Genomic DNA, 56261 nt, shown 5'->3' with positions numbered 1-56261 from the left:
CAGTGGCGCGCCGATTACGAGCCGTGGGTGCAGATGCTCGCGGGCATGTATCGCGGGCCGGGCAAGGATATCGTCGCGTGGAATTCGGCGCTGCTCTACGACATGATTTATACGCAGCCGGTGGTCTATGAGTTCGAGCAGCTGAGAACGCCCACCTTGCTGATGATCGGCGACAAGGACACTACCGCGATCGGCAAGGATTTCGCGCCGCCGGAAATTCGTCCGATGCTCGGGCGGTATCCCGATCTCGCGAAACTGGCGAAGGAGCGCATCGAGGGTGCGAAGCTCGTCGAATTTCCGGAGCTCGGGCATGCGCCGCAGATGCAGGATCCGCAGGCGTTTCATAAGGCGCTGTTGGAGGGGATGGCGGGGGCGCCGAAGAACCGCTGAGGGTTCTAATGGCTTTTGTTCCGCGATGGGGCCTGTGTGTCGGTCGCCGTAGGCGGAGCCGGATGCACTGCTGCCGGTTTTGCGACTCCGCTTAGGTTTGGAAAAGCGCTTGCAAGAGAACGAGAGAATGAGAGTGTGATAAGTGCCGTTTAGTAACGCCCTCGATGGTGGTCAGAGTACTCACCTCGGGTCGATTTTGATGTTGACCCATACAAAGTAAGAACCGATGCCGGTTTAAGGGCATCGGTTCTTACTTCAGCGCTGATGAGGTCATCAGCGAAGCGAGGATTATGGTGTCTGGCGTTTAGCGATGACCGCCGCCGCCGCCGCCGGCACCACCGCCGCCGCCACCACCACCACCGTGTCCGCCGCCACCGCCGTGGCCTCCGCCACCACCACCGTGGCCGCCTCCACCGCCGTGACCTCCACCACTGCCACTACCGCCGGCACCAGCGCCGCCGCCGTGGCCGCCCGCGCCACCGCCGCCATTCCCGCCACCACCGTGGCCGCCCGCGCCACCGCTGCCGCTACCCGCACCGCCACCACCAGCGCCACCAGCTCCGCCACCGGCCCCGCCACCGGCCCCGCCAGCGCCACCGCCGCCGTTTCCGCCACCACCGTGGCCGCCCGCGCCACCGCTGCCGCCACCCGCGCCGCCACCACCAGCGCCACCAGTTCCGCCGGCGCCACCGCCGCTATTCCCGCCACCGCCGTGGCCGCCAGCACTACCGCCACCAGCCCCACCCGCGCCACCACCGCCATTTCCGCCACCACCGTGGCCGCCAGCGCCGCCGCTGCCGCCGGATGCACCGCCACTGCCACCGTGACCGGCGCCCGAGCCATGGCCACTGCCTCCAGTGCCACTGCCACCTTGGCCACCGCCATCGCCGCCGTTTCCGTGACCACCGCCGTGACCACCGTCGCCATGGCCATCGCCGCCGTGGCCGATGCCGCCGTGACCGCCGTCGCCGTGACCGCCGTCGCCGTGACCATCGCCGCCGTGGCCGATGCCGCCGTGACCATCGCCGTGGCCATGCCCATGCCCATGACCATCGCCGTGGCCATGCCCATGTCCATGTCCATGTCCGTGTCCATGGCCGCTCGAATTTCCGCCTGAGTCTCCCGCGCCGGAATCGCCACCCGTGCTTCCGCCGCCGGTACTTCCACCCCCAGTACTTCCACCACCCGTGCTACCACTCCCTGTACTACCGCCGTCACCACCACTCGAACCCGAGCCGTTGTTCCCGCCCGATGCGTGTCCGCCGTTGCCCGACGTTCCAGCGCCTGCCGTCGAGCCCGCTCCCGTCCCGGCGGAACCCTGGCCCGACGCATTGCCGGCGGAGGAGCCCGATCCGGTCGATCCACCCAGTCCGGTTGCCCCCACGCCGCCACGTCCACCGACCAGCAAGATCTCGCTCGACGACTGCGGAGAAATCACTGGCTCCGTGCCCGTCGTCGCGCTCATTTGCGTGTCGGCTGCCGCAAGCGTCATGACGACGTTCTGGCTAGCCGGCACGCACCCTTCGGATGCCGAGCCCGCGCAAGGCCCCGACGTCTGCGCCGACGCAAAGCCCGACGCCGCCGCGGCGATTACCAGCACGCTGAGCCGTATCGCAGTATTGAGTTTATGTTTGTTAGTCATACGAAATACCTTCCTTTTAGTCGTCTGCGCCACGCATCCCCCGGAATAAACAGATGCGATGGCGGCAAGAATGACAGGCTGGACGTTGCGTTCTGTGCGGGACTTAACTAGAAGCGGAGCGCGTCCGTTCAAGCTCGTGCGCGAGCGCGCAGAAAACGTTTGCGCAGGCGGAAAAGGACAGGGACGGGATGGACTGCGGGAGATTCGCCGGCCGGCGTCGCCGACGATGCGGACAACGACGCAACCGCGCAATGACGCGCCAGGTCATTCAGCGCGTCAGGCGTCCGTCGAAGTTAGTTTTGGAAAGATTTGTAGCTGAATCGTAGGCTAATTGAAGGCTTTGCGTTTGGTCAAACGCGCTGTGTGCCCTGCGCCGCAGATCGATGCGCGTCAGCGCGCCTCGGACCCACACGCCGCGCGCTCGATCTTCGGCACCTGAACCGCGAGCGTGACGCCGCGCGCCGCCATGAAGAGGGTGAGCGCGAGCCACAGCCCATGATTGCCGAGCGATCCGGCCAGCGCCCACGCGGCCAGGAGAAACACCGCGAGCGACACGGCCATCGCCTTCATGAGCTCATGCGTGCGCGTCGCGCCGATGAACACGCCGTCGAGCTGAAAGCCCGCGACGGAGGCGAGCGGCAACACGGCCGCCCACGGCAGATAGCGCACCGCGGCCGCATGCACGACGGCCTGATCCGTCAGCTTGCCGATGATCCATTCGCCGCCCAGCCAATAAACGATCGAGAAGCCGAGCGCGCCGATCACCGACCAGAACATCGTGACCTTCACGGCGGAGCGGAACGCGTGCCGGTCGCGCGCGCCGGCAGCCGCGCCGACCAGCGCTTCGGCGGCGTGCGCGAAGCCGTCGAGCCCGAAGGCCATGAAGGTCTGGAAGTTGAGCAGAAGGGCGTTGGCGGCGAGGATGGCATCGCCGGATCGCGCGCCGAGATGCGCGAACCAGCCGAACGAACCGAGCAGGCATATCGTGCGGATGAAGATGTCGCGATTGATCGCGACGAGCCGCCGGAGCGCGTGCGCATCGAGCAGCGATGGCCATGCGAGCGGCGCGAGCCCACGCGGACGCAGATGCCAGAGAATCGCGAGACCGAACGCGAAGCCGCACACATCGGCGAATGCGGTCGCCGCGCCGATCCCCGCGATGCCCCAGCCGAAGCGATACACGAACAGCAGCACCGCGACGACGTTCACCAGATTGATGAAAACCTGCGTGACGAGCGCGAGCCGCACGCGCTGGCAGCCGAGCAGATAACCGAGCACGACATAGTTGCCGAGCGCGAACGGCGCGGCCCAGATCCGCGCGTGGCAATACGCGCTCGCGGTGTCGTGCACGGCGGCGCTGCCGCCGAGCGCAAGCAACCCATAGCGGATGATCGGCACTTGCAGCGCCAGCACCAGCGCGCCGATCGCGACCGCGAGCAGCAGCGCGCGCAGCACGCTCGCGCGCAGCCCGTGATCGTCGCGGGCGCCGAAGGCCTGCGCGACGAGTCCCGTCGTCCCCATGCGCAGAAAGCCGAAGCCCCAGAACACGAAGCTGAAGACGAGGCCGCCGAGCGCGACGCCGCCGAGATATTGCGGCCCGTCGAGATGACCGGCGACGGCCGTGTCGACTGCGCCGAGGATCGGCTGCGTGAGATTGGCGAGGACGATCGGGAAGGCGAGCGTCAGCACGCGCCGGTGCCAGTGCACGGGCACGGCGGCGGCGTCGTGTTCTTGTGGGTCAGTCAAGTCGGCGTCCGTTCAGGCGGCGGATCGAAAGGCGTCATTGTCCGGACGCGGCGAGGGCGGCGCAACTTCGAGCGAACGTCGATAATGCGCGACATGAAAACTTTCGCGCTCTATGTCGTCACGGCGCTCGCCGAGATCGCCGGCTGCTACTTTCCCTATCGGTGGCTCCGGATGGACGGCTCGCCGTGGCTCGTCGTGCCCGGCGCGCTGTCGCTCGCGCTGTTCGCCTGGCTGCTCACGCTGCACGACACGGCGGCCGGGCGCATCTATGCCGCGTACGGCGGCGTGTATATCGGCGTGGCGATCGCGTGGCTGTGGGCCGTCGATCGCGTCCGGCCGACGGCGTGGGATCTCGCGGGCGCGGCGATCGCGCTGGTCGGCATGGGCGTGATCGCGTTTCAGCCGCGCGTCTGAGCGCGTTCTTCGCTCTCCGCCCAGCGCTCAGGCTTCGAGCGCGAGCAGCGCGAAGGTAGCGAGCCAGTGCTCGCCCATGTAGTCGCCCGCGACGTGCGCGATGCCCGACGCCAGATGTTCGTGCGCCGCGGCGTCGAGCATCGCGATGCGCGCATCGCCCGGCGGCAGCGCCCGCGCGATCGTGCGCTGGCACCACGCACGGCTCAGATTCAGGCCGTCGAGGTGCGCGAGCTTGCCGTCGCTGCGATCGGTGACGGTGGCCGGCGTGAAGAGCGTCGCCGGTTCGCGCGCCGCGATGCGCGGCAGGAACCGGTCGAACCATCCGACGAAGCGCCCGTCCGGCAGCGCGTAGCGCATCAACACCGCTTCCATCAGCGAGGGCGACAGGAATTCGTCGCCCGCCGGCTCCCACGCCTGACAAGCTTCGTCCTTTTCGAACCAGCGCAGCGCGGTTTGCGTCAGCAGGCGCTCGAAATCGGCGTTCGTTGCCACGCGCGCGTAGCCGAGCGCGAGCGTCAGCGCGAACGCCATGTTGAAGTGCGTGCCCACGCGCAGCGGATATGTCGATTTCGGCAGGAATTCCTCGAAGCGCGCGACGAAGGCGTCGGCGAGCGGCTGGAGCGTGCGGGCCCAGCGCGCGCCGTCGTCGGATTTCATCGAACGCAACTGGCCCGCGAGCGCGAGCAGCCACGCCCAGCCGTATGGACGCTCGAAGCCGCGTGCGGCCGGGCGCGCCAGATACGCGAGTTCGGCGGCCACGTTCGCCTCGGTGAAATGCGCGTCGATGACCGCGTGGATACGCGGCGCCTCCGGCAGATCAGGAAAGCGGTCGATGAGCCGCGCGATCAGCCAGTAGCCATGCACGCAGGAATGCCAGTCGAAGCTGCCGTAGAAAATCGGATGCAGCGCGCGCGGGCTCTCTACATCGGCCTCGCTCGCCATGACGTGATCGAGCTTGTTCGGATACTCGCGCGTCAGGTGGCCGAGCGCGACTTGCGCGAACTTCGACGCGAGCGTGAGCTCGAGCGTGATCGGTTGATTCAGGTTCATGCGCGCCTCGTCGATGCAGATGGTGATCCCGAGACTTTATCGATAAATAATCGAGAAAATCTTTTATCAGGGTAATCACCTAATGCTGTCGGCGAGGTGCGACAAAATGCGCGCTTGCCTCAAACCGTCGTATAAACTTGCGCGCGAACGCCGCCAAGAGCGACCGCGCCGGAGCCACGAGCCCCGGGAACGCCATCCAGCCAGTGACCAAAGAGCACAGATACAACATGACCGACCTTCCCGCTTATACCGCAGAGGACACCCGGCGCCGCATTTTCGCGATTGTCGGCGCCTCGTCGGGCAACCTCGTCGAGTGGTTCGACTTCTATATTTACTCGTTCCTCGCGCTGTACTTCTCGGCGGCGTTTTTCCCGGGCGGCAATCCGACCGTTCAGCTCCTGAACACGGCGGGCGTGTTCGCGGCGGGCTTCCTGATGCGCCCGATCGGCGGCTGGCTGTTCGGCCGCATCGCCGACAAGCACGGCCGCCGCAACGCGATGATGATCTCCGTGCTGATGATGTGCGGCGGCTCGCTTGTCATCACCTTCCTGCCGACCTACGCGAGCATCGGTGCGTGGGCGCCGTTCCTGCTGCTGATCGCGCGCCTGTTCCAGGGCTTGTCGGTGGGCGGCGAATACGGCACCAGCGCGACCTATATGAGTGAAGTGGCGTTGCGCGGCCGGCGCGGCTTCTTCGCGTCGTTCCAGTACGTGACGCTGATCGGCGGCCAGCTCGCCGCGCTCCTCGTGCTCGTCGTCCTGCAACTGTTCCTGTCGACGGAAGAGTTGAAGGCCTGGGGCTGGCGCGTGCCGTTCTTCATCGGCGCGTGCGCGGCGCTGATCTCGCTGTACCTGCGCCGCTCGCTCGACGAAACCTCGACCGCCGCGACGCGCGATCGCAAGGAAGCGGGCACGCTCGCCGGCCTGATGCAGCACAAGGGCGCGTTCATGACCGTGGTCGGCTTCACGGCCGGCGGCTCGCTGATCTTCTACACGTTCACGACCTACATGCAGAAGTACCTGGTCAACACGGCCGGCATGCACGCGAAGACGGCCAGCAACGTGATGACGGCGGCGCTCTTCGTCTATATGCTGCTGCAACCGGTGTTCGGCGCGCTGTCGGACCGCATCGGCCGCCGCAAGTCGATGCTGTGGTTCGGCGGCCTCGCCACCCTCTGCACCGTGCCGCTGCTGCACGCGCTCTCCGGCGTGACGAGCCCGGTCATGGCCTTCGTGCTGGTCGTCGCGGCGCTGGCGATCGTGAGCTTCTACACGTCGATCAGCGGTCTCATCAAGGCGGAGATGTTTCCGCCGGAAGTGCGCGCGCTGGGCGTCGGCCTGTCGTACGCGGTCGCCAACGCGGTGTTCGGCGGCTCGGCGGAATACGTCGCGCTGTGGCTCAAGTCGGTGGGCAACGAATCGGCGTTCTTCTGGTACGTCACCGTGATGTGCGCGATTTCGCTGATCGTCTCGTGGCGCATGCTCGACCCGAGCAAGGAAGGCTATCTGCGCAACGAGCCGTAAGCTCGCGTGGTGCGGGCAGGCCGGCGCGGACCCTGTTGTCCGCCTGGCTTGCCGATGAAGGTACTATGGTGTTTGATGCGATATGTAGGCGATGCACCGGCTACGGTGCACGTCGGTAATCGGGAACCGGATGAAGCATGCGCGCCCCGCCGCGCGCAGAGCCGATGCGCATCTCAAGCGCGCATCGGTTTGCCTGGAGCCTGTTCATGGAAGATTTCGACGAAACGCTGTTCGTTGTCTGGCGCGCCAACCTGAACGTTCTGGTAGGTTCGCCGGGAGGCGCCGGACGCCTCGCGCGCATGATGAACTTCTCGCCGTCGTTCATGAAGCTCATCGTCGCCGGACAGCGTGACTTCAATGAGGAATTCATCCGCGGCATCGAGCTCGTGACGGGCCTGCCGCCGCACTGGATGGACGACCGCCGCACCGCGGCCGATATTCCGCCCGAGGCGCAACGAGCGCTCGACGAGGAAACCCCGCTGGCCGTGTTTCGCGGCACGGCCCACCCGGCGCCGAAGCGCTCGGTGCTGCGCGGCCCGGAGCCGCTGCTCTCGCAGACCGAGGCGACGCGCCGCGTGGCCGACCTCGCACAGCAGCAAGCCGAGGTCAACCGCCGCGACCTGCTGTTCCGCAAGAACCGGGAATTGCTGTCGCAGGACTTGCGTCGCCTGGAACGGCAGCTCACGCTCCTGCAGGTCGACGGCATGCAGCCGAAAGTCGACGAACTGATCGCCGCGGACCGCATGAGCGAGGCGGCGAAGGCCGATCTCACCGGCCGTCTGGAGCAGATCGACAAGCACGTAAAGCTGTTACATCAGCATGTCGAGAAGCTCGTCGCGCTGCTGTCGAGCCCCGACGAGCCCGACACGATCGATTAATTGATTTTCCGGGGCGCGCTTATTTTTTCTTGCCGTCTTCGGGCGTTTCCGGTTCGGGATGCACAGCGATCGGATCGCTTGCCGGAAAGGTTTCTTCCAGCGCTTCGTCGAGCAAATCCTCTTTGTCCGGCTGTGTCTGCTGCTGCTTCGGACGTTCGTCCCGGCTGGCCTTCGACATGATGGTGCGCTCCAGTTCGGCTTGGTGAACGATTCAATATAGCAGCCTCGCAGACCGGCCGCAGTCACCTCTCACGGCGGTAATCCGCGGGGCGCACGCCCGTCCACTTTCTGAAGGCGCGCCGGAATGCGCTCGGTTCGGCGAAGCCGAGCGCATCGGCGATTTGCGGAATCGTTTCGCGCGTATGCGCCAGCCGCGCGATGGCCAGATCGCGCCGCAGCGCGTCCTTGATCGCCTGATAGGTCAGCCCTTCCTGCTTGAGACGCCGCCTGAGCGTCGCCTCCGCCATGTTGAGCGCGGCCGCGATGCTTTCGGCCTCGGGCCAGTCGGTAGGCGCCGTCTGCCTGAGCCGCGTCTTCACGCGCGCGGCGAGTGAATCCGGATTGCGGTATTTGACGATGAAATTCGCCGGCGCGTCGCGCAGGAAGCGCTTGAGCGTCGCGGGCGTCTGCACGACCGGAAGCGTGGCGCACTCGGCCGACAATTCGACGAACGAGCGCGGCGCGTCGAAGCGCAGCTCGTCGCAGAACATCAGCCGATATTCGTCGCTGGCGGCGGGCTCGGCGCAGCGCAGATGCGCGGCCAGCACCGGAATGCGCCGGCCGAGCAGCCAGCACAAGAGCCCGTAGACGAGGATGAAGCCGGTGGCATACGCGAACATGGTTTTCGGCGCGCCCTGATCGTTCAGCCAGATGCGCATGCGTTTCTCGTCGATATCGGGCTCGAAGACGAGTTCGTCGAGCACGAGCCGCAGGAAACTCGCAATGCGCGCGAGCGCCTGCTCGCCATCGCGCGACGAAAGCGCCGCGTGGCACAGCAGCACGAAGCTGCCGCGCCGCATCGGGTGCGCGTCCTGGCCGAAGAATTCGTCGTCGAGCGCGTCGGCGGCGGCGTTCCACAGGCGGCCGTATTGCACCGGCGAGACTCGCGCACGAGGTGATTCGAGCGTCGCCGGCGCGATCCCCGCGGCCTCCAGCAGAATCTCGCGCGAAACCCCGCGCGCCTCGGCGCACCGCAAGGCCTCTTCGACGAGACTGACCGAAATCGAGTCGCGCTCGATCTTCTTTTTGGGACTTGGGGTTGTCACTAGGTGGCCAAAGCGCTCGGTTAGCGTGATCGTTTTGGGCATCGGCCAGGCGCCGGCGATTGCCTAGACTCGTGCTCTGATGGCCCAGCCGTCTGGCTGACGGCAGCCAGAAAGTTTAGCCGATCGACGCCGCACGCCGCGCCGCACAAGCTCAACCACCGAAACCGAAACATGATCGACCCATTTCTCACCGAAGAGCAGCGCATGATCCGCGACGCGGCGCGCCAGTTCGCCACCGAAGTCCTCGCGCCGGACGCCGGCCAGTGGGACCGCGAAGGCGCGATCCCCGACGCCGTCGTCAGCCAACTGGGCGAACTCGGTCTGCTCGGCATGGTCGTGCCAGCCGAACTCGGCGGGACTTACAGCGACTACATCGCCTATGCGCTCGCGATGGAAGAGATCGCCGCCGGCTGCGCCTCCTGCGCGACGCTGATGAGCGTGCACAACTCCGTCGGCTGCGGCCCGATCCTCGCCTACGGCACCGATGCGCAGAAGGCCGAATGGCTGCCGAAGCTCGCGAGCGGCGAGATCATCGGCGCCTTCTGCCTGACCGAGCCGCAAGCGGGTTCGGAAGCGAACAATCTGCGCGTGCGCGCGGTCGAGAAAGACGGCAATTGGGTCATCTCCGGCAGCAAGCAGTTCGTGACCAATGGTCGCCGCGCGGGCGTGGCGATCGTGTTCGCCGTGACCGACCCGGAGCAGGGCAAGCGCGGCATCTCGGCCTTCATCGTGCCGACCAACACCCCCGGCTTCAACGTCGGCGCGCCGGAGCACAAGCTCGGCATCCGCGCGTCGGACACATGCCCGATCACCTTCGACGATTGCGCGATTCCCGCCGCCAATCTGCTCGGCCAGCGCGGCGAGGGCCTGAAGATCGCGTTGTCGAATCTGGAGGGCGGCCGAATCGGCATTGCAGCGCAGGCGCTCGGCATCGCGCGCGCGGCCTTCGATGCGGCGCGCGCCTACGCCAGGGAGCGCGTGCAGTTCGGCAAGCCGATTCATGAGCATCAGTCGGTGGCGAACATGCTCGCCGACATGCAGACGCAGATCAACGCCTCGCGCCTATTGATCCACCATGCGGCGCGCATGCGCACGGAAGGCGTGCCGTGTCTGTCCGAGGCGTCGCAGGCGAAGCTGTTCGCGTCGGAAATGGCCGAGCGCGTGTGCTCCGACGCCATCCAGATTCACGGCGGTTACGGCTATTTGCAGGACTATCCGGTGGAGCGGCATTATCGCGACGCGCGCATCACGCAGATCTACGAAGGCACGAGCGAAGTGCAGCGGATGGTGATCGCGCGCAACGTTTAAAAGAAAAAAGCTACAGGAGACGCAATGAACGAAGCCAGAGCCTTCATCGAAGCACGAGACTTTCTGTTTGCGCATCGCACGGACTACGACACTGCGTATCGCGAGTTCAAATGGCCGTCGCTCGACCGCTTCAACTGGGCGCTCGATTACTTCGATCCGATGGCGCGCGGCAACGACGCGCCCGCGCTGCATATCGTGAACGAAGGCGGTGACGAGACGCGCCTTTCGTTCGCGCAGATGAGCGAGCGTTCCGCGCGCGTCGCGAATCATTTGCGCGCGCTGAACGTGAAGCGCGGCGAGCGCATCCTGCTGATGCTGCCGAACCGCGTCGAGCTGTGGGAAACCATGCTCGCCGCGATGAAGCTCGGCGCGATCGTGCTGCCCGCGACCACGCAGCTCGCGAATGCCGACCTGCGCGACCGCATCGCGCTCGGACACGTGCAGCACGTGATCGTCGATGCGGCCGAGACGCACAAGTTCGACGGCATCGAGGTGCCGGGACTGCGCATCGCGGCGGGCGGCGCGCCGGAAGGCTGGCTTGCATTCGATGCGGCGTACAACGCATCGCCTGAATTTGCAAAGGATGCCGAAACGAATGCCGGTGATCCTTATCTGTTGTATTTCACCTCGGGCACGACCTCGAAGCCGAAGCTCGTCGCGCATACGCATCAGAGCTATCCGGTCGGCCATCTTTCGACGATGTACTGGATCGGCCTGCAACCCGGCGACGTGCACTGGAACATCAGCTCGCCCGGCTGGGCGAAGCATGCGTGGAGCTGCTTCTTCGCGCCGTGGAATGCGCAGGCGTGCGTGTTCATTTACAACTTCTCGCGCTTCGACGCGGCCCGCGCGCTCGACGTGCTCGTGAAGCACGAAGTCACGACGCTGTGCGCACCGCCGACCGTGTGGCGCATGCTCGTGCAGGAGCCGCTCGCTTCTTACGCGGTGAAGCTGCGCGAGATCGTCGGCGCGGGTGAGCCGCTGAATCCGGAGATCATCGAGCGCGTGCAGCATGCGTGGGGCTTGCCGATCCGCGATGGCTACGGCCAGACCGAAACCACCGCGCAGATCGCCAACACGCCGGGCCAGCGCGTCGTGCCGGGCTCGATGGGGCGTCCGCTGCCGGGTTATCGCGTGGCGCTGCTCGACCCGGACGGCAATCCGGCCGAGGAAGGCGAAGTCGCGCTCGCGCTCGATCCGCCGCCGCTCGGCCTGATGACCGGTTACGCTGACAACCCCAAAGCCACCGAAAACGCGATGCGCGGCGGCTTCTATCGCACCTCCGACGTCGCGGCGCGCGGCGCGGACGGCTATTTCGTCTACGTCGGACGCGCGGACGACGTGTTCAAGTCGTCGGATTACCGGCTGAGTCCGTTCGAGCTGGAGAGCGTGCTGATCGAACACGAGGCGATCGCGGAAGCGGCCGTCGTGCCGAGTCCCGATCCGCTGCGGCTTTCCGTGCCAAAGGCCTTCGTCACGCTGCGTCATGGCTACACGCTCGGACCGGAGCTCGCGAAGAGCGTGTTCGCGTTCTCGCGCGAGCGGCTCGCGCCGTACAAGCGCATCCGGCGGCTGGAATTCGCCGAACTGCCAAAGACGATCTCCGGCAAGATTCGCCGGGTGGATCTGCGCCGGCAGGAAGCGGCCCGCGTGCAGGACGGCGCGCGCGGCGAATTCGAGTTCTGGGAAGAAGACTTTCCCGAACTGCGTCAGACCAGCAAGGCCGACTGAAGGAAGGAATCCGCACGATGATCGAAGTCACGCGCAACGGCGCGATGGTGTTGCAGGACGCGCCCGAAGTCGCGTTCGAGATCGTCAACCGCGTGGCGATCGTCACGCTCGATCGTCCACATGCGCTGAACGCGCTGTCGCACGACATGATCGCGCTGCTCGCCGACGCCTTCGCGCAATGCGACGAAGATCCGTCGATCGTCGCGGTCGTGTTGCGCGGTTCGGGCGACAAGGCGTTCTGCGCGGGCGGCGACGTGCGCAAGCTCTATCACGCGGCGCGCAACGATCCGCATCACGAGACTCCGTGGCTGAAATTTTTCGTCGATGAATACCGGCTGGACCACACCGTGCATTGTTTCGCGAAGCCGGTCGTCGCGCTGATGGACGGCATCGTGATGGGCGGCGGCATGGGGCTCGCGCAGGGCGCCGCGTTGCGCGTGGCGACCGAGCGCACGCGCATGGCGATGCCCGAGACGCGCATCGGCCTTTTACCCGATGTCGGCGCGACGCATTTTCTGCGCGTCCTGCCGCGCGACCTCGCGCTCTACGTGGGCTTGACCGGCGCGCGTCTGACGGGCGCGGATGCGAAGCGCGTCGGGCTCGCGGATGAATGCGTGCCGTCGTCGTGGTTGCGTGGGTTCATCGAGCGACTCGAAAAAGTCCGTTGGGACGATGCGCCGGACGCAATGACGCAACTGAAGCGGGTATTCGTGCCGAGCGCGAATCTCGAACGTCACGCGCCGCTCGACGAGATTCGCGCGCACATCAGGCGTCATTTCGCCGCGAGCGCGGCGGGCGGCGCGGAGCGCATCATGAGCTCGCTCGCGGCGGAAGGCTCGGACTGGGCGCGCGCGACGCTCGCCACGCTCGAGAGCCATTCGCCGACCATGCTCGAAGTCACGTATCACGCGCTCATGCGCGGCCGCCAGATGCCGCTCGCGGATTGCTTTCGCATGGAGCTGGGCATCGTGTACCGCGCGATCGACGATGGTGATTTCGTCGAAGGCGTGCGCGGGCTCATCGTCGACAAGGACCTGCGGCCGCGTTTCGCGCCGGGCTCGCTCGCGGAGGTGCGCGCCGAGCGCGTGCAGCACTTTCTTTCATCGCCATGGCGCCGCGAGATGCATCCGCTCGCGGATCTGGGCGCCTAATCTCCTGACGGAATTCGCAAGAAAATGTTTCATCGGCGAACCGCCGAATTGTCCGATGGTCGAAGCTGGCTCATTCATATCGGACAATTCACTGGGAGAAACCGACCATGCCGAACCGCACATCACGGATCGCGCTTCTGTCGGCCGGCATTGCATTCGCACTGATCGCACCGGCCGCATCGTACGCACAAATCAATCTCCAGCAATTCGGCTTCGGCAGCGGCAAGTCCGATGTCGCAGCCGGCGCGAGCGGCGCGGCGCAGCCTTCGGCGCTCGGCTCGCTCGTGCAGAACTACCTCGGCGCAAACCAGCAGGTGCTCTCGGGGCAATCGAGCCTCGCATCCGCGATGGGCATGTCGGGCGTCGCGAGCCAGGCGCAATCGGCGGCGGGCCTGCTGTCGGGCGCATCGGGCGGCAGCGGCGTGCCGAGCGCGAGCGTGCTGTCGCAGATCGGCGGCCAGCAGCAAAGCGTGTCGCAATCGCTGATGCAGGCGCTTTCGAGCGGCTCGACCACGCCGCCCACGGCCGCCAGCAAGCAGACTTTCAGCGACGGCCTCGCGTCGCTCGGGCAGGGCGTGAAACAGTACGCCGGCCTGCAATCCGGTCTGGGCGCGGTGACGAATTCGATGAACATGTCGTCGCTACTGCAGGCCGGCTCGAATCCGGGCACCGCACAGGCGGCGACCTATATCGCGCAATCCGCGCCGGGGCAATTGCAGTCGCTGGTGCAGACGCTCACGCAGGCCGTGCAGTACGCGAAGACAAATGGCATTTCGGTGCCGTCGATCGCGACCGCGGCGCTCGCCGGCGCGAAGTGATGTGAAATGGCGGGCGCGCCGCGCGCACGAATCGCACGCGTCTTAAGGCAAAAGCGGCGAGGTTCAAGTCGAACCTCGCCGCTTTTTTGATTCGATGCTCCGGGCCTTCTAGCCGGCGGCCAGACGCCTGAGCACCGGCATCCCGCGCAGGCGGTGCGGCGCGGAGGGCATTGGCGCCGGCCGGGAGATGTCGGTGATCTCGGCCAGCGGCGCGCGCGGATCGACATCCAGCACTTCGAGCGCGGGCGGCTCCACTGGCTCGACACGGACCTGCTCCGGCTGCTCGACCGCCATGCCCAGCGAATGACGCACGTCGACGCCGCGAATCTGCGCCTTGTACCCGGCCTCGCTCAAAATGCGTTCGCGCGATTTCCAGAACTCCAGCGCTGCGGGCGGCATGGGATGCGTCGACACGTATTCGATTGCGATCTCGTAGCCGCGCACGTTCGGATAACTAGTGAGCAACTGACCCGAGCGGATATAGCCGATGTAGCTGTCGATCTTCTTCGTGAGCAGGCGCCGATGTTCCCGTTCGTCGCGCCAGTCGAGATCGTCGAAGATCCCGACATAGACGCGCTTGAAAAGAATATTCACGCCGATGTAATCGATGACTTCCACGTCATGCAGAGACATGGTCAATCCCCTGTCCCCTCGAAAGGGCAAATAACAAAGGACTGGATTGTAACGGATGAATGTCAGCGAATAATCATGTAAATGCCGCGTTTAATGGGACAAAATATCATTTTCGTAAGAGTCCGAATTCTCGAATTAAGCATAATCCGATTGAGATAATAAACGCGGCGAACTGCTGATTATTAATCAGCGCTCAAGTCTGCCTTCGCGATGCAGCCGCGAGGTCCCGTGGGGACGTTGATTGCGCGATTTCCTCATTGCTGATCGCTTCGACCTGAGGCAGCGGCGGCTGCTCGTTAATCCACGCATTCAGGATCGTCGAAGTGACGGCGAGAATAACGGGGCCGATGAACAATCCGACTATTCCGAACGCGAACATGCCGCCGAGCACGCCGGAAAGAATCAGCAGCATGGAGAGATTCACGCCGCGCTTGATCAGAATGGGACGCAGGAAGTTGTCGAGCATGGCGATCATGATCGACCAGACCAGCAGCAGCGACGCGGTGATATGCGCCTGGTGCCAGAACAGCCACGCGACGCCACCGAGCAGCGGCAGCAGCGGGCCGATCTGCGCGAGACACAGCATGAGCATGACGGCGGTGATGATGCCCGCGGCGGGCACGCCCGCGAGCGCGAGCCCGATGCCGCCCAGCGCGGATTGCGTGACCGCTGTCACGACGATGCCGAGCGCCACCGCGCGGATCGCGAGGCCGGCGAGCTTGACCGCTTCGGCGCCGCGCTGCGCTGCGATGCGTGTCGCGAAGCGCGTGACGAAGCGTCCCGCCGTCTCGCCGTTCATATACAGAATGCCGGAGATGATGATCGTGATCACCATGTGCATGACGAAGACGCCGACGACGGCCGCATGCGCGAGCATCCAGCGGGCGGCGATCGTCACGTAAGGCTCGATCTTCGCGAGCAATCCGCCGGGGCCGGCGTCGGAGAGCGACTGCCATTCCCGCGCGATGCGCGCGCCCGCGACCGGCACGTCGTGCACCCAGCCGGGCGGCGGCGGCAGCGCGTAGCTCGGCAGGTTCTTGATCGCGGCCATGATCTCGCCGCCGTGCAGCGCGAGCGTCGAGATCGCCTCGTAGAGCGGCAGCACGATCACGATCAGCAGCACGAGCAGCATCACGGTGGTCGCGATCCAGCGGCGGTTGCCGCAGCGGCGCTGCACGGCGAGCATCAGCGGCCATGTCGCGACGACGATGGTCGTCGCCCAGATGAGGCCCGGCAGGAACGGACGCAGCACGTAGAGGCTGCCGACCGTGAGCGCTGTGAGAATGGCGATGACGAGCAGAATGCGGGCGATATCCACCGGCTGGCGTGGACTCGGATTCGGCTGCCCGTTGGTGGGGATTGGCATGGCGTGTCCGGATGACGTTGAAGGTTGGCGCGGCACCTGCGAACGCGCACGGCGCACAACCAGAGAGGAACAACCGATAAGCGAAAGCCCGTGGCCCGGCAAGCCGCGTTCGATGCGACCGGCGCAATCATAACGGCACTCCAATCCATACTACTAAAAATCGCGTTGCACCTGCCTCGAATCTTGCGTCGCGCAAGGCGGGCGAATCGACGAAGCGTTTCGCTAATGCCTGGAAACGAGTGCTTAAATTGCCATCTTGTTGCGGGCGCGGAAGAGGGCATAGCGAATGCTCAGCCGCGCAACACGGGGACCGAACAAGAACGATTGGGGACTGACGTGGCCGGTTTTTCCCGTACCGCGCTGGTTCCGCTCATTGTCGCCGCCGGTGCTTTCGGGATCATGACATCGCCCGGAATCCGCGCGGAGGGTGAAATTCAGAACGCCAACACGAGCCAGGCCTCGCCGGTGCCCGCTGCGCTGCGATCCATCTCGCAGCAGCAACTCGTCGGCGCCGCAGGCAATGCCGCGTCATGGCTGCCCTCGAACGGCTCGAATGCGAAAACGCGCTACGCGCCCGCGAAGGGCTCGACGCCGCTGGCGCGCATGCTGCTCGCGCGCGGCGCAGAACGCGATCTGCGCGACGATCGCGGCATGCCGGCGAAGGATATCGCCGAGCAGACCGGTGCCGCGAAGGTCGCCGCGTTGCTGTCGAAGGGCTGACGTTCAGGCTCGGAGAATTCGATGTCCCAAGCGTAGCGAGCCGCCCTCGGGGAAAAGCGTCGCCCCCACGCGCTGCGGATCGATGCCGAAGGTTTCGCCCGCCGCGCTCGCGATCACGGCGTCGAGACCGGTCGTTGGCTTCAGATCGCGCGCCTGATACAGCGACGCATTCGCGAGGCCCGGCCAGTCCGCGAGCACGCGCCCGCCCGCGACCGCGCCGCCGACGATCATCGCCGCCGACGCCGTGCCGTGATCGGTGCCGCCCGTGCCGTTCGCGGCCGCCGTGCGGCCGAACTCGGTGGCGACCAGAACGGTGGTGTTCCGCCAGTGTTCGCCGAGACCGTCGCGCAAAGCGGCGAGCATCGTGTCGAGCGCTTTGAGCTGCGCGGCGAGGCGCGGATTCTGCGCGCTGTGGGTGTCCCAGCCGCCCGTTTCGATCATCGCGATGCGCGGGCCGTCCGGCTTGCTCAGGAAACCCGCCGCGAGCTTGCCGAGGCTCGCGGGGTCCTGACGCGCGCCCGCATCGGCGGCGAGGCCGCGCGCTTGCATCGCAGCGTCCCAGAGCGGATGAAGCTGCGCATCGCCGGCGTAGAGCTGCGCGACCCGCGCGAGCAGATCGTCGGGTGCGGGCGGCAGCGCCGACGGCGCATACGAGGTCACCTCCGCGCGTCCGCGCAGCGCTAGCGGCACGGTCGGCGCGAACGCGACGGCGTCGGCGCGCGGCGCGGGCAACATCGAGAGGAGGCGGTTCATCCAGCCGTCCCGAAGCCGATACGGCGACGCGCCGCCGGATTCGAGCACGTTCTGGCCGTCGAAATGCGAGCGCTCGCGATACGGCGACGCGACCGCGTGCACGAACAGCGCCTCTTTGCCGGCATACATTTGCGCGACCTGCTTCAGCGACGGGTGCAGCGCGAACGTGCCATCGAGCTTGGTCGCCGCCGACGGGTCGATCGCGAGCGGGCCGCGCAAGGTCGCGTATGCCGGATCGCCGTAAGGCACGACGATATTGAGACCGTCCGCCGCGCCGCGCTGGATCACGAACACGAAGCGGCGCTCGGTCGCCGCGGACGCGAGAACGAGTTGCGGCGCGACGAGCATCGCGCCAGCGCTCGCGCCCGCGCACCGGAGAAATTGGCGTCGGGTCAGCATGGGTTCATCTCCTCAGGAAATCGGGCGAAACGAGCAGCAGGGCGAGCGCGGCCGGCGCGCTTTCGGCGCGCGCCACGGCGTTCGCGGTCGGTTCGGACAACGAGCCCGCCAGCAATTGCGGACCGAGCGCGCGGGCGTCGAGCGGGTCGCCGCCGGACTGGCCGAAGCGCGCGGCGAAGCGCTGCGCGAGTTCGACGCGGCGCACCAGCGCATCGGGCGCGGCCCAGCTCGCGGCGATGTCGTCGTAACCGGCGGGCGAGCCGGGGCGCCACACCTGCTGACCCAGTTGCGTGAGCAGCGGCGCAACGTGCATGCCCTGCAGGTCGGTGCGACCGAGCCCGCGCAGCGACGAAACCGTCCAGTCCCACGGCGTCTTGAATTTGGCGGGCGCATCCGGCCACGATTCGGGCGCGTCGATCAGCGCGCGATACACCGACGGCAGATGGCCGCCGCTTTCGCTGAAGACGTTCGCGAGCCGGTCGACGAGCGCGGACGGCGGCGTGTCCGCGACGAAGTGGCGCGCAAGCTTGTCCGCGATATGCCGCGCGGTCGCGTGTGCGTTCGCCAGATCATGCAGCACGGCGAGCGGCTGGGCTTCGCCGGTCTGCGCGTACTGGCGGCCCATCACGGTGCGCGCACCCGGTTCGTGCAGCCGCGCCCGGAACACGAACTGACCGGGCGGCACCGGATCGCCGGGATTGTTCGCCGCTTTCGCCGTCATCGCGCCGAGGCTCCAGCCGGTCAGCGCGCGCGCGAACTCGGTCACGTCGGCTTGCGTGTAGCCACTGCGCACGCCGAGCGTATGCAGCTCCATGATCTCGCGCGCGAGGTTTTCGTTGAGACCGGGCCGGCGCTCCGGATTGCGCATCGCGGCGCGTTCCGCGGCGGGACTGTCGGGGCCGGTCGAGCGCGGCTGATCGAGAAAGATCTGCATCGCCGGATGCCGCTCGACGGCGATCAGCATGTCCTCGAAGCGCCCGAGCACATGCGGGCGAATCGCCTCGTTTTCGAACGAACCGGCGAGCATCGCGACGGGCGGTTTTTCGATCGACACCGCGAAGTGATTCGCCCAGAAATGCACCAGCCGCTCGATGAACGGCGTGCCCGTCGTGAGCGCGCTCGCCATGCGGGCGTCGACGGCAGTGCGGTAGGCACTGCGGATCTGCTCGCCGTACTGCTTGCGCACCGCGGGCCTGTCGGCGTCGCTCGCGTCGCGCAGTGCGCGCTGGCGGTCGGCGAACTGCGCGGCGAGCGCGGCGCTCGTGGGCTGATCGCTCAAGGCGGGCGGCATCGGCTGATACGCGCTTCGTGCGGGATCGGCCTGTTCGGCGAGCCAGCCGCGCGGATCGGCGGGCAGCGGCTCGCCCGGACGCGCGCCGAGTCCGAAACGATTGACCGCGATGGCGGCAGGCGAGAGTTGCGGCGCGATGGCCATGGCGTGCTCCGAAGTGCTCGATGCGGGTTAAACGCGTGCGCGCTTGAAATCCGTCGCCGGATTATTGCCGTGGCCGCTCGCCGGGCGGCACGGCGCGCAGCGGACCGTAACGCTCCATCGCGCCAACGAGCTTCAGCCGTTCATCGGGCGTGAGCGTCGCGGCGAAATCCGCGACCGTGCCCTCGACGCGCGCACGCAACGCGATATCGGCGTCGCGCGTGCGCTTCAGGGCATCGTCGAGCGCTGTGCGGTCGAAGTCCCGCGCGGCGAGAATATGCGCGAGATCGATGCGTCCGTCGCGCGCCTCGCGAATCAGCGGCAGGCTTTCGCGCCGCGTGCTTCGCAGGGCGTCGCGCAACTGCTGCTGGCGCTCGGCGGAAAGATCGGCGGCGGCGAAGCGAATGCCGCGCTGCTGCTGCGCGACATCGGCCTTTTGATGCGCGAACAGCCGATACGCGCCGCCCGCGATCGAGCCGAGCAGAAACACATTCAGCACGAGCGACACCGCCGCGAGTGTCTTGAGCGTGCGTGGACTCATTGATCGCTCCAGTCTGAAAGGGCGCCGCCGAAGGCCGTGCCGGAATAGGATTGCTCGGACCAGCCGGCGTGCGGGTTTTCGCCCGGCGCGGGTGCGGGAGCCAGCAGGGAAACCAGCAGCGCGCCGGCCGCCACGCCCGCTGCGCCCGCGCCGATGAAGCCCGCGCCCGAGAACCAGATGCGCGGCCGCCGCCAGAAGGCGCGCGCCGGCCGCGCAGGCGCCGATTCGACGATGCGCCGCGCGAGCGCCGGACTCGGCGCTTTGACCGCGTGGGCGTCGAGCAGGCCGTCGAGCGCGCGGGCGTCGGCGAGCGCGGAGAGGGCGTCGGCATCGCCTGCCTGCACGAGCGCGAGCGCCGCCGCGCGTTCGCCTTCCGGCCAGCGCTCCGGCGCGGCGCCGTAAGCCTCGGTGATTTGGCGGAATCGTTCGGGTGTCATCGATGTTCCTTCGGGGCGTCGCCGCCGGGCGTGTCGGGCTGCGCGAGCGCGGTTCTGAGATTGCGGCGCGCTCGCGCAAGCAGGCTTTCGAGCGCGTCGACACTCACGCCCATGAGTTCGGCCGCCTGCGCGTTCGGCAATTCCTGGTAGTACTGCAGCACCAGCGCCTCGCGCTGGCGCGCGGGCAGTGTCGCGAGCGCCTTTTGCATGCGCTGGTTCGCGTGCGCCGCCTCCATGCGTTCGTCGGGCAGCGGCGCGAGATCGGCTTGTTCGGGAAATTCGTCGGACACGGACGTCTCGCGATGACGGCGCAGGCGGTCGTAACACAGATTGAGCGTCACGCGATGCAGCCAGGTATCGAAGCGCGCGGCGCCCGGCCGCCATTTCGGCGCCATTTTCCAGATGCGCAGGAACGCTTCCTGAGCCACGTCGTCGGCCTCGCTACGGTCGCCCAGCATGCGCGCCGCGAGCGCGACGATGCGCGGGAGCTTGCGCGCGACGATCTCGCGGACCGCTCCCGGTTCCCGATTGCCGACGCGGGCAATGAGCGCGGTATCCGGATCTTCTTCTTTCAAAGTGGTGTCGGGTTTCGTTGCGCATTTCGGACGGGTTGCAGGGCGAGCGCGTGCGCTGGCGTCCGCATCCTCAGTAAACGACGACCGGCCCGCGATAGTAGACAGGATGCGCCGGATAAACGACGCAGCCGGCGAGCGTCATCGCCACGAGCGCCGCGGCGAGCAATGCCTTCAGCATGATGGGCCACCTCGGTTCGAAAGCCTGAATGCGCCGCCGGGTCGAATGTCACGGCCGCGGCGGCGCCGGTCTCCTGCGATGAACTCAGGCCCAGTGTCCTTCAACCCAGCGCCAGTTCGGGCCGTGCTGGACCCAGTGTCCCGGCACCCAGCGATAGCCCGCGTGCACCGGCCGCCAGTGTCCCGCCGCCCAGACATAGCGGCCGTGATCCCAGCGCCAGTGGCCCGGGTCCCACGCGTAGCCCGCGCGCGGCGGCGGCGGCGCCTCGACGCGCGGCGCCGGCGGCGCGGACGGCGCGATGATGACTTCCTGGGCATCGGCCGGAGCGCTGTGCAGGGCGGCGAAGGAAATGGCGACGACCGGCGCGAGCACGGCCGCGGAAAGCGCCGCGCGCAGCGGCGAACATGTTCTTGTCATGATGATCCCGTCGATTGAGGGTTGCGACGAGAGCTTGAACGGTGCGGACACGGCGTTTCCGTCGCTCGATGCGCGCGGAATTTGTAACGAGCTTTTACGTCGCGTCGATGATGGGCTCAGGCGAACGCATCGACGCCATCGACGAGCCTTTGAGCCAGACGCGGCTGCCGCAACTGCTCGATCCACCATTGCAACGCGCGCCCCTCGTGATCGCCGCGCCACGCCACATACAGCACGTTCGGCTCGCGCGGATCGGCGGTTTCCTTTTCGATCAGCTCGCCGCGCGCGAGCAGCGATTCCACGCGCTGACGCGGCACCCAGCCCGTGCCGAGCCCTTGCCGCTGCGCCAGAATCTTCGCGCGCATGGTCGGCACGGCGAGCGCGGCCTGTCCGCCGAGCACGCCGTACGCGCGCCCCGCCGAACGCGACGAATCCGCCACCACGACCGCGCGATGCGCCGCGATCTGCTCGCGCTTCAGCGGCCCGTCCGCCTTCGCGAGCGGATGACGCGGCGACACCGCGAACACCCATTGCATGACGCCGAGCTCGAACCACCGCAGGCCGGGAATCGCGGGCGGCTCGTTGGTGGCGCCGACGATCAGATCGGCGCGGCCGTCGCGCAGGGCTTCCCAGGTGCCGCTCAGCACCTCGTGCGTGACGCGCAGCAGAACGCCGGAGTCGAGCGCGTCGAAGGTCTGCACGACCGGCAACAGCGTCTCGAATTCGAGGATTTCGTCGCAGACGATCCACAGCCGGTCTTCCCAGCCGCTCGCGATCTGCTTGACGCGCTGCGCGAGCCGCGACACGTCGAGCATCAGGCGCGCGGCTTCGTCGGCAAGCAGATGGCCGGCGGGCGTAAGTTGCAGGCGATAGCGGCGGCGGTCGAAAAGCAGCGCATCGAAGCGCGTTTCGAGTTGCCGCGCGGCGTGCGACACGGTGGACGGCGCCTTGCCGAGCCGCGCCGCCGCGCGCGACAGGCTGCCGGTTTCGCGGATCGCGTCGAGCAGCGAGAGTTCGTCCTCTGACAACATGTTCGACTCCATCGAACGAGTGCATCGTCCGGATCGTACGGCAAAAGCGCGGCGGCGGTCCAACATGAAGCTCATCGGAACAACCCAACCTTCGACGGAGCTGAACGATGAGAACCTTCCTGCACACGATGCGCCGCGTGACCGGCGCGCTGCTCGCCGCCGCCGCCTTGCTGCCGTCGGCGCATGCAGCCAACGCGCCGCGCGCGCCGCAACCGGTCGCCGCCGCAGCAGCGATCCAGTCGCGCACGATCGACGCGAACGGCATCGACATTCACTATCTGCAAGCCGGACACGGCGACGCGACGCCCGTCGTGCTGCTGCACGGCTACACCGAAACGAGCCACATGTGGCAGCCACTGATGACGCGTCTTGCAGGCGAGCGCGTCGTGCTGGCGCCCGATCTGCCGGGCGCGGGCGGCTCGGCGATGCCTGCTTCGGGTTACGACAAGAAGACGCTGGCGCAGGACATTCACGCGATGGTGCATGCGCTCGGCTATCGCAAGGTCAAGCTGGTCGGGCACGACATCGGATTGATGGTCGCCTACGCGTACGCCGCGCAATATCCCGACGAAGTGGAAAGCATCGTGCTGATGGACGCGTTCCTGCCGGGCGTGGGCGACTGGCAGAAAGTCTGGCTGCTGCGCGACAAATGGCACTTCAACTTCTACGGCGACACGCCCGAAAAGCTCGTGCGCGGCCGCGAGCGCGTCTTTTTCGAGCATTTCTGGAACGACTTCGCCGCCGATGCCGCGCATTCGGTGAGCGAGGCGGATCGCCATTATTATTCGGCGCAATATGCGCGCAGCGGCCGGATGCGCGCGGGCTTCGAGTATTTCCACGCGTTCACGCAAGATGCCGACGATTTCGCCGTGTTCGCAAAGACGCCGCTGCCGATGCCTATGCTCGTTCTTGCCGGCGAGCGCGCCTCGGGCACGTTCCTAATCGATCAGGCGAAGCTCGTATCGACCAACGTGCAAGGCGTGGTCGTGCCGGGCGCGGGACACTGGCTGATGGAGGAAGCGCCGGATGCGACGATGGCGCAACTGGTGCGCTTCATCGACGCGCCTTCATCGAACTCGAACTGACAAGCATCGATGCCGTGGCGCGTCTCTTGCGCCGCGGCCCTCAAGGAGAATGAAATGGGACTTCTGGTCGACGGGAAATGGCAGGACAAGTGGTACGACACGGCATCCGCCGGCGGGCGTTTCGTGCGCAAGGAAGCGGCATACCGCCACTGGGTGACCCCGGACGGCGAAAGCGGTTTCAAGGCCGAGACGGGGCGCTATCACCTGTATGTGAGCCTCGCGTGCCCGTGGGCGCATCGCACGCTGATCATGCGCGCGCTGAAAGGGCTGGAAGGAATGATCGGCGTCTCGGTCGTGAACTGGCTGATGCTCGAACACGGATGGACCTTCGACGACGCGCGGGGCGTCGTGCCCGACCCGGTCAACGGCGCGCGCTTCCTGCATCAGGTCTACACCGCCGCCGATCCGCACTACACCGGACGCGTGACCGTGCCGATTCTCTGGGACAAGGCGCGCGGGACGATCGTGAATAACGAGTCGTCGGAAATCATTCGCATGCTGAATTCCGCGTTCGACGATATCGGCGCGAAGCAGGGCGACTATTACCCGGCCGGACTGCGCGAGGAAATCGACGCCCTCAACGCGCGCATCTACGACACGCTCAACAACGGCGTCTACAAGGCGGGTTTCGCGACGACGCAAGCCGCCTACGAGGAAGCCGTGATGCCGCTCTTCGACACGCTCGACTTTCTCGAAGCGCGTCTGAGCGAACGGCGTTACCTGACGGGCGAGCGCTTCACGGAAGCCGACATCCGGCTCTTCACCACGCTCGTGCGTTTCGACGCCGTGTATGTCGGCCACTTCAAGTGCAATCTGCGGCGCATCGCGGATTATCCGCATCTGTCGAAATACGCGCGCGAGATCTACAGCATGCCCGGCGTCGCGCCGACGGTGAACTTCGAGCACATCAAGGGGCACTACTACGAGAGCCACCGCACGATCAATCCGACGGGCATCGTGCCCGCCGGACCGGTGCTGGATTTCGACGCTGCTTAATCGTACTGATATACGCCGCGCTTCGTCTTGCGGCCGAGTCGTCCCGCCGCGACGAGTTCGCGCAAGAGCGGGCACGCGCGGTACTTCGAATCGCCGAAGTCCTTGAGGAACACGTCCATCACGGAGAGGCACACGTCGAGGCCGATCAGGTCCGCGAGCGCGAGCGGTCCGATCGGATGATTCGCGCCGAGCTTCATGCCCGCGTCGATTTCCTCGGCGCTCGCCACGCCTTCATAGAGGACGTAGAACGCTTCGTTGATCATCGGCACCAGAATGCGATTGACGACGAAACCCGGCGAATTGCGCACGCCGATGGGCGACTTGTCGAGCTTCTCGGTCAGTTCGCGCACGGCGGCGGCGGTTTCATCGCTGGTCTGCACGCCGCGGATCACTTCGACGAGCGGCAGCAGCGGCACCGGATTGAAGAAGTGCATGCCGATGAAGCGCTCGGGCGTGCCGAGCTGCGCGGCGAGCGCGGTGATCGAGATCGACGACGTGTTCGACGCGATGATCGCGTCGGCGCGCGCGGCTTCCTCGATCTGCTTCAGGATGCGGTTCTTGAGTTCGGCGTTTTCCGTCGCGGCTTCGATCACGATGTCGGCCTCCGACAGGCGCGCGTAGTCGGTCGAGGTTTCGATGCGCGTCAACGCCGCGTCGCGCGCGGATGCCTGCAGCTTGTCCTTCGACACGAGCCGGTCCAGGCTGCCGGTCAGCGTCTTGATGCCCTTCGCGAGCGCGGCGTCGGTGACGTCGATCAGCACGACCTTGAAGCCCGCGACGGCCGCGACCTGCGCGATGCCGTTGCCCATGGTTCCCGCGCCGACGATGCCGACGGTCTGAATCTTCATGCTTTTGCTCCTCCAAGTGATGCGCCGGCTCGAACGGCCGGCAAACCCGAAATAGTAGAAAGCGCGTCGAGGCGCGTTCAGGGATCGATTCTAACCAGCGATCCGATGAATCATCCGAAAGCCGTCAGATCTTTAGGCGCGATGCCGTTTGCATGACAAAAGGCAGCGTAACGGTCCCAGCCGCTTTTCCAGTTTTCGGCGGCGAGAATCTGGCCGGCGTCGTTCACGAACAGCAGTTCACCCTGAATGATATTGAGCGTGACGATGTCCGCGCCGTCCGCATCCGTTGCCAGCGCCTCGGGCGTGTGGCTCGATCCCGCCGTCTCGTACACGATGCTGCCCGGCTCCGCGATCCAGTCGTGCTCGCGATATTTCCAGCGCCCCTGCACGGTGTAGACGATCACGGTGCCGGTATGGCGATGCCGTGGCATCTGTCCTTTCGCCGGCGCTTTCATCAGCGCGATGACCTCGCCGCGAACCGGGTCGAGCTTGAAATACTTGACCAGCACGCGTTCGCTATATGGCGTGAATGGCACCCACGGGAGGTCCGCGTCGTTGAGGCAGGTGGTCTGGATCTGTTCGAACAGCATGATGTCGGCTCCTTTCGAGGATGTCCATTTTAGGCAGGCCCGTGCGCGTCCACCATTGGCCGAACGGACGACCCCCGCCGACCAAGCCGGATCGCGCGGTATCTGCTATCGTCCACGCCATGCCGACCATCATCACCGTTTCCAACCTGTCCAAGACCTACGGGTCGGGCTTCCACGCGCTCAAGAACGTCAACCTGGAGATCCGGCGCGGCGAGATTTTCGCGCTGCTCGGCCCGAACGGGGCGGGCAAGACCACGCTCATCAGTACGGTCTGCGGCATCGTCAATCCGAGCGAGGGCAAGGTCACCGTCGCCGGTCACGATATCCTCACGGACTATCGCGCTGCGCGCGCGATGGTCGGCCTCGTGCCGCAGGAGCTCACCACCGACGCCTTCGAAACCGTCTGGGCGACCGTGTCGTTCAGCCGCGGGCTGTTCGGACGGCCGAAGAATCCGGCGTACGTCGAGAAGGTGCTGAAGTCGCTGTCGCTATGGGCGAAGAAGGACAACAAGATCATGACGCTGTCGGGCGGCATGAAGCGTCGCGTGCTGATCGCGAAAGCGCTCGCGCACGAGCCGGAAATCCTCTTTCTCGACGAGCCGACCGCCGGCGTCGATGTCGAACTGCGCCGCGACATGTGGGACCTCGTGCGCGAGTTGCAATTGAACGGGGTGACCATCATCCTGACGACGCATTACATCGAGGAAGCGGAGGAGATGGCGGACCGCATCGGCGTCATCAACCGAGGGGAAATCGTGCTGGTCGAGGAAAAGCGCGAACTCATGCGCAAGCTCGGGCAGAAGAAGCTCACGCTGCAGCTCGAACATCCGCTGGATGAAATTCCCGCGCCGCTCGTGCCTTATGGCCTCGTCCGCGCCGCCGACGGCAGCGAACTCACCTACACCTACGATGCCCAGGACGAGCCGGGCCGCATCATCGCGCTGCTGCGTCACGTGGACGAAGCCGGCGTGCGTTTCAAGGATCTGCAAACGACGCAAAGCTCGCTCGAAGATATTTTCGTGAGCCTCGTCCGGGAAGCCAAATGAATCTATACGCTGTTCGCGCAATCTACCGTTTCGAAATGGCGCGGGCCGGGCGCACGCTGATGCAGAGCATCGTGTCGCCGGTCATTTCCACGTCGCTTTACTTCGTCGTGTTCGGCGCGGCGATCGGCTCGCGCATTCCGGAAGTGGACGGAATCAGTTACGGCGCGTTCATCGTGCCGGGCCTCGTGATGCTGTCGCTGCTCACGCAGAGCATCGCCAATGCGTCCTTCGGCATCTATTTTCCGAAGTTCACGGGCACGATCTACGAGTTGCTTTCGGCGCCCGTGTCGTATTTCGAGCTGGTCGTGAGCTACGTGGGCGCGGCCGCGACCAAGTCCGTGATCCTCGGGCTCATCATCCTGCTGACCGCGCGCCTGTTCGTGCCGCTCAGAATCGATCACCCCGTCTGGATGATCGTGTTCCTGCTGCTCACGTCGGTCACGTTCAGTCTGCTCGGGTTCATCATCGGCATCTGGGCTGACGGCTTCGAGAAGCTGCAGATCATTCCGCTTCTGATCGTCACGCCGCTCACGTTCCTCGGCGGCAGCTTCTATTCGATCAACATCCTGCCGCCGTTCTGGAAGACGGTCGCATTGTTCAATCCGGTCGTCTATCTGATCAGCGGCTTTCGCTGGAGCTTCTACGGGCTCGCGGACGTGCAGGTCGGCGTGAGTTTCGGCATGACGCTGGTCTTTCTTGCGGTGTTCATCGCGATCGTCGCGTGGATCTTCAAGACGGGATACCGGCTGAAATCGTAAGCGGGGCGGGGCAGGATAGCGTTTATCGGATGAAGATCATGAGACGCACGAAGCGCAATTTTCTGGGCGTGATGGCCGCCGCGTTCGCGGGCGGGGCCGGCTCTTCGGCGCCCGCCAGAGCGTACGAGATCGACCACAGCAGCACCGAATGGCGTCGTCGTCTGACCTCCGAGCAGTACCGCGTGCTCAGGCGCGGCGGCACCGAACCACCATTCGCGAGCCCGCTGCTCAAGGAAGCGCGCGAGGGCAGCTACGCGTGCGCGGGCTGCGGCCTTTCGCTGTTCTCATCGGCGACGAAATTCGACAGTGGCACCGGCTGGCCGAGCTTCTGGAAGCCCGTCGACGGCGCCGTCGCGATGCACGCGGATGCGACCGGCCACATGCGCAACGAGGTGCATTGCCGGCGCTGCGGCGGACATCTCGGCCATGTCTTCGACGACGGCCCGAAGCCCACCGGTTTGCGCTATTGCATGAACGGCGCGGCGCTGGTCTTTCAGCAGGAAGAAGCGTGACGCGCTGCTCCGGATCAACCTTTCCCCTCACATCGCCATGAACGCACCCGAACTCAAGCTCGATGCCGCGAAAACCGCGCTCGTGCTGATCGATCTCCAGGCCGGCATTGCCGACTTGCCCGTGCAGCCGCACGATTCCGCCAGCGTGCTCGCCAACGCGCGCGCGCTCGCCGACCGCTTCCGGGCGCTCGGCGCGCCGGTCGTGCTCGTCAAGGTGGCGTTTCCGAACGGGCCCGGCGGCTTGCGCCCGATCACCGACGCGGGGCAAGCCCAGGAATCGCCCGAGCCGCAAGGCTGGAGCGAGCTGTGCGCGGAACTCGGCGTGCAGGCGTCGGATATCGTCGTCACCAAGTGGCAATGGGGCGCGTTTTACAACACCGACCTGGACTCGCAACTGCGGCGGCGCGGCATTGAGACGATCGTGCTGGGCGGCATCGCCACGGCCATCGGCGTCGATTCGACCGCGCGCGGCGCGCACGAGCGCGGCTATCAGCAGATTTTCGTCGAGGATGCGATGAGCGACCTCAACGCCGACACGCACGAATCCACCTGCCGGTTCATCTTTCCGCGCATCGGCCGCATCCGTTCGACGGAACAGGTGCTCGCGGCGCTGGCATAGAGGCGCGCGTCGCCTATCCTGTAGCGAACGCCCCGATATCGAGGGGCGCACGAGGTGCAGCGATGGCGGCGATTCTGAAGGTAGCGATTGCGTGTCAGGGCGGCGGAAGCCACGCGGCGTTCGCCGCGGGCGTGCTCGAGCAGCTCCTGAGCGATGATTTCGTGCGGCGTTTCGAGCTGGTCGCGCTTTCGGGAACGTCCGGCGGCGCGATGTGCAGCGCGCTCGCGTGGGCGGGGCTCCTGCTCGGCGGCCCCAAGGACGCGATCACGCGCCTCGCGGGTTTCTGGAACGATCTGGAGGCGCGCGATGGCCCGGATATCGTCGCCAATGCCGTCGGCACCTGGTACGCGCGCCTGCCGATCAACGCGGAAATCAGCCCGTATCTTTATCCGCCGGTCGCGGAAGAGCGCCTGCGCGAACTGCTCGACAAATATCTGCCGTTCGCGTCGCTGCCGAAGGAGGCCGAGCGGCGTGCGAAGCCGACACTGCTTATCGGCGCGACGGATGTGCGCAGCGGCGACCGCGTGATCTTTCCCGGCGAAAAACTCGATCAGGATCAACTGGTCGCCTCGGCTGCGGTGCCGCCGCTTTATCGAGCGGTCGCGGCGGACGGCCGCCTGTGCTGGGACGGTCTGTTCAGCAGCAATCCGCCAGTGCGCGAATTCACCGACTTCACGCTCGACCGGCGCCCCGACGAGATCTGGGTCGTGCAGATCAATCCGCAGCGTCGGCGCGAACTGCCCGAATCGATGAACGAGATCATCGACCGGCGCAACGAGCTTTCCGGCAACCTCGCGCTCGGCCAGGAGCTATATTTCCTGACGCGCGTCAACCAGATGCTAGCCGCCGATGAATCTTTGTCGAGCCGCTACAAGCCGATCAAAATACGCGTCGTGCAGATGCATCTCGACGCGAAGGATTATCCTGGTCCGCTCGACTATGCTTCGAAACTCGATCGCAATCCGGCGCTCATCCACGCGTTGATCCGCAAGGGCCGCGAGCGTGCGGAATGGTTCTTCGACGCACGCTCCGACTGGCCGCGCGAGGGCACGCCGCCGCACAAGAGCGTCTACGCGACGACGCCGGCGGCCGTATCGGCGAAGAAGTAACAACGCATTGCAAGTCTCGCAACGATCAGATTCATTCGGCACAAAATTTTGCAGTCCGACATAAAGAGACGGCAGCTTTGACGGGCACAATCCGCCACTGTAGTTGCGAAGCGGACGCGCGCACGAAAGGCGTGTTGCGCGGCGCTTCGTTCGATGACAATGGAGAAAATCATGAAAATCAAAACGCTGGGGATGATCGTTGCAGCTTCCCTGATCTCGTTGGGCGGTGAATGCGCAATGGCGGCGCGGACTGCGCCGCACATCGAAGGGAAATTGGTCGTGCAGGTCATCGGCGAGGTGAAGGCGGTCGATGTCGCCGCGCATCGCGTGACGATTGCCAATGCGCAAGGGGTCGAGACGCAGTTGAACGTGAGTGCCGACATGCACGATCTCGACAAGCTGCCGCTCGGTACGCGCATCAAGAGTTCGGCCCTGCAGCCTGTCACGCTGACGCCGGTCGGACAAGAGAAGCTTCAGGAGGCCATTCCCGGGGACAAGCGCTTCGTCGCGCAAGTGACGAGTGTCGATTCCGCATCGGGCGTCGTCATGCTCAAGGACGCCGACAACCTGCCTATCGAAGTGCGCGCGAGCGATGCCCGGCAGGCGGCCGCACTTGCGAGGGGCACGACCGTCCGGGTGGAGGTCGTGAGCAAGGAGAAGGCTTCGAAGTAGATTTGAAGGCGCGCGTGGCGCTTTCGGAAAATTCTGGTGGTCGTCGGTTCGTCGTTCCCTTAATTTTTCGGTACTCGCTGGCGGGGCCCCGCTCGCCAACGGGGAACGCCCGATCATTCCCGTGTTCAGGCGTTGCGCTTTTCCCCGAGCGCCGGACGCGTGGTGTCAAGACCGCGCGTCCACTCCTTCCCTTGAAAGCTTCCACTCTCGCGCCTGTCGGGCACGGCGTTCTCAGCCGGCCGTTGCGGCGACGAGGCGAACGCGCGTGATTTCGGATGGTGCGCCGAGCCGCTTCGGCGGTCCCCAATAGCCGGTGCCCCGGCTCGTATAGACCCAGAGACCGTTGAACTTCACCAGTCCGGCGACGAACGGCTGCTGCAGGCGCACAAAGAAGTTCCAAGGCAGGAACTGGCCGCCGTGTGTGTGTCCCGAGAGTTGCAGCGTGAAGCCTGCTTCCGCCGCCGCCGTGGCGCTTCGTGGCTGATGGGCGAGCAGCACGCGCACGCTGGCGTCGGCAGGGGCGCCGCTGAGCGCCTTCGCGGGATCGCTCCGGTGCGCGGGATCGAAGCTGCCCGCACTGAAATCCGTGACGCCCGCGATGACGGCCCGCGCGCCGTCGTGATCCAGCACGACATGCTGGTTGAGCAGCACGTTGAGCCCGAGCCGGCGGAACTCCGCGATCCATTTGTCCGCGCCCGAGTAGTACTCGTGATTCCCCGTCACGAGAAACGCGCCGTGCCGCGCGGTGAGGTCGGCGAGCGGGCGCGTGTGATCGGCGAGATTGGGCACCGTGCCGTCGACGACATCGCCCGTCACGGCGATCAGATCCGGCTCCAGCCCGTTCACGGCCGCGACTATGCGCTCCACGTAATGACGCTTGATCGTCGGTCCGACGTGAATGTCGCTGATCTGCACGATCGTGAAGCCGTCGAGCGCGGCGGGCAGATCGTCGATGGGCACGTCCACGCTCACGACCGGCGCGCGACGCCGCGCGTTGTAAAAGCCGATTCCCGAGAGCAGCACGGCGAGGAACGGCACCGCGAGCGCGCTGTATGCGACCAGCACCGGCGAGCCCACGGGCGCGCCGCGCAACCAGTCGGCGAGGTGCACGAAGAAGAGCATGACATCGCGGGCGAAAGTCAGCAGCAGCAGCGACGAGAAGAAGCCGAGCGCTGTCAAGCCGAACCAGGCGAGGCGATCGGCCAGCCGCTGCGGTTCGATCTGACGTGCCGCCATGCCGAGCGGAATCGTAATGACCGATGCCGCGAGCAGGACGGCGGCCAGCACTTTCAGCGGCATTCCGACAGGCGCATCCGGGATGAGCCGCACGCCGACATAGATGTGAAACAGAACGCCGATGCCGATGAAGCGAAGGAAGAATGCCGAGCGTCGCATAGCGCCCCTGAGAGATCGGAGAAGCGGCGGAAAAACGGGTGGTGTGCGCCCGCGCCGGATATGGAGCGGATTTTACCGGTTCGCCGGCGGCCGTGCCTTTTGACGTGGGCGAGGAGCCTGCGATGCCGACTCGTGAAGACCGCCGAATCGGTTCAAAGCGGGCAGCCCCGATTCAAGCCCAGGTCGACGCCGTCAGCCGTACTCTGCTGATGCGTGGCCTGGCAGGCGATTCCGTGATTCTGGCGGGCATGCTCGAACTGTCGCCCGAATTTGCAGCCGAGCGGCTTGAGAAGGGTGACACGGTTCACGCCGTATTTGTGTCGGCGATGGCGGTGCAGGCGAGCCCGGACGACGCGAAGCGCCGAGCATCGAGGCGCTCCGACAGCAAAAGCCCCGGCATGACCGCCGGGGCTTTTTGGATACCGCGCGATGCAGCGCGATCAGACCGCCATGCAGAGATACTTGATGACGACGTAGTCATCGATACCGTAGTGCGACCCTTCGCGCCCGAGCCCCGATTGCTTCACGCCACCGAACGGCGCGACTTCATTCGAGATCAGTCCGGTATTGATGCCGACCATGCCGTACTCGAGCGCTTCCGCCACGCGCCAGATGCGGCCGATGTCACGGCTGTAGAAATACGCGGCGAGGCCGAACTCGGTGTCGTTGGCGAGCCGCACCACTTCATCGTCCGATGAGAACTTGAAGAGCGGCGCGAGCGGTCCGAAGGTTTCCTCCTTCGCCACTTTCATGTCCGTCGTGACGCCCGTCAGCACGGTCGGCTCGAAGAACCCATGACCGAGCGAGTGACGCTTGCCACCCGATGCAAGCGACGCGCCTTTCGCAAGCGCATCTTCGATATGCGACTCGACTTTCTGCACTGCCGCTTCGTTGATGAGCGGCCCGAGCAGGACGCCGCTCTCGGTGCCGCGCCCCACCTTCAGTTTTTCGACGGCCGCCGCCATTTTCTGCGCGAAGGCATCGTAGACGCGCTCATGCACGTAGAAGCGGTTCGTGCACACGCAGGTCTGCCCGCTGTTGCGATACTTCGACGCGATCGCGCCTTCGACGGCGGCGTCGAGATCGGCGTCGTCGAACACGATGAAGGGTGCGTTGCCGCCGAGTTCCAGCGTGACCTTCTTGACCGTCGGCGCGCTTTGCGCCATCAGCAACCGGCCGACCGCGGTCGATCCGGTGAAGGACAGCTTGCGCACGATCGGGTTGCCGGTCATTTCGCCGCCGATCGCTTTCGGATCGCCGGTGAGCACGCTCAGCACGCCCTTCGGGATTCCCGCGCGCTCGGCGAGCACGGCGAGCGCGAACGCGGAAAAGGGCGTGGCTTCGGCCGGTTTCACGACGATCGGGCAGCCGGCCGCGAGCGCGGGTCCGACCTTGCGGGTGATCATCGCGGCGGGGAAGTTCCACGGCGTGATCGCTGCGCAGACGCCGATGGGCTCCTTCGTCACGACGATGCGCTTGTCGGCGGCGGGCGTGGCGAGCGTATCGCCCGCAACGCGCTTGCCTTCCTCGGCGAACCATTCGATGAACGACGCGGCGTAGGTGATTTCGCCCTTGGCTTCGGCGAGCGGTTTGCCTTGTTCGCTCGTCAGGATGAGGGCGAGATCGTCGGCGTTCGCCATCATCAGGTCGAACCAGCGGCGCAGGATTGCGGCGCGTTCCTTTGCCGTTTTCTTGCGCCAGGCGGGCCAGGCGGCGTTGGCGGCGTCGATGGCGCGGCGCGTTTCCGATGCGCCCATTTGCGGGACCGCGCCCAGCGATTCGCCGGTTGCCGGATTCACCACGTCGAATGTCTTGCCGTTGTCGGCTTGCTGCCATTCACCGTCGATATAGGCGGCGTGACGCAGCAGCGTCGGGTCTTTCAGCTGGTCTTTCAGATTCATTGGTGTGCGGATCCTTTGCGGCGTCGGGTGGTCGGGAATTGTCGGCGAACCATTCAAACCGTCGCGCCAACCGTCTCCGTCAACACTTCCTCGAGAATGGAAAGCGCTTCATCGAAAACTTCATCCTGAATGGTGAGCGGAAACAGGAAACGAACCACGTTCGAATAGACCCCACACACGAGCAGCAACAACCCGCGCTCCAGCGCACGTGTCTGCACGAGCTTCGCGAAAGCGGCATCCGCATCGTGCGAGCCGGGCTTGCAGAACTCCACCGCGACCATCGCGCCGGGCCCGCGCACCTCGGCGATCTGCGGCACATCGGCCTTGAGCGCTTCGAGCTTGCCCTTCAGCTTGTCACCGAGCGCCGCACCGCGTTCGCAGAGCTTTTCATCGTCGATGATGTCGAGCACAGCATGCGCCGCTGCCACGGCCAGCGGATTGCCCGCATACGTGCCGCCCAATCCGCCCGGCGCGGCCGCATCCATGATCTCCGCGCGTCCGACGACGCCCGACAGCGGCATGCCGCCCGCCAGCGACTTCGCGATTGTCATCAGATCCGGCACGACGCCGTAATGCTCCATCGCGAACAGCTTGCCGGTGCGCGCGAAGCCGGTTTGCACTTCGTCTGCGATCAGCAGGATGCCGTGTTCGTCGCAGATCTTGCGCAGGCCGCGCACGAATTCCACGGGCGCCTGATTGAAGCCGCCTTCGCCCTGCACCGGCTCGAAGATGATCGCCGCGACGCGCGCAGCTTCGATATCCGCCTTGAACAGATGGCCGATCGCGCGCAGCGAATCGTCCACCGACACGCCGTGCAGCGGATTCGGGAACGGCGCATGGAACACGTCCGACGGGAACGGCCCGAAGCCGATCTTGTACGGCGCGACTTTGCCCGTCAGCGCCATGCCCATCAGCGTGCGGCCGTGAAAGCCGCCCGTGAAGGCGATCACGCCCGGACGGCCCGTCGCGGCGCGCGCGATCTTCACCGCGTTCTCGACGGCTTCCGCGCCCGTCGTGAAGAACGCGGTCTTCTTCGCATGCGAGCCCGGCGCGCGCGCGCTGATCTTTTCGGCCAGCGACACATACGACTCGTAAGGCACGATCTGATACGCGGTATGCGTGAAGCAATCGAGCTGCGCGCGAATCGCCTCGACGATCTTCGGATGACGATGCCCGGTGTTGCACACTGCGATGCCCGCCGCGAAGTCGATGAAGCGACGGCCCTCGACATCCCACAGTTCGGCGTTCTCGGCGCGCGCCGCGTAGAAATCGCACATCACGCCCACGCCGCGCGGGGTCGCGGCGTTCTTGCGGGCTTGCAGGTCGGCGTTCTTGAGGGTGGTGCTCACGGGAATCTCCTTCGCGCGGGGCGCATGTCGGTGGTGGCCGCATCGGCCGACTGAATTTAGAGACGACTATAGTAAGATTTGGCCCTCAAGTTCAGAGCCATTTCAATAAATCTATAGGAGCCAATTCGATGTCGATCCGCGCAAGCGTGCTCTCCGACTGGCTGGCGCAGCGCATCGACCGCAGCAACGGCCAGCCGATCTACCGGCAATTGCACCGGCTTCTGCAGCAGGCGATCCTCACGCGCGAGCTCGCCGCCGGCGCGAAAGTGCCGTCGTCGCGGCTGCTCGCGGCGGAACTCGGGGTCGGGCGCAACACGGTGACGCAGGTCTACGAGCAGCTCGCGCTCGAAGGCTATGTGTCGTCGGCGACGGGGCGCGGCACCTTCGTCGCGGATAGCACGCCCGACGAAATCCTCTTCGACGACGCGCCGCCCGCTGCCATCGCACCTTCCGGCACCGATTCGGCGCTCTCGACCCGCGGCGCGCGGCTGATCGCGGGCGCGGGCGTCTCGAAGCGGCAGGGCGGCGCGTTCATGCCTGGCGTGCCGGACGTGTCGCGGTTTCCGTCGCGCGTGTGGAACCGTCTGCACGCGAAATACTGGCGCAAGCCATTGCCCGATCTGCTGACCTACGCCCCGGGCGGCGGCCATCCGGGGCTGCGTCACGCGCTCGCGCACTATCTGCGCACGTCGCGTTCGGTGCGGTGTGCGCCGGAGCAGATCGTCGTGACGACCGGCATCCATCAGTCGATCGATCTCGCCGCGCGCCTGCTCGCGGATTCCGGCGACACGATCTGGACCGAGGACCCGTGCTACTGGGGCGTGCGCAGCGTGCTGCAGGTGTCCGGGCTCGACCTGAAGGCGATTCCCGTCGATGCGGAAGGCATCGCGCCGACGCCCGCCGATCTCGCCGCGCCGCCGAAACTGATGCTCGTCACGCCTTCGCATCAGTATCCGCTCGGCATGGTGATGAGCCTCGCGCGCCGCAGAATGCTGCTGGAATATGCGCGGCAGCATCGCTGCTGGATCATCGAGGACGATTACGACAGCGAATTCCGCTACGGCAGCCGGCCGCTCGCGTCGTTGCAGGGCATGGACTCGGGCGGTCAGGTGATTTACGTCGGCAGTTTCGGCAAGACGCTGTTTCCGGGGCTGCGGATCGGTTATGTGGTCGTGCCGGAAGCGCTCGCGGAGAGTTTCGCCATGGCGAGCGCCGAGCTTTATCGCGAAGGTCAGCTGTTGCAGCAGGCCGTGCTCGCGGAATTCATCGAGCAGGGGCATTTCACGTCGCACATCCGGCGCATGCGCGCGCTCTACGGCCAGCGGCGCGACACCATGCTCGCGACCATCGCCGCGCGTTTCGGCGACACGCTTTCGATCGCCGGCGGCGATGCCGGCCTGCATCTGGTGCTGAAACTGCCGGACCATGTCGACGATCGCGCGCTCGCCGCCGGCGCGCTGGCTGAGGAAATCGTGGTGCGGCCCTTGTCAGGCTATTACGCGCATCGGCCGGACGCGGAATCCGGTTTGCTGATCGGCTATGCGTGCGTGCCGGACGAGGAAATCGCGCCGGCGTTCGAAAAACTGGCTGGCGTCATCGAGCGGTTTTTGCGCTGAAATTACCGCGGTTCGATTGTCGCCAGAGAAAAAATCGCACGCGGAACTGGCGAGGCGCGCGCTTGTGGAGGATCATGTGCGCCGTTTTCCGTTTATCTGCAAGGGCTTTTCCATGACGACCCCGTCCGACCAACGCTTCACCGTAATCGCCGATCTTTCCGACGACGCGCCTGCATTGCGCGATATCCGTCACGACATTCATCGCCATCCGGAGCTGTCGTACGAAGAGACGCGCACCGCGGCGCTCGTCGCCGACCGCCTGGAAGAATGGGGCTGGACGGTCACGCGAGGCGTTGGCGGCACTGGCGTCGTCGGCACTTTGAAAGCGGGCGGCGGGAAGAAAAGCATCGGCCTGCGCGCCGACATGGACGCGCTGCCGATCGTCGAGCAAAGCGGCAAGCCCTGGGCGAGCGAAACGCACGGCAAGATGCACGCGTGCGGCCACGACGGCCACACGACCATGCTGCTCGGCGCCGCGCGCCATCTCGCGCGCACGCGCAATTTCAACGGCACGGTGCATCTGTACTTTCAGCCGGCGGAAGAGCACGGCGTGCCGAGCGGCGCGCAGCAGATGATCGAGGAAGGGCTGTTCGAGCGCTTTCATTGCGACGCCGTATTCGGCGTGCACAACCATCCCGGCGCCGAGCCAGGCACGTTCCTGTTCCGCAAGGGGCCGTTCATGGCGGCGGGCGATCAGGTGTCGATCGTGATCGAGGGTGTGGGCGGCCACGCGGCGCGGCCGCATCTGTCGGTCGATCCGGTGGTCGTCACGGCGAGCATCGTGATGGCGCTGCAGACCGTCGTCGCGCGCAATGTCGATCCGGCGCAGCCTGCCGTCGTCACCGTCGGTTCGATGCACGCGGGCACGGTGAACAACGTCATCCCGAATCGCGCGACGCTCGAACTTTCGGTGCGCTCGTTCGACCCGAAAGTGCGCGAACTGCTCAAGCGCCGCATCAGGGAACTGGTCGAAGCTCAGGCAGCCAGCTACGGCGCGAGCGCGACGGTCAAGTATCTGGAAGGCTATCCGGTCGTCGTGAACTCGGACGCGGAGACGGAATTCGCGATTCAGGTCGCGCGTGAACTGGTCGGCGAGCAGAACGTCGTCGCGCACGCGGATCTGCTGATGGGCAGCGAAGACTTCGCGTTCATGCTGCAGAAGCGACCGGGTTCGTTCCTGCGTCTGGGCAACGGCGCGGGCGAGGACGGCTGCATGGTCCACAACCCGCATTACGACTTCAACGACAAGAATCTCCCGGTGGGCGCGGCGTACTGGGCGCGGCTGGTGGAGCGTTTCCTGGGCGCATAAAAAAAGCGCACGATCCCTCGTGCGCTTTCCTGGCCTACCGCGAGTTACCGCGAGTCGATTCAAGCCGGCAATCTGAAACTCCCGATCGCCTCGCGCAACCCATCCACCTGATCCTTCAGCGAATGCGCGGCGGCGGCCGCTTCTTCGACGAGCGCGGCGTTCTGCTGCGTCACCTGATCCATCTCGACGACCGCGCGGTTCACCTGCTCGATGCCCGCGCTCTGCTCGCGCGACGCGTGGCTGATCTCGTCGAGAATCTCGTTGACGCGGCGCACCGACTGCACGATCTCCGTCATCGTCGCGCCCGCGTTCGAGACGAGCGACGCGCCTTGCTCGACCGTGTGCGTCGACGTCTCGATCAGCGCCTTGATCTCCTTCGCCGCCGTCGCCGAGCGTTGCGCGAGGCTGCGCACTTCGGCCGCGACGACCGCGAAGCCGCGTCCCTGTTCGCCCGCGCGCGCCGCCTCGACCGCTGCATTCAAAGCCAGAATGTTGGTCTGGAACGCGATGCCGTCGATCACGCCGATGATGTCGCCGATCTGCTGCGAGCTCGCGGTGATGCGCGTCATGGTGTCGATCACGTCATCGACCACGCCGCTGCCGCGCGTCGCCACATCGGCCGCCTGTTCCGCGAGGCGCGCCGCCTGTGCCGCGCTCTCCGCGTTGTTCTTCACGTTGGCGGTCATCTGATCCATGCTCGACGCCGTCTGCACGAGCGCCGCCGCCTGTTCCTCGGTGCGCTGCGAGAGGTCGGTGTTGCCCGCCGCGATCTCGGACGCGCCCACGTTGATGTTCTCGGTGCCGTTGCGCACGCGCGAAACCGTCTCGACGAGCCCGCGCTGCATCGTGCTGAGCGCGTGCAGCAGGCTGGTCGTGTCATCCGGATGCACGTCGACCGCGCCGGTCAGATCGCCGCGCGCGATGCGGTGCGCCGCGCCGACCGCGAGTTCCAGCTCGCCGCCGAGATTGCGCTTGATGCTGCGCAGGACGATCAGCATCGCGGCCGTCGCGATGCCGCCGAGCAGGGTGGTGATCGCGAGCCAGCGCAGCGCGCTCGCATAGAACGCGCTCTGCACGTCGTCCATGTACATGCCGGTGACGAGGTACCAGTCCCACGGCGCGAAGCGCTGCGAATACGACAGCTTGCCGACCGGCTTGTCGCTGCCCGGCTTCGGCCACAGATAGCTGATGAAGCCGCCGCCTGTCTGGTCGCCCGCCTTGACGATATCGACGAACAGGCGATTGCCCGCCGGATCGGTATAGCTCGACAGATCCTTGCCGTTCATGGCCGGCTTGATCGGATGCATCACCATGGTCGGACGCGAATCGTTGATCGACAGATAGCCGTCCGTGCCGTAGCGGATCGCGCCGATCACGTCCAGCGCGCGCTTCTTCGCTTCCTCTTCGGTGAGCGTCTTGTCCGCCGCGAGCGCCGCGTAGTGCGCGGTGATCGCGTGCGCCTCGTTGACGAGGGTTTTCAACTGCTCCTTGCGGTCGTCGATCATCGACGTCCGGTTCTGCCACGCCCCGATGATCCCGATCGCGATCAGACCGATCCACAGCACGGCGATCAGCGAGCCGAGCTTCCTGTTCAACGTCATTCTGTTCATGTGTGCGCCCGTCGCCTCATTGCGTTGTTCGTAGCGACGGCGCATGCCGCCGCATGCCCGCTTTACGGCAGGCAGGCGTGGCGGATGTAGGGCGGGGAATCCCGTAGAGTATTCGTCTGACTTGACGTGCGAGAGCGCAGGCGCGCACGTCCGGAGCAGCGTCAGAGCCGGCGGATCGGGTCCTTGTCGGGCGGCGCTTCCGGATGCTGCGGCTCGTCCGGCCGATGACCCGGCGAGGGCGGCGTGAGCGGATCGGCTTCGGGATCGCGGTTCGGGTCCGCGATGGGATCCGGAACGGGATTGGTCTGCATGTCGAATTTCATGATGTTCCCCGAAAGGTAGTTCGACACATCGCCTAGGCGGACTCGTGCGCCGCCGGCATGTGCAGCGTGAACGGCTCGCCCGGATGCGCGTCGCCGGTGTTCGAGAGTGCGGCGCGGGCGCGTGCCGTGATCGCGTCGCTGCCGATGTCGCTGCCTGTATCGCGCGGATGTTCGTCGAGCACGATATGCGGCGTGCCGAGCGCGCGCGCCGTCGCGACCGGCGAGGACGCGGCGGCGTCGTCGGACACCAGCAGGCGCGCGTGGGCGATCAGGCGCGGCAGGTTGCGCGGCGCGACGGCTCCCGCGAGAAACAGAGCGGCCGTCTGCATCGCGCCCAGGACGCCGGCGGTGCGTTCCGGATCGGGCGCGTCGCCGATGATCGCGATCTGCCAGCCTTCGGCGGCGAGCTGGTCGGCGAGCTCGGCGTAGCGCTCGGCCGGCCACGCGGGCGCGGCGCGGTGGCTGCCCGGATGGATCAGCACCAGGCGTTCGCGCTCGATGCCGTGGAACGCGGCGAGTTCGTCGTAATCCGCGTCGGACGGCATGGGCGTGTCGTTCGCGGAACCGGCGCCGGGTGCGTCGGGGACCAGCGCGGTGGCGAGGTCGTCGGAAAATGAGGAAAGGGGGCTGGCTCGCATCCTGGCTCCTGCAAGTGGCGTGGCCTCATGTCGAAATTCCGCGAATCCGCGGCGGCCGGGCCTTTCTGCAAGCACCCGGCATGCCCGGAGCGGTTTTCCGGGCGCGCGGCACCATGCAACGGGCGCCACGGGTACAGATTGCAACTGCGAGCGTGACAATCTGACCGTCGTGCACGGCACTCGTATCGTATTGAAGGAGCCGCGATGGCGCTCGTCAAGGCGTCGCGGTTTGCCGCGGCCATGTAAAAAGCCGCCGGCCTCGCGTTCGGCGAGGCGGCGGCTTTCCGGTGTGCGGCGGGCGCGGCGTGCGCGGACGATCAGGTTTCCGCGTTGCCGTCGTCGGCGGGCAGGGTTTTCGGCGTGAAGGCTTCGGCGCGGCGGCGGATGCCGTCGATTTCGCCGGTGACGAACGTGCGCTGGTCGGCGGCGAGCGCCTGCTGATACGACGCGCCTTCCGGCACGCGGTGCAGCAGCGCGCGCAGTTCGCCCTGCGTCGTCTGCTCGACCGGCTCGTAATCGTAGAGACCGAGCTCGAGTTCGGCGCGCTCGTGCAGGATGAACAGGCACGACGCGAACACCGCGACGCCGAGCACTTCCTGCGCGCCGAAGCGGAATTCGTGCGGCACCGGAGAGAACGGCAGCCACGCGATCAGCGTCACGCCCGCGAACGCCACCGCGACGGTGACGTTGAGCAGCCACTGCAGGCGCGCGACGATGCGCTCGCGTTCGGTCTGCAACTGCCCGGCCGATTTCGGCACGAGGGCGCGAGTTTGCAAGCCCAGCGATTGCTGACGGCGGAGTTCTTCGAGCGGGAGAGCGGCCATATGGAGTTTTTGGTCGGAGCCATCGGTGAGCGCCGGAGCGGCGCGACACCGGTATAACGCGCGGCTTACAGGAGCGTTGACGGCGCTTTCGTCTTGTTGCGTCCTGTTTCTTCCTGTTGCATCTGGCCGATGTTCAGCGCGCGCGCTCCTGGACCGGCGTGCGGATGGTCGCGGTGCCGTCGGCGATCTGCTGCGCGAAGACGAGCGCCTCGACGATGGTTCCGAACACTTCCGCGCGCACTTTTTCGTTGGTCAGGCGCAGCAGATACGACGGATGATAAGTCGGCACGATGATGTGCCCCTTGTGCTCGATGGTCTTGCCGAGATACTCCGACAGCGCCGTGCGATGTCCCGTGAGCGCCTTCAGCGCCGTTGCCCCGAGCGCGACGACCGCTTTCGGCGCGATGCGCTTCAGTTCCTCTTCGAGCCAGTAGCGGCAGGCTTCGCGCTCGCGCTGCGCGGGCGCGAGATGCGCGCGTTCGTCGCCGTGCGCCTCCCACTTGAAGTGCTTCACCGCGTTGGTCAGATAAAGCGATTCACGCGCGAGCGCGGCCTCGGCGATGGCCTCGTCGAGCAGCTTGCCCGCCGGACCGACGAAGGGCTTGCCCGCGCGGTCTTCCTGATCGCCCGGCTGCTCGCCGACCAGCATCACGCGCGCGCCGGCGGGACCGACGCCCGGCACGGCCTGCGTCGCGTTGCGCCAGAGCGCGCAGCGACGGCATGCGTCGAGCGACGGCGGTTCCGTCAGCATCGTGCCCTTGATCGGCTCCAGCTCCGTGTTGATAGCCACTTCCATGTCCGGCGGCACGTTGCGCGGATCGCGGTCGCGCCGCGAGTAGGGGTCCGCGCGGGAGATCAGCGCGGGATCGGCGCGCGCGTTCTCCGGACTTTTCCAGTAACGCACCGGCATGTGCGAGGCCATTTCGGCGGCGTTGGCCTGCGCCGGCGCGAAGGTGCTCTCGTAATACGCGAGCCAGAGCGCCTCGATGGCGTCGCCGCTGACGGCTTCGCCGCTCATCGCGGTGTCGCCGAAATCCATCGGCTTTTCTTCCGGCTCGCTCGTGCGGTCCACGCGCAGCAGCGCGCCGTCCCAGAAGGCGGCGCCGTGCGGTGTGGCGATCATCCAGGTGGCGCTGCCCATGCGCGTGGCGAAGTGCATGGCGGCGTGCTCCAGCAGGTCATGCACCGGCTCGAACCAGCTGATGAACTCGGGCGGCCCGAGCGACGAGTCGCGATGCCGGAAACGCAGCACGCGGCGCATCTCGCGCTCCTCGGCCTCGACCGCTTCGATCATGCGGTGCAGCCGCGCGCCCTCCAGATCCTGCGGCGACGCGATGGCGCGGTCACCCTGCGTCCAGCGCCACAGCGATTTGTAGAGAAACGCCCAGCGATCCGGCGCGCGATAGCACGCCGCCGTTTCCAGCATGGCGAGGAATTCGCGCGCGATCTTGACCGGCTGCTTCTCGTTCGGGTCTTTCGGGCCGCCGGGCGAGGGGGCGATGGAGCCGAACACCGTTGCCGATGCATCCGATTCACGCCACAGCAGTTCCTCCGGCCGCGCGCCCTCCATGAGGAGCGTGCGCGCCTGGGTGCGCCATGCGGCAAACGACGGATCGAGGATGACGCTTTTCATCGGCAAGGGGAATCAGAAAAGTACTGTATATCCATACAGTAATTCTAGCGATGCACCGTGCTTTTCGGCAACTGTTCGACAGCGGTCGCGCCCTTTTAGGCGGCTCGTTTCAAATGACGAAACATGGGAACGGTCATTGCTGAAATCGATCCGTCACGGTGATCGATTGCTTTTCAAGTGCGCATCGACTGCCGGCGAACCATTTCGATACTCGGAGCCGACATGCTTGCCATCGTCATCCCAGCCCACAACGAAGCCGCGCATATCGGCGCGTGCGTGGCGGCCGCGCGCCGCGCCGCGGATCATCATCAACTGCTCGGGGAAACCGTACGCGTGATCGTCGTGCTGGACGACTGCAGCGACGCGACCGGCGACATCGCGCGGGCGCAGGGCGCGGACGTGACGAGCATCGCGGCGCGCAACGTCGGCATGGCGCGCGCGCATGGCGCCGAGCGGGCGCTCGCGTCCGGGGCGCGCTGGCTCGCCTTCACCGACGCCGACACGACCGTCGCGCAGGACTGGCTCGTGCGCCAGCTCGACTGCCGTGCAGACGCCGTGTGCGGCGTGATCGGCGTGCACGACTGGTCGCCACATGACGGCGCCGTGCGCGAGCATTTCGGCCGCACGTATACGGATGCGGACGGGCATCGGCATATTCACGGTGCGAATCTCGGCGTTTCGGCGCAGGCGTACGTGCAGGCGGGCGGATTTGCGCCGCTGGAATCGAGCGAGGATGTGGCGCTCGTCGAGGCGTTGATGGCGAGCGGTGCGCGAATCGAGTGGAGCGCGTCGCCGCGCGTGGTGACGAGCGCGCGGACGGACTTCCGGGCGAAGCAAGGTTTCGGCGCGACGCTGCTGGACGTGAGCCGGCGCTATCTGCCGATTGGCGCCGCTGCAGCCGATTCAGCGGATACCGCGGCGATCGCGGCGTGATTGCATCAAGCCTGAACGGCGGCGCTCACCCTGCCGATGCCTCCTTGATTCCGCCGCCGTCTTTTCCGCATGACCGTGCCGCTCAGATATGCCGTGAGAACGCTGACGAGCAGCGTGACCGCGACCGCGATGGCGACGCCGTCGTAATCATGCTCGGCGAGTTCATAGACCAGTCCGAAGCCGATCAGCACGAGCAAGCCCGCGATGACCTGCGCGCGCATGTCCTTGCGATTCGATCCGCGCAGGCTCATGAGCTCGACTTGCCGCGCGTGCTGACTATTCATCTGAAACTCTTCGACGATCAGCCGCCCCGCGCCCGGCACGATCCGGTCGTATTGCGCGAGATGTTCGGGCAGCGGCATGGAACCACGGAACGAGTGCGCTTGCACCGCCACGGTGACCGATGCCTTGCCGCCCATGACGGCCGGCTCCGCGACTTCGCTCCGCGCCGGTTCGGCCGTGTAGCTAACCTTGTCGAGCTTAACGGTTTCGTTCACGCTGGCCATACCCTTCGATCGCGCCGCCGAGGTCCGACATGGTTCTCTCCCACGCACGGTCCATCATTTCGGCGGCTGAGCGGCGCGGATAAGCCGACCGGTGATCCGTGGGCGGATTGATTGAAAACGCCGACGCCAACGCATTGGCCACGCGCCGGATTTCGCTCCAGATGTTCCTGTGTCGCTCCCGAGAAAGGATGTTCGCCGCGCGACCTCATGCAAGGTCGCGAGTGAAATTTATCCTACCATTTACTCCGGGATCCGAATCAACTAGTCCGAATGGCCAAGCGCTTTTCAGATATTCCAGCATCGAGCCTTCGCGCGGCTTTCAACCGTTCTCGAGATCGCTCGGCAGATCGACATCGCGCAGCACGTTCGGGTCATCGACCTCGACGGCGAACGCCGTGTGCGTGGAGAAGAGGGCGCGCGCACCTGCATCGCCGTCGAGCGTGGTGAGCACCTCGCGATGTGCGAGACCGAAGCCCACCGGATGGCCACGCTTGCCGCGATAAAACGGCGCCACCAGCGTTTCGCCGCCATCGAGCGCACGGGCGACGGCTTCCGTCGAAGCAGGCTCGATCCACGGCATGTCGCCGAGCGCGACGAGCCAGCCGTCCGCTTCGGAGGTCGCGCGCACGGCGGCGGCGAGCGTCGCGCCCATGCCGCGTTCGGCGTCCAGGCTGAAGATGACATGGCAGCCCGCTTCGTTGAGCACATCGGCGAGTTTTTCGGCGCCCGGCCGCACGACCGCGACCACGTCGGCGGCGACGGCCAGCAGCCTGCGCGCCGACTGAAACACGATGGGCGTGCCGCCGGGCAGCGGCGCGAGCAGCTTGTTGCGAAGCCCGGACGGATCGAAGCGGGTGCCCAGGCCCGCCGCCAGCAGGATGCCGGTCGCGTTCGACGAATAGGTCATCGCGGCTGCTCGTGTGGGGATCGAATGGGGATTGTGCGGTGCATCCAGGCGCGCCGCAAGCATAAAAAAAGCGCAGCGGCTCCTGGGGAGACCGCTGCGCGCCGCGTTGCAGATCACGTCATGGTCGGCGGCAGCACGCGGTCGAGCGTGATCGGCAGATCGCGCACGCGCACGCCGGTCGCGTGATACACCGCGTTGCCGAGCGCGCCTGCCACGCCGGTGATACCGATCTCGCCGATGCCCCGCGCGCCGAGCGGATTGATCAGCGGATCGGGATGATCGACGAACGAGATATCCAGCATGCCGATATCCGCGTTCACCGGCACGTGGTATTCCGCGAGATTCGCGTTGGTATAGCGTCCGTAACGCACATCCAGCTCGCTCTTCTCGAACAGCGCCGAGCCCACGCCCCACACGATGCCGCCCATCAACTGGCTGTGCGCGGTTTTCTCGTTGAGCAGCGTGCCGACGTCGTACACCGCGACGACGCGCGGCACGCGAACGATGCCGAGGTCCGCATCGACGTGCACTTCCGCGAATACCGCGCCAAACGAGTGAAACGCGTACTGCTTTTTCTCGTCGCCGGGTCTCGCGGTGGCGATGGCTTCGATCGGACGGCCGCCGTTGCGCGCGATGACCGCCGCAGCCGGATCGCGTTTGTCGGGATTCGACATGCTCACGACCCAGCCGTTGTTCACGATGACATCCTCGCGCGCGAGACCCGCGACGGGCGAGCCGCGATCCGCGAGCGCCATCGCGATGAGCTGATCGCGCGCCTGCATCGACGCCGCGCGAACCGCCGGCGACACGCTCGCCGCCGATTGCGAGCCGCCCGACACCGGCGCCTTCGGCAGCGCGGAATCGCCGAGCGCGAAGCGCACGTAATCAACCGGAAAGCCGAGCGCATCCGCGGCGACCTGCGTCATGATCGTGTAGGTGCCAGTGCCGAGATCCTGCGTGCCGGAAGCGACCATCGCGGTGCCGTCGGGCAGGATGCGCGCGATCGCCGACGCCTCGCTGCGGTTCGCCGGATAGGTCGCCGTCGCCACGCCCCAGCCGATCAGCGTATTGCCTTCGCGCATGGAACGCGGCGCCGCGTTGCGCAGCGGCCAGCCGAACTTCTCCGCGCCGCGCGCGTAGCACTCCAGCAGCGATTTTTCCGACCATGGCTTCTTTTCCTGCGGCTCCATGTTCGCGTGATTCTTGATGCGGAACGCGAGCGGATCCATCCTCAGCTGATACGCCATCTCGTCGATGGCCGTTTCGAGGGCGAACGAGCCGCTGGTCTCGCCTGGAGCGCGCATAAAGGTCGGCGTACCGATGTCGAGCTTCACGAGCTTGTGTGAAGTCGACTGATTCGGCACCGCGTAGAGCATGCGCGAAACGATCGCTGAACTCTCGGTCCAGTCCTCGAAGGTCGAGGTCGTCGAGATCACGTCGTGACGCATGCCGGTCATCACGCCGTCGTCGCGTGCGCTGATCTGGATGCGCTGCTCGGTGTACGGCCGGTTGCCGATCATGCCGAACATCTGCGGACGCTCCAGCACGAGCTTGACCGGCCGGCCGGTCTGCTTCGAGGCCATCGCCGCCAGCACGACGTGCGACCACACCGAGCCCTTGCAGCCGAAGCCGCCGCCGACGAACGGGCAGATCACGCGCACGTTGTCATCCGGAATGCCGAAGAACTTGGCCACCGCGCTCCTCGCGCCGGACACGCCTTGCGTCGAGTCGTAGAGCGTGAGATTCGGGCCGTCCCAGCGGGCGAGCGTCGCGTGCGGCTCCATCGGATTGTGATGTTCGTAGGGCGTCGTGTAGACGGCGTTCAGGCGCGTCGGGCCTTGTTTCAAACCGGCGTCGACGTCGCCGCGTTTCGTCGTGATCGCGCGGCCCATCATCTTTTCCGGCTGATAGGCGGATGCCTTCGCGCGCTCGAAATCCGCGTTGGGCATCGCGGCCTCGTAGCGCACGTCGACGTAGCGCGCGGCGCCCTGCGCGTGCTCCAGCGAATCGGCGACGACCACCGCCACCGGCTCGTTGCTGTAGCGCACTTCGTTCGTCTGGAGCAGTGTGAGCTTGCGCACGGCGGGCGGCTGCGCGTCTGGGATGCCATTGTTGGGCAGGCGCATCGCGTTCTGATACGTCATCACGAGCAGCACGCCGGGCATCGCCTGCGCGCGGCTCGCGTCGATCGACCCGATGCGGCCATGCGCGACCGTGCTCGTGACGAGCACCGCGTGCGCGAGCTTGGCGTCGGAGTTGTCGGCGGAATAGCGTGCCTGGCCGGTGACCTTCAGCACGCCATCCGTGCGATCGAGCGGTTTTCCGATGACAGTCATGCGACACCTCCGGCCTGTTGTATCGCGCGCACGATCGCGCGCTGCGCAAGCGTCACCTTGAACGCGTTGTCGCGCTGCGCCTGCGCGCCCTGCACGGCGAGCGCGGCGGCGGTCTGCAGCGAGAGCTTGTCGAGCGATGAGCCGACCAGCGCGCGTTCGGTCGCGCTCGCGCGCCACGGCTTGTGCGCGACGCCGCCCAGCGCGATGCGCGCGCTCTTCACCGTGTTGCCGTCCATCTGCAACGCGGCCGCGACCGAAACCAGCGCGAACGCATAGCTCGCGCGGTCGCGCACCTTCAGATACTTCGAATGTTCCGCGAACAGCGGCGGCGGCAGATCGACCGATGTGATCAGTTCGCCCTGCTGCAAGGTCGTGTCGAGATCCGGCCGATCGCCCGGCAGCCGATGAAACTCCGCGAACGGAATCGTCCGCTCGCCGTTCGGGCCGGTCACGCGCACGACGGCATCGAGCGCGGCGAGCGCGACGCTCATGTCGGACGGGTTCGTCGCGATGCACTGACGGCTCGCGCCGAGAATCGCGTGCATGCGGTTGTTGCCGTCGATGGCCGCGCAGCCGCTGCCCGGCGCGCGCTTGTTGCACTGTGGAAAGCCGGTGTCGTAGAAATATGGACAGCGCGTGCGCTGCATCAGATTGCCGCCGACGGTCGCCATGTTGCGCAGTTGCGGCGACGCTCCGGCGAGCAGCGCCTGCGACAGCAGCGGATAACGCTCGCGCACCCATGCGTGATTCGCGGCATCGCTGTTGCGCACCAGTGCGCCGATTCTCAGGCCGCCGTCGGGCAATCCGGTGATGCCGTCTAGCGCGGCGATATGCGTGATGTCGACGAGCTTCATCGGCCGCATCACGCCGCCTTTCATCAGATCGAGCAGGTTCGTGCCGCCGCCGATGAACATCGCGCCCGGCTGATTCGCCGCCGCGAGCGCCGCGCCGATGTCGGCCGCGCGCTGATAGGAAATCGCGTCCATCTGCGTCTCCCTCAGGCGTTGCCCGACGCGACGGCCTTGACCGCCGCGACGATGTTCGGATATGCGCCGCAGCGGCAGATGTTGCCGCTCATGCGCTCGCGGATTTCGTCGTCGGACAGTTGCGCCGGACGAAAACGCACGTCGGCGGTGACCGCGCTGGCGTCGCCCGCGCGGTATTCGGCGATGAGCGCCGTCGCCGAGCACAACTGCCCGGGCGTACAGTAGCCGCACTGAAAAGCGTCCTTCTCGATGAACGCTTTCTGGATCGGCGCAAGCGTGTCGCCGTCGGGTGCGAGACCTTCGACGGTGGTGATGGCTTCGCCGTCGTGCATCACCGCGAGCGTCAGACACGAGTTGATGCGCCGGCCCGATACGATCACCGTGCACGCGCCGCACTGGCCGCGATCGCAACCTTTCTTCGTGCCGGTGAGTTCCGCGTATTCGCGCAGCGCGTCGAGCAGCGTCGTGCGCGCCTCGACCTGCAATTCGTAGGGATGGCCGTTGATCGTGAGCTTCACGGGCAGGGTCGGCGCAGTGGCGGGCGGCGGCGCTGCGGCCGGCGTCGCGGCCTGCTGCTGCGCATGCGCGAGCGGTGCGGCGGTGACGGCGGCCGCCGCCGCGGCCGACCGCAGGAAACGCCGGCGCGACGGCTTTTGAGCCGCGTCGCTGACGTCGTTGGAATGCGTGTTGTCTGGGGACATGGCGATCGAATGCTCCTCGCTCGTTCGGAAGGGCGCCGCCAGGCTCCAGTCTGCATGGGCATTCGCTCGCGCCCGATTGCGACATCGGTGCGCGAGCGCCAGTCGCTCGAGTCCTGCGGACGATGCGTGAGATGACGCGGGCGCGCGCACGCGCCGATCCGTAAGCCGATCGGACGTTCGACTCCGCGACTTCCGGGAAGCGAGCAAGTACGGTGCCATGCGGCAGGCGGTTATCCCGCGCGGATCGCGTTGCGGCGTCGCGCGTAAATGCTGCATGCGCAGGTAAATCCTGCGCATCGCCTGTAAGCGAAGATGGCGAAATTGCCAGATTTAAATCTCTTGGTGCAACTAACCGTCTAACTCGCGGCGCACCTTCGAATTCATTTGATGAGCGCCAGCGCTTCCTTGAACCGCACATGCCGGCAGTCGCCGAGCCAGCTAAAGATCGTTGTTTCGGCAGTGGTCAGCCGCGCGCCATCCTGCTGCGCGCGCTGTAGCGCGATGGCGCGATCGTCGGGGCGACGCGAGGCGACCGCATCGGCTACGACTTCCACGCGATAGCCCAGCCGCAGCAGCCCGAGCGTGGTCAGCAGCACGCACACGTGCGCCTCCGCGCCCGTTACCCAGAGCGTGTACGGCGCGGGCGGGAGCGCGGCGACGAAGGTGGGTTCGAGCGTCGCGTCGAAGGTGAATTTCTCGATCAGCGTGGCCGTACGCATGTCGCGCAGCAGCGGGCCGGCGGTTCCGCCGAGTCCGCGCCGGTTCTGCTCCGTGACGACCACGGGCATGTCGAGCAGATGCGCCGCGCGCAGGAGCATCGCGACCCGCTCGGTCAGGGGCTCGCCACCATCGAGATGTGGGAGAAGGCGCGCCTGCATGTCGACGACGACCAGCATGGCCTTACGCCTCGCTCTCCATGATGCGGTCGATCAGCCGCGCGTTTTCGCCCGCCGAGCCGATGCCGGCGTGCCTTGCCATCGGCACGAAGAAATGTGTTGCGATCGGCAGCTTCGAGCGCTCGAGCCAGCCGGTCAGATGCGCGGCGAGGCGGCGCGCGGGCGTCTTCAGCTCCTCTCGCAGCACGCCCGGCAGGGTTTCGAAGTGACGCATGTCGGTCTGATACGGCTCGGGCGCGACGCACAGCGCGTTCGGCCGGCCATCGACATCCATGGGCAGACGTTCCAGCGCCTGATGCAGCAGCGCGACGCCGAGTCCTTCGCCGCGCCACGGCTTGCGCACTTCCCACAGGCTGATGTAGATCACGCGATGCGCGTTGAAGACTTCGCACAGCTTTTCCGGGCCGAGCGCCTCGGTGGCCGCGAGCGCGAGCGACAGCATCTCGCCCGAGTAGGTATCCAGCGTGTAGACGAGATCGGCGCTGCTCGTGAGCGGCGGCACCTTGACGAGCTGCAGCTTGACCGCTGCCGCGACGATGTCGCTGCCCGCTTCGTGAAACACGGCGAACGCCGTGCCGAGGCGCTCGTCGTCGACCTGCGGGTACTCGTGGCGATAGGTCATGGTGAACAGGAACGGCCCGATCTTCTCGCGATAGGCGAGCGGCCGGTCGACGTCGTAATCGTCGGCGCCGTCGAGGCCGTAGGGGTCGTAATCGCGCTTTTCGCGGCGCTCGCCGCTCTGCGCGGCGGCCGCCAGCGCCGCGAGCGGACGGCGCGACTCGGGCACGAGATCTTCCGGCAAGCCTTCCCAAGAAAGGCGCAGGAACTCACGCCCGCCGCGGTAGTGCGTTTCGAAAAGCGACAGGACCGCCTCGCCCGCGGCCGGATCGAGGATGCGCTGGGCGCATTCGTAAGCGCGGTCGAGCAGTTGATCGGCTTCGGCGGGATCGGGCGAGAGATGCGGCTCGCTGCCCTCGGGCGCGGCGGGCAAGCCCCGGGCGAGCCGTTCCTTGTGCGCGAGCTCGAGCCATTCGTCGGCGGCGCGTTCCGCGATGAAGCCCGCCGCGATGCGATAGCCGGTCAGCACGATCGACTGGCCGGTGCGCCCGAGCGGAAAGACATATTCGTCGTTCATCACGTCTTCGACGATGACGCCGCGAAAGGTCTCGCGCGGCGCATTCGTGGCGGCGGCCGAGTCGAAGCGGTCATGCGACAGCACGTGGGCGACGAGGTCTGACGCGGCCGGACCGAACTCCGATCCGGCGCCGGGCAGCAGTTTGAGGAGAGACAGGGTGCTCGTATTGTTTTCGTGAGGCGTGGTGCCGGCCGTGCTCGATGTGCTCATGAGTGCCATCTCCGATCGTGAAGGGTTATCGTAACGCACCACGAGGCGGGCTGGCAGGCTCGCGCGGTGGCCGTTCCAACAGGAGAGAACAATGAACGTTGAAAGCGACGATAAGCCGTCGGCGGTGATCCACGAAGGCGGATGCGCATGCGGCGCGTTCCGTTTCCGCGCGACCGGCAGGCCGATCCGCGCCAGCCTGTGCCATTGCATGACGTGCCGGCAGGTGCACGGCTCCGCCTTTGGAGCTTATGCGATATACGCGCGCGGCGATGTGCAAATGAGCGGCGCCGTTTCGACCTGGCGCAGCTCGGACGACGGGCGGCGGCATTTCTGCCCGGTGTGCGGCTCGGTTGCCTACATGGAGTTCGTGTCGCGCGACGAAATCGACTTGCCGATCGGCGCCTTCGACGAAACCGGCCTGTTCGACCCGCAATACGAACTGTGGGTCAAGCACCGCGAGCCCTGGCTGCCGAAGGGCGCGCGTCCCGAATACGAGGAAGAAAGGCCGCATTAGAAAAAATGCCCGCGCCGACCCGGACACCTTTTGTCTCGCCGGAACTGCAATCTGTCGTCAACGGTCCGAGCAATTGCATTCGCGCCCGGAAAATAAGACGATAAGCAGCGTGCTGCGCGTGAAGCGCATGCGTGCCGGATGCGCGAAAAACAGCAGGATCGAGAACCTTTGAACTTCATGGCCAACGAGGAGCATCGATACCATGGCGAAGCAACCGGTCGGCGGCAGCGACAAGATTCACCCCGAAGGCGCGAAGTGTATCGGCGCGTGCGACCCCGGCGAGCAGATCGAAGTGATCGTCATGCTGCGGCGCAAGGACGAAGCCGGCTTCAAACAGATGATGGCGCGCATCGATTCCGGTGAAGCGCCCGGGCAGGCGGTTTCGCGCGAGGAGTTCGACAAGCGTTTCACCGCGTCCGAGGAAGACGTCGACAAGGTCAAGGCCTTCGCGAAGCAGTACGGTCTGACGGTCGTGCGGGCGGAGACCGAGACGCGCAGCGTCGTGCTCAAGGGCACCATCGAGCAGTTCCAGAAGGCGTTCGACGTCAAGCTCGAACGCTTTCAACATCACAACATCGGCGAATATCGCGGTCGGACGGGTCCGGTGAACGTGCCCGAAGAGATGCACGACGCCGTCACCGCCGTGCTGGGTCTCGACAGCAAGCCGCAGGCGCGTCCGCATTTCCGCTTCCGGCCGCCGTTCAAGCCAGCGCGCGGCGCTGCGCCCGCATCGTTCACGCCGGTCGATCTCGCGCGCCTCTACGACTTCCCCGAAAGCGATGGTGCGGGCCAGTGCATCGCGATCATCGAACTGGGTGGCGGCTATCGCGACAGCGATCTGTCCGCGTATTTCTCGAAGCTCGGCGTCAATGCGCCGACGGTCGTGTCGGTCGGCGTGGACAACGCGAAGAACGCCCCCACCGGCAATCCGAACGGGCCGGACGGCGAGGTGACCCTCGACATCGAGATCGCGGGTGCGATCGCGCCGGGCGCGCGCATCGCCGTGTACTTCGCGCCGAACAGCGACGCCGGTTTCGTCGATGCCGTCAATCGCGCGCTGCATGACTCCACCAACAAGCCATCGGTGATTTCCATCAGTTGGGGCGGGCCGGAAGCGAACTGGTCGTCGCAGTCGATCGGCGCGTTCAACGACGTGCTGCAAAGCGCGGCCGCGCTCGGCGTGACGGTCTGCGCGGCGTCGGGCGACAGCGGCTCGTCGGACGGCGTCGGCGATGGCGCGGATCACGTCGATTTTCCGGCGTCGAGCCCGTACGTGCTCGGCTGCGGCGGCACGAGCCTGTCCGCGTCCGGCGCGGGCATCGCGCAGGAAGTCGTGTGGAACGACGGCGAGCAGGGCGGCGCGGGCGGCGGCGGCGTGTCCGCCGTTTTCGCCGTGCCGGCGTGGCAGAAGGGCTTGTCGGTCACGCGCAACGGCACGCATACGGCGCTGGCCAAGCGCGGCGTGCCCGATGTGTCGGGTGACGCATCGCCGCAAACCGGCTACGAGGTGCTGATCGACGGCGAGGACACGGTGGTCGGCGGCACGAGCGCGGTCGCGCCTTTGTGGGCCGCGCTGTTCGCGCGCATCAACGCGCTCAACCAGTCGCCGGCGGGCTTCGTCAATGCGAAGCTTTACAAGGCGAAGACGGCTTTCCGCGACATCACGCAGGGGAACAACGGCAGCTTTTCGGCGTCGGCTGGCTGGGATGCGTGCACCGGCATGGGCAGTCCGGACGGCGCGAAGATCGCAACGGCGCTTGGCGCCGCGAAAAGTTGAGTCGAGCAAGGCGTAGTTCAGTGAACAACAACCACGAGACGATTCTGGAGCGATGACGATGAACTCCGATCCACTGGCAGCGAGTGACAAACCCTCGGGCGCGGAGCAGCCGGCAGCGGCTGCCGCTGCGAAAAAGGCGCCGAAAAAAACCACGGGCGCGAAAAAGGATCAGCCTTATTTCGATCCGGTCGCCTACGGCAACGGCCCTGACGACGCGGTGCAGGCGACCGAGGCCGACGAGAACGCGGCGATCACGCATCACAGTGTGGCGATCGGCGGCGCGAAGATCGCGTACACGGCGACGGTCGGCCATCTCGTGACGGTCGATCCGAGCAGTTCGAAGCCGAACGCGAAGATGTTCTATGTCGCCTTCACGAAGGATGGCGCGAAGGAGGAGACGCGTCCGCTCACGTTCTTCTACAACGGCGGGCCGGGCTCGTCGTCGGTATTCGTGCTGCTGGGGTCGTTTGCGCCACGCCGCATCAAGACGGCGATGCCGAGCTTCACGCCGCCCGCGCCGTATCAGATGGAGGACAACCCGGACAGCCTGCTGGATCGCAGCGACCTGATCTTCATCAATCCGGTCGGGACGGGTTATTCCGCGGCGATTGCGCCGAACAAGAACCGCGATTTCTGGGGCGTCGACGAGGATGCGGGCTCGATTGCGCAGTTCATCAAGCGCTATCTGACGAAGAACAATCGCTGGAATTCGCCGAAGTTCCTGTTCGGCGAGTCGTACGGCACGGCGCGCAGTTGCGTGCTCGCGTACAAGCTGCATGAGGACGGCATCGATCTGAACGGGGTGACGCTGCAGTCGTCGATTCTGGATTATGCGCAGGCGGGCAATCCGGTGGGTGCGTTGCCGACGGCGGCGGCGGACGCGTGGTATCACAAGAAGCTGGGCGTGCATCCTACGCCCACCAATCTCCTGACGTTCGCGGAGGAAGTGGCGGAATTCTCGCGCACGGATTATCTGAACGCGCTGCGCAAGTTTCCGCAAACCGATGACGAAGTGGTCGAGAAGCTGTCCGAGTACACGGGCATCGAGAAGGCGACGTTGCTCGCGTGGAGTCTCGACATCGCGGCTTACGACAGCCGCGGCAATTCTTTGTTTCTGACGACGCTGCTCAAGTCGAAGGGCGAATCGCTCGGCGCTTACGACGGCCGCGTGACGGCGATTTCGAGCGGCATCGCCGGAAAAATCGATCCGAATTCCGGCAGTAACGATCCGACGATGACGGCGGTGAGCGGCGTCTACACGACGATGTGGAACAGCTATTTGAACGAACAGTTGAAGTTCACGTCGACGTCGTCGTTTACGGATCTCAACGACCAGGCGTTTCTCAACTGGGACTTCAAGCACACCGATCCGACGGGCGCGCAGAAGGGCATCGATTCGAAGGGCAACATCATTCTCTATACGGCGGGCGATCTCGCCGCGGTGATGGCGTTGAACGTGGATCTGAGGGTGCTGTCGGCCAATGGCATGTATGACTTCGTGACGCCGTTCTATCAGACGATCATCGATTTGCAGCAGATGCCGCTGATCGACAAGACCGTCAGGCAGAATTTGTCGGCGACGTTCTATCCGTCGGGGCATATGGTTTATCTCGACGGCGGGTCGAGGACGCAGCTCAAGGCGGATCTCGCGAAGATGTATGACGAGGCTACGGCGAATCACGCGGCCATGAGTCGGATCATTTCCTTGCAGAAGACGACGGCGGATAAGCTGGGGGCGTTATCGCCGGTGGGGTGACTTGTTATTGCTGCGCAGGCGGGCTCTGGTTTTGGGTTCGCTTGCGCTTACGCTTTCGCTTTCGCCTTCGTGAAATCCTGCATTCGTGTCGGTCTATTAGTACTGCCCCTCCCCGGGGCGGGGGTAACTTTCTTTGCGGCTGCAAAGAAAGTCACCAAAGAAAGCAGCTTTTCAGGCCCGCGGTCACACGCAATTTGGCCACGCTTATTCCTTCCCAATGGCCCTCGCCTAAGTGTCGCCCTCATAGGCCCAACCGGGCTTGGATCGCGGACCCACTGCCACATCGCGCCGTTTAACGGACCGGTGCAGCGCCTGATAGCTCCGGCGCTGCGCTGCGCGCCGCCGACCGGTCCATCGGGTCCGCCCGTGCTTT

The 56261-nt window shown here is 66.0% G+C and carries 54 protein-coding genes and 1 pseudogene (1 of these 55 running past the window's edge); 24 read left to right on the top strand and 31 right to left on the bottom strand.

Going from position 1 to position 56261, the window contains the following annotated elements; genetic code table 11:
- Positions 1–390, top strand: the final stretch of a protein-coding gene (locus AWB79_RS24475) for an alpha/beta fold hydrolase (RefSeq protein ID WP_232470997.1). 615 nt of this gene lie to the left of the window's left edge; the window shows 390 of its 1005 coding nt (coding positions 616–1005); its start codon lies off the left edge, out of view; the stop codon is at positions 388–390.
- Positions 391–678: 288 nt separating this feature from the next.
- Here the strand turns inward: AWB79_RS24475 and AWB79_RS40155 are convergent, their stop codons facing one another.
- Positions 679–1485 (bottom strand): hypothetical protein, encoded by an 807-nt coding sequence (locus tag AWB79_RS40155; protein ID WP_198399087.1) that lies wholly within the window; start codon positions 1483–1485, stop codon positions 679–681.
- 395 nt (positions 1486–1880) lie between these two features.
- On the opposite strand from AWB79_RS40155, the gene AWB79_RS39650 reads away from it, so the two are divergent.
- Positions 1881–2081 (top strand): hypothetical protein, encoded by a 201-nt coding sequence (locus AWB79_RS39650; protein WP_157695835.1) that lies wholly within the window; start codon positions 1881–1883, stop codon positions 2079–2081.
- A gap of 341 nt (positions 2082–2422) precedes the next feature.
- On the opposite strand, the gene AWB79_RS24465 is transcribed toward AWB79_RS39650, so the two are convergent.
- On the bottom strand, positions 2423–3778 hold the full coding sequence (locus tag AWB79_RS24465) for an MATE family efflux transporter (protein ID WP_061170013.1): 1356 nt from the start codon (positions 3776–3778) through the stop codon (positions 2423–2425).
- 93 nt (positions 3779–3871) lie between these two features.
- On the opposite strand from AWB79_RS24465, the gene AWB79_RS24460 reads away from it, so the two are divergent.
- Complete coding sequence (locus tag AWB79_RS24460) at positions 3872–4192, top strand: YnfA family protein (RefSeq protein WP_061170110.1); 321 nt, start codon at positions 3872–3874, stop codon at positions 4190–4192.
- A 27-nt stretch (positions 4193–4219) separates the two neighbouring features.
- Here the strand turns inward: AWB79_RS24460 and AWB79_RS24455 are convergent, their stop codons facing one another.
- On the bottom strand, positions 4220–5242 hold the full coding sequence (locus tag AWB79_RS24455; protein ID WP_096031605.1) for a DUF2891 domain-containing protein: 1023 nt from the start codon (positions 5240–5242) through the stop codon (positions 4220–4222).
- 227 nt (positions 5243–5469) lie between these two features.
- Between AWB79_RS24455 and AWB79_RS24450 the strand changes: the two genes are divergently transcribed.
- Complete coding sequence (locus AWB79_RS24450; protein ID WP_061170012.1) at positions 5470–6765, top strand: MFS family transporter; 1296 nt, start codon at positions 5470–5472, stop codon at positions 6763–6765.
- Positions 6766–6971: 206 nt separating this feature from the next.
- On the top strand, positions 6972–7643 hold the full coding sequence (locus AWB79_RS24445; RefSeq protein WP_061170108.1) for a hypothetical protein: 672 nt from the start codon (positions 6972–6974) through the stop codon (positions 7641–7643).
- 19 nt (positions 7644–7662) lie between these two features.
- Here the strand turns inward: AWB79_RS24445 and AWB79_RS40150 are convergent, their stop codons facing one another.
- Together AWB79_RS40150 and AWB79_RS24440 are read right to left on the bottom strand one after the other, a co-directional pair.
- Positions 7663–7821 carry a hypothetical protein gene (locus tag AWB79_RS40150; RefSeq protein WP_198399086.1) on the bottom strand — a complete coding sequence of 53 codons (159 nt, stop codon included), beginning with the start codon at positions 7819–7821 and terminating at the stop codon, positions 7663–7665.
- A gap of 64 nt (positions 7822–7885) precedes the next feature.
- Positions 7886–8950 carry an AraC family transcriptional regulator gene (locus AWB79_RS24440; RefSeq protein WP_232470991.1) on the bottom strand — a complete coding sequence of 355 codons (1065 nt, stop codon included), beginning with the start codon at positions 8948–8950 and terminating at the stop codon, positions 7886–7888.
- A 132-nt stretch (positions 8951–9082) separates the two neighbouring features.
- On the opposite strand from AWB79_RS24440, the gene AWB79_RS24435 reads away from it, so the two are divergent.
- From AWB79_RS24435 to AWB79_RS24420, 4 genes are all read left to right on the top strand, one after another.
- Positions 9083–10216 carry an acyl-CoA dehydrogenase family protein gene (locus AWB79_RS24435; protein ID WP_061170106.1) on the top strand — a complete coding sequence of 378 codons (1134 nt, stop codon included), beginning with the start codon at positions 9083–9085 and terminating at the stop codon, positions 10214–10216.
- Between the two features lie 24 nt (positions 10217–10240).
- Positions 10241–11947, top strand: coding sequence for an AMP-binding protein (locus AWB79_RS24430; protein ID WP_061170011.1), 1707 nt, complete (start codon positions 10241–10243; stop codon positions 11945–11947).
- 17 nt (positions 11948–11964) lie between these two features.
- Positions 11965–13098, top strand: a complete 1134-nt coding sequence (locus tag AWB79_RS24425) for an enoyl-CoA hydratase/isomerase family protein (RefSeq protein ID WP_061170010.1) — start codon at positions 11965–11967, stop codon at positions 13096–13098.
- A gap of 107 nt (positions 13099–13205) precedes the next feature.
- The gene (locus tag AWB79_RS24420; RefSeq protein ID WP_061170009.1) at positions 13206–13916 is read left to right on the top strand and encodes a hypothetical protein; all 711 of its coding nucleotides are present in this window, start codon (positions 13206–13208) and stop codon (positions 13914–13916) included.
- A 108-nt stretch (positions 13917–14024) separates the two neighbouring features.
- Here the strand turns inward: AWB79_RS24420 and AWB79_RS24415 are convergent, their stop codons facing one another.
- A complete protein-coding gene (locus AWB79_RS24415) occupies positions 14025–14549 on the bottom strand; it encodes a DUF6572 domain-containing protein (protein ID WP_061170008.1) in 525 nt (174 codons plus the stop codon).
- Between the two features lie 193 nt (positions 14550–14742).
- Positions 14743–15915: an AI-2E family transporter YdiK gene (ydiK, locus tag AWB79_RS24410; RefSeq protein ID WP_074169421.1), complete on the bottom strand. Its 1173-nt coding sequence runs from the start codon at positions 15913–15915 to the stop codon at positions 14743–14745.
- Between the two features lie 597 nt (positions 15916–16512).
- Here ydiK and AWB79_RS39645 point away from each other — a divergent pair.
- Positions 16513–16635 (top strand): annotated as a pseudogene (locus AWB79_RS39645) (ankyrin repeat domain-containing protein); the annotation flags it as partial.
- 3 nt (positions 16636–16638) lie between these two features.
- On the opposite strand, the gene AWB79_RS24400 reads toward AWB79_RS39645, so the two are convergent.
- The 7 genes from AWB79_RS24400 to AWB79_RS24370 all read right to left on the bottom strand — a co-directional run bounded on the left by AWB79_RS24400 (position 16639) and on the right by AWB79_RS24370 (position 22398).
- A complete protein-coding gene (locus AWB79_RS24400) occupies positions 16639–17787 on the bottom strand; it encodes a DUF1501 domain-containing protein (RefSeq protein ID WP_061170006.1) in 1149 nt (382 codons plus the stop codon).
- 4 nt (positions 17788–17791) lie between these two features.
- Positions 17792–19222 carry a DUF1800 domain-containing protein gene (locus AWB79_RS24395; RefSeq protein WP_061170005.1) on the bottom strand — a complete coding sequence of 477 codons (1431 nt, stop codon included), beginning with the start codon at positions 19220–19222 and terminating at the stop codon, positions 17792–17794.
- Positions 19223–19283: 61 nt separating this feature from the next.
- Positions 19284–19760, bottom strand: a complete 477-nt coding sequence (locus AWB79_RS24390; protein WP_061170004.1) for a periplasmic heavy metal sensor — start codon at positions 19758–19760, stop codon at positions 19284–19286.
- Entirely contained in the window at positions 19757–20197 is a 441-nt protein-coding gene (locus AWB79_RS24385) for a hypothetical protein (protein ID WP_061170003.1), read from the bottom strand. The genes AWB79_RS24390 and AWB79_RS24385 overlap by 4 nt, the downstream gene beginning before the upstream one ends.
- Positions 20194–20868 carry an RNA polymerase sigma factor gene (locus tag AWB79_RS24380; RefSeq protein WP_082862456.1) on the bottom strand — a complete coding sequence of 225 codons (675 nt, stop codon included), beginning with the start codon at positions 20866–20868 and terminating at the stop codon, positions 20194–20196. The genes AWB79_RS24385 and AWB79_RS24380 overlap by 4 nt, the downstream gene beginning before the upstream one ends.
- Before the next feature lie 166 nt (positions 20869–21034).
- On the bottom strand, positions 21035–21367 hold the full coding sequence (locus AWB79_RS24375; RefSeq protein WP_061170104.1) for a YXWGXW repeat-containing protein: 333 nt from the start codon (positions 21365–21367) through the stop codon (positions 21035–21037).
- A 116-nt stretch (positions 21368–21483) separates the two neighbouring features.
- Positions 21484–22398: a LysR family transcriptional regulator gene (locus AWB79_RS24370; RefSeq protein WP_061170103.1), complete on the bottom strand. Its 915-nt coding sequence runs from the start codon at positions 22396–22398 to the stop codon at positions 21484–21486.
- Between the two features lie 107 nt (positions 22399–22505).
- Between AWB79_RS24370 and AWB79_RS24365 the strand changes: the two genes are divergently transcribed.
- The gene (locus tag AWB79_RS24365) at positions 22506–23483 is read left to right on the top strand and encodes an alpha/beta fold hydrolase (RefSeq protein WP_061170001.1); all 978 of its coding nucleotides are present in this window, start codon (positions 22506–22508) and stop codon (positions 23481–23483) included.
- A 54-nt stretch (positions 23484–23537) separates the two neighbouring features.
- Positions 23538–24479: a glutathione S-transferase family protein gene (locus tag AWB79_RS24360; RefSeq protein ID WP_061170102.1), complete on the top strand. Its 942-nt coding sequence runs from the start codon at positions 23538–23540 to the stop codon at positions 24477–24479.
- Here AWB79_RS24360 and AWB79_RS24355 read toward each other — a convergent pair.
- A complete protein-coding gene (locus tag AWB79_RS24355) occupies positions 24476–25327 on the bottom strand; it encodes a 3-hydroxybutyryl-CoA dehydrogenase (protein WP_061170000.1) in 852 nt (283 codons plus the stop codon). The genes AWB79_RS24360 and AWB79_RS24355 overlap by 4 nt on opposite strands.
- A gap of 110 nt (positions 25328–25437) precedes the next feature.
- Positions 25438–25917 carry a 2,4'-dihydroxyacetophenone dioxygenase family protein gene (locus AWB79_RS24350; protein ID WP_061169999.1) on the bottom strand — a complete coding sequence of 160 codons (480 nt, stop codon included), beginning with the start codon at positions 25915–25917 and terminating at the stop codon, positions 25438–25440.
- Between the two features lie 119 nt (positions 25918–26036).
- On the opposite strand from AWB79_RS24350, the gene AWB79_RS24345 reads away from it, so the two are divergent.
- From AWB79_RS24345 to AWB79_RS24320, 6 genes are all read left to right on the top strand, one after another.
- Positions 26037–26963 carry an ABC transporter ATP-binding protein gene (locus AWB79_RS24345; RefSeq protein WP_061169998.1) on the top strand — a complete coding sequence of 309 codons (927 nt, stop codon included), beginning with the start codon at positions 26037–26039 and terminating at the stop codon, positions 26961–26963.
- Positions 26960–27721, top strand: coding sequence for an ABC transporter permease (locus tag AWB79_RS24340; RefSeq protein ID WP_061169997.1), 762 nt, complete (start codon positions 26960–26962; stop codon positions 27719–27721). Before AWB79_RS24345 ends, AWB79_RS24340 begins: the two co-directional genes overlap by 4 nt.
- Before the next feature lie 29 nt (positions 27722–27750).
- Positions 27751–28233 carry a peptide-methionine (R)-S-oxide reductase MsrB gene (gene msrB, locus AWB79_RS24335; protein ID WP_061169996.1) on the top strand — a complete coding sequence of 161 codons (483 nt, stop codon included), beginning with the start codon at positions 27751–27753 and terminating at the stop codon, positions 28231–28233.
- 37 nt (positions 28234–28270) lie between these two features.
- Positions 28271–28852, top strand: a complete 582-nt coding sequence (locus tag AWB79_RS24330) for a hydrolase (protein ID WP_061169995.1) — start codon at positions 28271–28273, stop codon at positions 28850–28852.
- A gap of 62 nt (positions 28853–28914) precedes the next feature.
- Complete coding sequence (locus AWB79_RS24325) at positions 28915–29961, top strand: patatin-like phospholipase family protein (protein WP_061169994.1); 1047 nt, start codon at positions 28915–28917, stop codon at positions 29959–29961.
- A gap of 171 nt (positions 29962–30132) precedes the next feature.
- The gene (locus tag AWB79_RS24320; RefSeq protein WP_157695834.1) at positions 30133–30633 is read left to right on the top strand and encodes a hypothetical protein; all 501 of its coding nucleotides are present in this window, start codon (positions 30133–30135) and stop codon (positions 30631–30633) included.
- Positions 30634–30864: 231 nt separating this feature from the next.
- Here the strand turns inward: AWB79_RS24320 and AWB79_RS24315 are convergent, their stop codons facing one another.
- From AWB79_RS24315 to gabT, 3 genes are all read right to left on the bottom strand, one after another.
- A complete protein-coding gene (locus AWB79_RS24315) occupies positions 30865–32028 on the bottom strand; it encodes a metallophosphoesterase (RefSeq protein ID WP_061169992.1) in 1164 nt (387 codons plus the stop codon).
- A 440-nt stretch (positions 32029–32468) separates the two neighbouring features.
- A complete protein-coding gene (locus tag AWB79_RS24310; protein WP_061169991.1) occupies positions 32469–33929 on the bottom strand; it encodes an NAD-dependent succinate-semialdehyde dehydrogenase in 1461 nt (486 codons plus the stop codon).
- A gap of 53 nt (positions 33930–33982) precedes the next feature.
- Complete coding sequence (gabT, locus tag AWB79_RS24305) at positions 33983–35278, bottom strand: 4-aminobutyrate--2-oxoglutarate transaminase (RefSeq protein WP_061169990.1); 1296 nt, start codon at positions 35276–35278, stop codon at positions 33983–33985.
- A 134-nt stretch (positions 35279–35412) separates the two neighbouring features.
- On the opposite strand from gabT, the gene pdxR reads away from it, so the two are divergent.
- Entirely contained in the window at positions 35413–36894 is a 1482-nt protein-coding gene (gene pdxR, locus AWB79_RS24300; RefSeq protein ID WP_198399090.1) for a MocR-like pyridoxine biosynthesis transcription factor PdxR, read from the top strand.
- 112 nt (positions 36895–37006) lie between these two features.
- Complete coding sequence (locus AWB79_RS24295; protein WP_061170101.1) at positions 37007–38203, top strand: M20 aminoacylase family protein; 1197 nt, start codon at positions 37007–37009, stop codon at positions 38201–38203.
- Positions 38204–38262: 59 nt separating this feature from the next.
- Here AWB79_RS24295 and AWB79_RS24290 read toward each other — a convergent pair whose 3' ends face one another.
- The 5 genes from AWB79_RS24290 to AWB79_RS24275 all read right to left on the bottom strand — a co-directional run bounded on the left by AWB79_RS24290 (position 38263) and on the right by AWB79_RS24275 (position 43231).
- Positions 38263–39804, bottom strand: coding sequence for a methyl-accepting chemotaxis protein (locus AWB79_RS24290; RefSeq protein WP_061170100.1), 1542 nt, complete (start codon positions 39802–39804; stop codon positions 38263–38265).
- 170 nt (positions 39805–39974) lie between these two features.
- Positions 39975–40136: a hypothetical protein gene (locus AWB79_RS40145; protein ID WP_198399085.1), complete on the bottom strand. Its 162-nt coding sequence runs from the start codon at positions 40134–40136 to the stop codon at positions 39975–39977.
- A gap of 32 nt (positions 40137–40168) precedes the next feature.
- Positions 40169–40774, bottom strand: coding sequence for a glycosyltransferase family 9 protein (locus tag AWB79_RS24285; protein WP_061169988.1), 606 nt, complete (start codon positions 40772–40774; stop codon positions 40169–40171).
- Between the two features lie 317 nt (positions 40775–41091).
- On the bottom strand, positions 41092–41598 hold the full coding sequence (locus AWB79_RS24280) for a hypothetical protein (RefSeq protein WP_061169987.1): 507 nt from the start codon (positions 41596–41598) through the stop codon (positions 41092–41094).
- A 133-nt stretch (positions 41599–41731) separates the two neighbouring features.
- Positions 41732–43231 (bottom strand): UdgX family uracil-DNA binding protein, encoded by a 1500-nt coding sequence (locus tag AWB79_RS24275; protein WP_061169986.1) that lies wholly within the window; start codon positions 43229–43231, stop codon positions 41732–41734.
- 222 nt (positions 43232–43453) lie between these two features.
- Here AWB79_RS24275 and AWB79_RS24270 point away from each other — a divergent pair, with 222 nt between their 5' ends.
- The gene (locus tag AWB79_RS24270; protein WP_061169985.1) at positions 43454–44164 is read left to right on the top strand and encodes a glycosyltransferase family 2 protein; all 711 of its coding nucleotides are present in this window, start codon (positions 43454–43456) and stop codon (positions 44162–44164) included.
- A gap of 5 nt (positions 44165–44169) precedes the next feature.
- On the opposite strand, the gene AWB79_RS24265 is transcribed toward AWB79_RS24270, so the two are convergent.
- The 7 genes from AWB79_RS24265 to AWB79_RS24235 form a co-directional block, all read right to left on the bottom strand.
- The gene (locus AWB79_RS24265; RefSeq protein ID WP_232470989.1) at positions 44170–44661 is read right to left on the bottom strand and encodes a DUF2335 domain-containing protein; all 492 of its coding nucleotides are present in this window, start codon (positions 44659–44661) and stop codon (positions 44170–44172) included.
- A 328-nt stretch (positions 44662–44989) separates the two neighbouring features.
- On the bottom strand, positions 44990–45577 hold the full coding sequence (locus tag AWB79_RS24260; protein WP_061169984.1) for a nucleotidyltransferase family protein: 588 nt from the start codon (positions 45575–45577) through the stop codon (positions 44990–44992).
- A 113-nt stretch (positions 45578–45690) separates the two neighbouring features.
- Entirely contained in the window at positions 45691–47913 is a 2223-nt protein-coding gene (locus AWB79_RS24255; protein ID WP_061169983.1) for a xanthine dehydrogenase family protein molybdopterin-binding subunit, read from the bottom strand.
- Entirely contained in the window at positions 47910–48899 is a 990-nt protein-coding gene (locus AWB79_RS24250; RefSeq protein WP_061169982.1) for an FAD binding domain-containing protein, read from the bottom strand. Before AWB79_RS24250 ends, AWB79_RS24255 begins: the two co-directional genes overlap by 4 nt.
- Positions 48900–48910: 11 nt before the next feature.
- Complete coding sequence (locus AWB79_RS24245) at positions 48911–49600, bottom strand: 2Fe-2S iron-sulfur cluster-binding protein (protein ID WP_061169981.1); 690 nt, start codon at positions 49598–49600, stop codon at positions 48911–48913.
- A gap of 380 nt (positions 49601–49980) precedes the next feature.
- On the bottom strand, positions 49981–50496 hold the full coding sequence (locus AWB79_RS24240; protein WP_061169980.1) for an isochorismatase family protein: 516 nt from the start codon (positions 50494–50496) through the stop codon (positions 49981–49983).
- A gap of 4 nt (positions 50497–50500) precedes the next feature.
- Positions 50501–51841, bottom strand: a complete 1341-nt coding sequence (locus AWB79_RS24235) for a hypothetical protein (RefSeq protein ID WP_061170098.1) — start codon at positions 51839–51841, stop codon at positions 50501–50503.
- Between the two features lie 91 nt (positions 51842–51932).
- Between AWB79_RS24235 and AWB79_RS24230 the strand changes: the two genes are divergently transcribed.
- From AWB79_RS24230 to AWB79_RS24220, 3 genes are all read left to right on the top strand, one after another.
- A complete protein-coding gene (locus AWB79_RS24230; RefSeq protein WP_061169979.1) occupies positions 51933–52355 on the top strand; it encodes a GFA family protein in 423 nt (140 codons plus the stop codon).
- A gap of 202 nt (positions 52356–52557) precedes the next feature.
- The gene (locus tag AWB79_RS24225; RefSeq protein WP_061169978.1) at positions 52558–54132 is read left to right on the top strand and encodes a S53 family peptidase; all 1575 of its coding nucleotides are present in this window, start codon (positions 52558–52560) and stop codon (positions 54130–54132) included.
- A gap of 58 nt (positions 54133–54190) precedes the next feature.
- Positions 54191–55888 carry a S10 family peptidase gene (locus tag AWB79_RS24220; RefSeq protein WP_061170097.1) on the top strand — a complete coding sequence of 566 codons (1698 nt, stop codon included), beginning with the start codon at positions 54191–54193 and terminating at the stop codon, positions 55886–55888.
- The last annotated feature ends 373 nt before the right edge of the window (positions 55889–56261 follow it).

It is taken from the genome of Caballeronia hypogeia, from assembly GCF_001544875.2.
GTDB lineage: Bacteria > Pseudomonadota > Gammaproteobacteria > Burkholderiales > Burkholderiaceae > Caballeronia > Caballeronia hypogeia.
The sequence above is the reverse complement of the archived record's forward strand: the minus strand, read 5'-3'. Positions and strand labels throughout refer to the sequence as shown.

Bases quoted from the DNA above. Each gene is read 5' to 3' on its own strand.
- AWB79_RS40155 (WP_198399087.1), bottom strand. From the start codon at position 1,485: ATGGACACGGACATGGACATGGACATGGGCATGGCCACGGCGATGGTC.
- AWB79_RS39650 (WP_157695835.1), top strand. From the start codon at position 1,881: ATGACGACGTTCTGGCTAGCCGGCACGCACCCTTCGGATGCCGAGCCC.
- AWB79_RS24460 (WP_061170110.1), top strand. From the start codon at position 3,872: ATGAAAACTTTCGCGCTCTATGTCGTCACGGCGCTCGCCGAGATCGCC.
- AWB79_RS24455 (WP_096031605.1), bottom strand. From the start codon at position 5,242: ATGAACCTGAATCAACCGATCACGCTCGAGCTCACGCTCGCGTCGAAG.
- AWB79_RS24450 (WP_061170012.1), top strand. From the start codon at position 5,470: ATGACCGACCTTCCCGCTTATACCGCAGAGGACACCCGGCGCCGCATT.
- AWB79_RS24445 (WP_061170108.1), top strand. From the start codon at position 6,972: ATGGAAGATTTCGACGAAACGCTGTTCGTTGTCTGGCGCGCCAACCTG.
- AWB79_RS40150 (WP_198399086.1), bottom strand. From the start codon at position 7,821: ATGTCGAAGGCCAGCCGGGACGAACGTCCGAAGCAGCAGCAGACACAG.
- AWB79_RS24440 (WP_232470991.1), bottom strand. From the start codon at position 8,950: ATGCCCAAAACGATCACGCTAACCGAGCGCTTTGGCCACCTAGTGACA.
- AWB79_RS24430 (WP_061170011.1), top strand. From the start codon at position 10,241: ATGAACGAAGCCAGAGCCTTCATCGAAGCACGAGACTTTCTGTTTGCG.
- AWB79_RS24425 (WP_061170010.1), top strand. From the start codon at position 11,965: ATGATCGAAGTCACGCGCAACGGCGCGATGGTGTTGCAGGACGCGCCC.
- AWB79_RS24420 (WP_061170009.1), top strand. From the start codon at position 13,206: ATGCCGAACCGCACATCACGGATCGCGCTTCTGTCGGCCGGCATTGCA.
- AWB79_RS24415 (WP_061170008.1), bottom strand. From the start codon at position 14,549: ATGTCTCTGCATGACGTGGAAGTCATCGATTACATCGGCGTGAATATT.
- ydiK (WP_074169421.1), bottom strand. From the start codon at position 15,915: ATGCCAATCCCCACCAACGGGCAGCCGAATCCGAGTCCACGCCAGCCG.
- AWB79_RS24400 (WP_061170006.1), bottom strand. From the start codon at position 17,787: ATGCTGACCCGACGCCAATTTCTCCGGTGCGCGGGCGCGAGCGCTGGC.
- AWB79_RS24395 (WP_061170005.1), bottom strand. From the start codon at position 19,222: ATGGCCATCGCGCCGCAACTCTCGCCTGCCGCCATCGCGGTCAATCGT.
- AWB79_RS24390 (WP_061170004.1), bottom strand. From the start codon at position 19,760: ATGAGTCCACGCACGCTCAAGACACTCGCGGCGGTGTCGCTCGTGCTG.
- AWB79_RS24385 (WP_061170003.1), bottom strand. From the start codon at position 20,197: ATGACACCCGAACGATTCCGCCAAATCACCGAGGCTTACGGCGCCGCG.
- AWB79_RS24375 (WP_061170104.1), bottom strand. From the start codon at position 21,367: ATGACAAGAACATGTTCGCCGCTGCGCGCGGCGCTTTCCGCGGCCGTG.
- AWB79_RS24370 (WP_061170103.1), bottom strand. From the start codon at position 22,398: ATGTTGTCAGAGGACGAACTCTCGCTGCTCGACGCGATCCGCGAAACC.
- AWB79_RS24365 (WP_061170001.1), top strand. From the start codon at position 22,506: ATGAGAACCTTCCTGCACACGATGCGCCGCGTGACCGGCGCGCTGCTC.
- AWB79_RS24360 (WP_061170102.1), top strand. From the start codon at position 23,538: ATGGGACTTCTGGTCGACGGGAAATGGCAGGACAAGTGGTACGACACG.
- AWB79_RS24355 (WP_061170000.1), bottom strand. From the start codon at position 25,327: ATGAAGATTCAGACCGTCGGCATCGTCGGCGCGGGAACCATGGGCAAC.
- AWB79_RS24350 (WP_061169999.1), bottom strand. From the start codon at position 25,917: ATGCTGTTCGAACAGATCCAGACCACCTGCCTCAACGACGCGGACCTC.
- AWB79_RS24345 (WP_061169998.1), top strand. From the start codon at position 26,037: ATGCCGACCATCATCACCGTTTCCAACCTGTCCAAGACCTACGGGTCG.
- AWB79_RS24340 (WP_061169997.1), top strand. From the start codon at position 26,960: ATGAATCTATACGCTGTTCGCGCAATCTACCGTTTCGAAATGGCGCGG.
- msrB (WP_061169996.1), top strand. From the start codon at position 27,751: ATGAAGATCATGAGACGCACGAAGCGCAATTTTCTGGGCGTGATGGCC.
- AWB79_RS24330 (WP_061169995.1), top strand. From the start codon at position 28,271: ATGAACGCACCCGAACTCAAGCTCGATGCCGCGAAAACCGCGCTCGTG.
- AWB79_RS24325 (WP_061169994.1), top strand. From the start codon at position 28,915: ATGGCGGCGATTCTGAAGGTAGCGATTGCGTGTCAGGGCGGCGGAAGC.
- AWB79_RS24320 (WP_157695834.1), top strand. From the start codon at position 30,133: ATGAAAATCAAAACGCTGGGGATGATCGTTGCAGCTTCCCTGATCTCG.
- AWB79_RS24315 (WP_061169992.1), bottom strand. From the start codon at position 32,028: ATGCGACGCTCGGCATTCTTCCTTCGCTTCATCGGCATCGGCGTTCTG.
- AWB79_RS24310 (WP_061169991.1), bottom strand. From the start codon at position 33,929: ATGAATCTGAAAGACCAGCTGAAAGACCCGACGCTGCTGCGTCACGCC.
- AWB79_RS24295 (WP_061170101.1), top strand. From the start codon at position 37,007: ATGACGACCCCGTCCGACCAACGCTTCACCGTAATCGCCGATCTTTCC.
- AWB79_RS24290 (WP_061170100.1), bottom strand. From the start codon at position 39,804: ATGACGTTGAACAGGAAGCTCGGCTCGCTGATCGCCGTGCTGTGGATC.
- AWB79_RS40145 (WP_198399085.1), bottom strand. From the start codon at position 40,136: ATGAAATTCGACATGCAGACCAATCCCGTTCCGGATCCCATCGCGGAC.
- AWB79_RS24285 (WP_061169988.1), bottom strand. From the start codon at position 40,774: ATGCGAGCCAGCCCCCTTTCCTCATTTTCCGACGACCTCGCCACCGCG.
- AWB79_RS24280 (WP_061169987.1), bottom strand. From the start codon at position 41,598: ATGGCCGCTCTCCCGCTCGAAGAACTCCGCCGTCAGCAATCGCTGGGC.
- AWB79_RS24275 (WP_061169986.1), bottom strand. From the start codon at position 43,231: ATGAAAAGCGTCATCCTCGATCCGTCGTTTGCCGCATGGCGCACCCAG.
- AWB79_RS24270 (WP_061169985.1), top strand. From the start codon at position 43,454: ATGCTTGCCATCGTCATCCCAGCCCACAACGAAGCCGCGCATATCGGC.
- AWB79_RS24260 (WP_061169984.1), bottom strand. From the start codon at position 45,577: ATGACCTATTCGTCGAACGCGACCGGCATCCTGCTGGCGGCGGGCCTG.
- AWB79_RS24255 (WP_061169983.1), bottom strand. From the start codon at position 47,913: ATGACTGTCATCGGAAAACCGCTCGATCGCACGGATGGCGTGCTGAAG.
- AWB79_RS24250 (WP_061169982.1), bottom strand. From the start codon at position 48,899: ATGGACGCGATTTCCTATCAGCGCGCGGCCGACATCGGCGCGGCGCTC.
- AWB79_RS24245 (WP_061169981.1), bottom strand. From the start codon at position 49,600: ATGTCCCCAGACAACACGCATTCCAACGACGTCAGCGACGCGGCTCAA.
- AWB79_RS24240 (WP_061169980.1), bottom strand. From the start codon at position 50,496: ATGCTGGTCGTCGTCGACATGCAGGCGCGCCTTCTCCCACATCTCGAT.
- AWB79_RS24235 (WP_061170098.1), bottom strand. From the start codon at position 51,841: ATGAGCACATCGAGCACGGCCGGCACCACGCCTCACGAAAACAATACG.
- AWB79_RS24230 (WP_061169979.1), top strand. From the start codon at position 51,933: ATGAACGTTGAAAGCGACGATAAGCCGTCGGCGGTGATCCACGAAGGC.
- AWB79_RS24225 (WP_061169978.1), top strand. From the start codon at position 52,558: ATGGCGAAGCAACCGGTCGGCGGCAGCGACAAGATTCACCCCGAAGGC.
- AWB79_RS24220 (WP_061170097.1), top strand. From the start codon at position 54,191: ATGAACTCCGATCCACTGGCAGCGAGTGACAAACCCTCGGGCGCGGAG.